This window comes from Pelodictyon luteolum DSM 273 (assembly GCF_000012485.1).
Lineage (GTDB): Bacteria > Bacteroidota > Chlorobiia > Chlorobiales > Chlorobiaceae > Chlorobium > Chlorobium luteolum.
Genome location: NC_007512.1, coordinates 2,072,501 through 2,130,171 on the forward strand (window position 1 = coordinate 2,072,501; position 57,671 = coordinate 2,130,171).

General features: G+C 55.1%; 58 protein-coding genes and 1 pseudogene (2 of these 59 running past the window's edge). 18 read left to right on the forward strand and 41 right to left on the reverse strand.

The genetic code is table 11. The features are described 5' to 3' along the window. The 24 genes from PLUT_RS09600 to PLUT_RS09710 form a co-directional block, all read right to left on the reverse strand. Positions 1–623 carry the 5' portion of an acyltransferase family protein gene (locus PLUT_RS09600; protein WP_041463916.1) on the reverse strand. It extends 319 nt beyond the left edge of the window, so 623 of the gene's 942 nt are visible here — the first part of the coding sequence; it begins with the start codon at positions 621–623; the stop codon falls past the left edge of the window. Positions 624–648: 25 nt separating this feature from the next. After that, positions 649–1,329, reverse strand: a complete 681-nt coding sequence (locus PLUT_RS09605) for a hypothetical protein (RefSeq protein ID WP_011358579.1) — start codon at positions 1,327–1,329, stop codon at positions 649–651. A gap of 57 nt (positions 1,330–1,386) precedes the next feature. After that, positions 1,387–2,613 (reverse strand): glycosyltransferase family 4 protein, encoded by a 1,227-nt coding sequence (locus tag PLUT_RS09610; protein ID WP_041463917.1) that lies wholly within the window; start codon positions 2,611–2,613, stop codon positions 1,387–1,389. A gap of 42 nt (positions 2,614–2,655) precedes the next feature. Continuing rightward, the gene (gene gmd, locus PLUT_RS09615) at positions 2,656–3,771 is read right to left on the reverse strand and encodes a GDP-mannose 4,6-dehydratase (RefSeq protein WP_011358581.1); all 1,116 of its coding nucleotides are present in this window, start codon (positions 3,769–3,771) and stop codon (positions 2,656–2,658) included. Between the two features lie 12 nt (positions 3,772–3,783). Beyond that, positions 3,784–4,743: a GDP-L-fucose synthase gene (gene fcl, locus PLUT_RS09620; protein WP_011358582.1), complete on the reverse strand. Its 960-nt coding sequence runs from the start codon at positions 4,741–4,743 to the stop codon at positions 3,784–3,786. Between the two features lie 108 nt (positions 4,744–4,851). After that, entirely contained in the window at positions 4,852–5,589 is a 738-nt protein-coding gene (locus PLUT_RS09625; RefSeq protein ID WP_157858185.1) for a hypothetical protein, read from the reverse strand. Positions 5,590–5,622: 33 nt separating this feature from the next. After that, positions 5,623–7,410, reverse strand: coding sequence for an ATP-dependent nuclease (locus tag PLUT_RS09630; RefSeq protein ID WP_011358584.1), 1,788 nt, complete (start codon positions 7,408–7,410; stop codon positions 5,623–5,625). A gap of 18 nt (positions 7,411–7,428) precedes the next feature. Then, positions 7,429–8,070 (reverse strand): class I SAM-dependent methyltransferase, encoded by a 642-nt coding sequence (locus PLUT_RS09635; protein WP_011358585.1) that lies wholly within the window; start codon positions 8,068–8,070, stop codon positions 7,429–7,431. Beyond that, entirely contained in the window at positions 8,067–9,377 is a 1,311-nt protein-coding gene (locus PLUT_RS09640) for an oligosaccharide flippase family protein (RefSeq protein ID WP_011358586.1), read from the reverse strand. The genes PLUT_RS09635 and PLUT_RS09640 overlap by 4 nt, the downstream gene beginning before the upstream one ends. Positions 9,378–9,758: 381 nt before the next feature. After that, positions 9,759–10,052: a hypothetical protein gene (locus PLUT_RS09645; protein WP_011358587.1), complete on the reverse strand. Its 294-nt coding sequence runs from the start codon at positions 10,050–10,052 to the stop codon at positions 9,759–9,761. A gap of 9 nt (positions 10,053–10,061) precedes the next feature. Beyond that, entirely contained in the window at positions 10,062–11,108 is a 1,047-nt protein-coding gene (locus tag PLUT_RS09650; RefSeq protein WP_011358588.1) for a hypothetical protein, read from the reverse strand. A 52-nt stretch (positions 11,109–11,160) separates the two neighbouring features. After that, positions 11,161–11,886 carry an RNA ligase family protein gene (locus tag PLUT_RS09655; protein WP_011358589.1) on the reverse strand — a complete coding sequence of 242 codons (726 nt, stop codon included), beginning with the start codon at positions 11,884–11,886 and terminating at the stop codon, positions 11,161–11,163. Beyond that, positions 11,883–12,428 carry a hypothetical protein gene (locus PLUT_RS09660; RefSeq protein WP_011358590.1) on the reverse strand — a complete coding sequence of 182 codons (546 nt, stop codon included), beginning with the start codon at positions 12,426–12,428 and terminating at the stop codon, positions 11,883–11,885. The genes PLUT_RS09655 and PLUT_RS09660 overlap by 4 nt, the downstream gene beginning before the upstream one ends. Before the next feature lie 89 nt (positions 12,429–12,517). Continuing rightward, positions 12,518–13,744, reverse strand: coding sequence for an AAA family ATPase (locus tag PLUT_RS09665; protein ID WP_011358591.1), 1,227 nt, complete (start codon positions 13,742–13,744; stop codon positions 12,518–12,520). Between the two features lie 208 nt (positions 13,745–13,952). Further along, the gene (locus PLUT_RS12210; protein ID WP_420825875.1) at positions 13,953–14,246 is read right to left on the reverse strand and encodes a type II toxin-antitoxin system VapC family toxin; all 294 of its coding nucleotides are present in this window, start codon (positions 14,244–14,246) and stop codon (positions 13,953–13,955) included. After that, the gene (locus tag PLUT_RS11795; protein ID WP_011358592.1) at positions 14,209–14,355 is read right to left on the reverse strand and encodes a hypothetical protein; all 147 of its coding nucleotides are present in this window, start codon (positions 14,353–14,355) and stop codon (positions 14,209–14,211) included. Before PLUT_RS11795 ends, PLUT_RS12210 begins: the two co-directional genes overlap by 38 nt. Next, complete coding sequence (locus PLUT_RS09675) at positions 14,352–14,702, reverse strand: hypothetical protein (protein WP_049752395.1); 351 nt, start codon at positions 14,700–14,702, stop codon at positions 14,352–14,354. The genes PLUT_RS11795 and PLUT_RS09675 overlap by 4 nt, the downstream gene beginning before the upstream one ends. Before the next feature lie 409 nt (positions 14,703–15,111). Further along, positions 15,112–15,339, reverse strand: a complete 228-nt coding sequence (locus PLUT_RS09680) for an ATP-binding protein (protein WP_041463921.1) — start codon at positions 15,337–15,339, stop codon at positions 15,112–15,114. A gap of 10 nt (positions 15,340–15,349) precedes the next feature. After that, positions 15,350–15,769, reverse strand: coding sequence for a type II toxin-antitoxin system VapC family toxin (locus PLUT_RS09685; RefSeq protein WP_011358594.1), 420 nt, complete (start codon positions 15,767–15,769; stop codon positions 15,350–15,352). Next, a complete protein-coding gene (locus PLUT_RS09690) occupies positions 15,766–16,005 on the reverse strand; it encodes a FitA-like ribbon-helix-helix domain-containing protein (protein WP_011358595.1) in 240 nt (79 codons plus the stop codon). The genes PLUT_RS09685 and PLUT_RS09690 overlap by 4 nt, the downstream gene beginning before the upstream one ends. 150 nt (positions 16,006–16,155) lie before the next feature. Further along, on the reverse strand, positions 16,156–16,566 hold the full coding sequence (locus tag PLUT_RS09695) for a helix-turn-helix domain-containing protein (RefSeq protein WP_011358596.1): 411 nt from the start codon (positions 16,564–16,566) through the stop codon (positions 16,156–16,158). A gap of 225 nt (positions 16,567–16,791) precedes the next feature. Next, on the reverse strand, positions 16,792–17,532 hold the full coding sequence (locus tag PLUT_RS09700) for a nucleotidyl transferase AbiEii/AbiGii toxin family protein (RefSeq protein ID WP_011358597.1): 741 nt from the start codon (positions 17,530–17,532) through the stop codon (positions 16,792–16,794). Beyond that, positions 17,529–18,347, reverse strand: coding sequence for a type IV toxin-antitoxin system AbiEi family antitoxin domain-containing protein (locus PLUT_RS09705; RefSeq protein WP_011358598.1), 819 nt, complete (start codon positions 18,345–18,347; stop codon positions 17,529–17,531). The genes PLUT_RS09700 and PLUT_RS09705 overlap by 4 nt, the downstream gene beginning before the upstream one ends. A gap of 305 nt (positions 18,348–18,652) precedes the next feature. Further along, positions 18,653–19,468 carry a type IV toxin-antitoxin system AbiEi family antitoxin domain-containing protein gene (locus PLUT_RS09710; protein WP_011358600.1) on the reverse strand — a complete coding sequence of 272 codons (816 nt, stop codon included), beginning with the start codon at positions 19,466–19,468 and terminating at the stop codon, positions 18,653–18,655. 464 nt (positions 19,469–19,932) lie between these two features. On the opposite strand from PLUT_RS09710, the gene PLUT_RS09715 reads away from it, so the two are divergent. Next, the gene (locus PLUT_RS09715) at positions 19,933–21,882 is read left to right on the forward strand and encodes a tyrosine-type recombinase/integrase (protein WP_011358601.1); all 1,950 of its coding nucleotides are present in this window, start codon (positions 19,933–19,935) and stop codon (positions 21,880–21,882) included. Between the two features lie 30 nt (positions 21,883–21,912). Here PLUT_RS09715 and PLUT_RS09720 read toward each other — a convergent pair whose 3' ends face one another. From PLUT_RS09720 to PLUT_RS12025, 7 genes are all read right to left on the reverse strand, one after another. Continuing rightward, entirely contained in the window at positions 21,913–23,010 is a 1,098-nt protein-coding gene (locus tag PLUT_RS09720; RefSeq protein ID WP_011358602.1) for an MraY family glycosyltransferase, read from the reverse strand. Positions 23,011–23,064: 54 nt separating this feature from the next. Continuing rightward, positions 23,065–24,177, reverse strand: a complete 1,113-nt coding sequence (locus PLUT_RS09725; RefSeq protein ID WP_011358603.1) for a Wzz/FepE/Etk N-terminal domain-containing protein — start codon at positions 24,175–24,177, stop codon at positions 23,065–23,067. Between the two features lie 399 nt (positions 24,178–24,576). Next, on the reverse strand, positions 24,577–25,665 hold the full coding sequence (locus PLUT_RS09735; RefSeq protein WP_011358604.1) for an MraY family glycosyltransferase: 1,089 nt from the start codon (positions 25,663–25,665) through the stop codon (positions 24,577–24,579). Positions 25,666–25,681: 16 nt separating this feature from the next. Then, positions 25,682–27,058, reverse strand: a complete 1,377-nt coding sequence (locus tag PLUT_RS09740; protein ID WP_238974591.1) for a capsule assembly Wzi family protein — start codon at positions 27,056–27,058, stop codon at positions 25,682–25,684. Between the two features lie 3 nt (positions 27,059–27,061). Beyond that, complete coding sequence (locus tag PLUT_RS09745; RefSeq protein WP_011358606.1) at positions 27,062–28,093, reverse strand: Wzz/FepE/Etk N-terminal domain-containing protein; 1,032 nt, start codon at positions 28,091–28,093, stop codon at positions 27,062–27,064. Positions 28,094–28,131: 38 nt separating this feature from the next. Further along, positions 28,132–30,033: an SLBB domain-containing protein gene (locus PLUT_RS09750; RefSeq protein ID WP_041463923.1), complete on the reverse strand. Its 1,902-nt coding sequence runs from the start codon at positions 30,031–30,033 to the stop codon at positions 28,132–28,134. Positions 30,034–30,092: 59 nt separating this feature from the next. Continuing rightward, on the reverse strand, positions 30,093–30,428 hold the full coding sequence (locus PLUT_RS12025; protein ID WP_081423712.1) for a helix-turn-helix domain-containing protein: 336 nt from the start codon (positions 30,426–30,428) through the stop codon (positions 30,093–30,095). A 424-nt stretch (positions 30,429–30,852) separates the two neighbouring features. On the opposite strand from PLUT_RS12025, the gene PLUT_RS09760 reads away from it, so the two are divergent. Both PLUT_RS09760 and PLUT_RS09765 read left to right on the forward strand, forming a co-directional pair. Continuing rightward, positions 30,853–31,401, forward strand: a complete 549-nt coding sequence (locus tag PLUT_RS09760) for a phosphatase PAP2 family protein (protein ID WP_011358609.1) — start codon at positions 30,853–30,855, stop codon at positions 31,399–31,401. A 177-nt stretch (positions 31,402–31,578) separates the two neighbouring features. Continuing rightward, the gene (locus PLUT_RS09765; RefSeq protein WP_011358610.1) at positions 31,579–32,751 is read left to right on the forward strand and encodes a GAF domain-containing protein; all 1,173 of its coding nucleotides are present in this window, start codon (positions 31,579–31,581) and stop codon (positions 32,749–32,751) included. Between the two features lie 7 nt (positions 32,752–32,758). Here the strand turns inward: PLUT_RS09765 and PLUT_RS11920 are convergent, their stop codons facing one another. The 3 genes from PLUT_RS11920 to PLUT_RS11925 form a co-directional block, all read right to left on the reverse strand. Then, on the reverse strand, positions 32,759–34,288 hold the full coding sequence (locus PLUT_RS11920; protein ID WP_041463924.1) for a hypothetical protein: 1,530 nt from the start codon (positions 34,286–34,288) through the stop codon (positions 32,759–32,761). 51 nt (positions 34,289–34,339) lie between these two features. Next, entirely contained in the window at positions 34,340–35,638 is a 1,299-nt protein-coding gene (locus PLUT_RS09775; protein ID WP_011358612.1) for a UPF0149 family protein, read from the reverse strand. Positions 35,639–35,931: 293 nt separating this feature from the next. Further along, positions 35,932–36,978, reverse strand: a complete 1,047-nt coding sequence (locus PLUT_RS11925) for a plasmid pRiA4b ORF-3 family protein (protein ID WP_203415232.1) — start codon at positions 36,976–36,978, stop codon at positions 35,932–35,934. 354 nt (positions 36,979–37,332) lie between these two features. Between PLUT_RS11925 and PLUT_RS11930 the strand changes: the two genes are divergently transcribed. Further along, positions 37,333–37,998 carry a helix-turn-helix domain-containing protein gene (locus PLUT_RS11930; protein WP_203415233.1) on the forward strand — a complete coding sequence of 222 codons (666 nt, stop codon included), beginning with the start codon at positions 37,333–37,335 and terminating at the stop codon, positions 37,996–37,998. Continuing rightward, a complete protein-coding gene (locus tag PLUT_RS11935) occupies positions 37,904–38,410 on the forward strand; it encodes an ImmA/IrrE family metallo-endopeptidase (protein ID WP_420825883.1) in 507 nt (168 codons plus the stop codon). Before PLUT_RS11930 ends, PLUT_RS11935 begins: the two co-directional genes overlap by 95 nt. Positions 38,411–38,444: 34 nt before the next feature. Here PLUT_RS11935 and PLUT_RS09790 read toward each other — a convergent pair whose 3' ends face one another. Further along, positions 38,445–38,831: a hypothetical protein gene (locus PLUT_RS09790; RefSeq protein WP_041463925.1), complete on the reverse strand. Its 387-nt coding sequence runs from the start codon at positions 38,829–38,831 to the stop codon at positions 38,445–38,447. A gap of 129 nt (positions 38,832–38,960) precedes the next feature. Then, complete coding sequence (locus PLUT_RS09795; protein ID WP_011358615.1) at positions 38,961–40,145, reverse strand: AAA family ATPase; 1,185 nt, start codon at positions 40,143–40,145, stop codon at positions 38,961–38,963. 367 nt (positions 40,146–40,512) lie between these two features. Here PLUT_RS09795 and PLUT_RS09800 point away from each other — a divergent pair, with 367 nt between their 5' ends. The 5 genes from PLUT_RS09800 to PLUT_RS09815 all read left to right on the forward strand — a co-directional run bounded on the left by PLUT_RS09800 (position 40,513) and on the right by PLUT_RS09815 (position 46,650). Next, complete coding sequence (locus PLUT_RS09800) at positions 40,513–40,884, forward strand: DUF6088 family protein (RefSeq protein ID WP_203415234.1); 372 nt, start codon at positions 40,513–40,515, stop codon at positions 40,882–40,884. After that, on the forward strand, positions 40,868–41,095 hold the full coding sequence (locus tag PLUT_RS09805; protein WP_041463926.1) for a hypothetical protein: 228 nt from the start codon (positions 40,868–40,870) through the stop codon (positions 41,093–41,095). The genes PLUT_RS09800 and PLUT_RS09805 overlap by 17 nt, the downstream gene beginning before the upstream one ends. A 33-nt stretch (positions 41,096–41,128) precedes the next feature. Continuing rightward, positions 41,129–41,278, forward strand: a complete 150-nt coding sequence (locus tag PLUT_RS11805) for a hypothetical protein (protein WP_157858188.1) — start codon at positions 41,129–41,131, stop codon at positions 41,276–41,278. Between the two features lie 238 nt (positions 41,279–41,516). Continuing rightward, positions 41,517–42,056 carry a D-glycero-beta-D-manno-heptose 1-phosphate adenylyltransferase gene (gene rfaE2 / locus PLUT_RS09810; RefSeq protein ID WP_011358617.1) on the forward strand — a complete coding sequence of 180 codons (540 nt, stop codon included), beginning with the start codon at positions 41,517–41,519 and terminating at the stop codon, positions 42,054–42,056. Beyond that, positions 42,043–46,650, forward strand: coding sequence for a translocation/assembly module TamB domain-containing protein (locus PLUT_RS09815; protein ID WP_011358618.1), 4,608 nt, complete (start codon positions 42,043–42,045; stop codon positions 46,648–46,650). Before rfaE2 ends, PLUT_RS09815 begins: the two co-directional genes overlap by 14 nt. 589 nt (positions 46,651–47,239) lie before the next feature. Here the strand turns inward: PLUT_RS09815 and PLUT_RS09825 are convergent. The 3 genes and pseudogenes from PLUT_RS09825 to PLUT_RS12100 form a co-directional block, all read right to left on the reverse strand. Further along, a complete protein-coding gene (locus PLUT_RS09825; protein WP_041463928.1) occupies positions 47,240–47,836 on the reverse strand; it encodes a mobile mystery protein B in 597 nt (198 codons plus the stop codon). Further along, positions 47,827–48,285 (reverse strand): mobile mystery protein A, encoded by a 459-nt coding sequence (locus PLUT_RS09830; protein WP_011358619.1) that lies wholly within the window; start codon positions 48,283–48,285, stop codon positions 47,827–47,829. The genes PLUT_RS09825 and PLUT_RS09830 overlap by 10 nt, the downstream gene beginning before the upstream one ends. A gap of 668 nt (positions 48,286–48,953) precedes the next feature. Next, positions 48,954–49,016, reverse strand: a pseudogene (locus tag PLUT_RS12100) (hypothetical protein); the annotation flags it as partial. Positions 49,017–49,397: 381 nt separating this feature from the next. Between PLUT_RS12100 and PLUT_RS09840 the strand changes: the two are divergent. After that, complete coding sequence (locus PLUT_RS09840; RefSeq protein WP_011358620.1) at positions 49,398–50,585, forward strand: Fic family protein; 1,188 nt, start codon at positions 49,398–49,400, stop codon at positions 50,583–50,585. A gap of 78 nt (positions 50,586–50,663) precedes the next feature. Here PLUT_RS09840 and PLUT_RS09845 read toward each other — a convergent pair whose 3' ends face one another. After that, positions 50,664–50,939 carry a helix-turn-helix domain-containing protein gene (locus tag PLUT_RS09845; RefSeq protein WP_041463929.1) on the reverse strand — a complete coding sequence of 92 codons (276 nt, stop codon included), beginning with the start codon at positions 50,937–50,939 and terminating at the stop codon, positions 50,664–50,666. Next, on the reverse strand, positions 50,932–51,237 hold the full coding sequence (locus tag PLUT_RS09850) for a type II toxin-antitoxin system RelE/ParE family toxin (protein WP_011358622.1): 306 nt from the start codon (positions 51,235–51,237) through the stop codon (positions 50,932–50,934). Before PLUT_RS09850 ends, PLUT_RS09845 begins: the two co-directional genes overlap by 8 nt. A gap of 100 nt (positions 51,238–51,337) precedes the next feature. Between PLUT_RS09850 and PLUT_RS11850 the strand changes: the two genes are divergently transcribed. The 7 genes from PLUT_RS11850 to PLUT_RS09880 form a co-directional block, all read left to right on the forward strand. Beyond that, positions 51,338–51,481 carry a hypothetical protein gene (locus PLUT_RS11850; RefSeq protein WP_162010071.1) on the forward strand — a complete coding sequence of 48 codons (144 nt, stop codon included), beginning with the start codon at positions 51,338–51,340 and terminating at the stop codon, positions 51,479–51,481. Positions 51,482–51,750: 269 nt separating this feature from the next. Next, entirely contained in the window at positions 51,751–53,007 is a 1,257-nt protein-coding gene (coaBC, locus tag PLUT_RS09855; RefSeq protein ID WP_011358623.1) for a bifunctional phosphopantothenoylcysteine decarboxylase/phosphopantothenate--cysteine ligase CoaBC, read from the forward strand. Beyond that, positions 53,004–53,603, forward strand: coding sequence for a uracil-DNA glycosylase (locus PLUT_RS09860; protein WP_011358624.1), 600 nt, complete (start codon positions 53,004–53,006; stop codon positions 53,601–53,603). Before coaBC ends, PLUT_RS09860 begins: the two co-directional genes overlap by 4 nt. Next, positions 53,600–55,135: a replicative DNA helicase gene (gene dnaB / locus PLUT_RS09865; RefSeq protein ID WP_011358625.1), complete on the forward strand. Its 1,536-nt coding sequence runs from the start codon at positions 53,600–53,602 to the stop codon at positions 55,133–55,135. Before PLUT_RS09860 ends, dnaB begins: the two co-directional genes overlap by 4 nt. 12 nt (positions 55,136–55,147) lie before the next feature. Further along, positions 55,148–56,953 carry a phosphoenolpyruvate--protein phosphotransferase gene (gene ptsP, locus PLUT_RS09870; RefSeq protein ID WP_011358626.1) on the forward strand — a complete coding sequence of 602 codons (1,806 nt, stop codon included), beginning with the start codon at positions 55,148–55,150 and terminating at the stop codon, positions 56,951–56,953. A gap of 416 nt (positions 56,954–57,369) precedes the next feature. Then, positions 57,370–57,612 carry a helix-turn-helix domain-containing protein gene (locus PLUT_RS09875; protein ID WP_011358627.1) on the forward strand — a complete coding sequence of 81 codons (243 nt, stop codon included), beginning with the start codon at positions 57,370–57,372 and terminating at the stop codon, positions 57,610–57,612. After that, on the forward strand, positions 57,612–57,671 hold the start of the coding sequence (locus PLUT_RS09880; RefSeq protein WP_011358628.1) for a type II toxin-antitoxin system HipA family toxin. The gene runs 1,266 nt beyond the window's last position; only the first 60 of its 1,326 coding nucleotides appear in the window; the start codon lies at positions 57,612–57,614; its stop codon lies off the right edge, out of view. Before PLUT_RS09875 ends, PLUT_RS09880 begins: the two co-directional genes overlap by 1 nt.

The following is a 57,671-nucleotide window of genomic DNA, read 5'->3' on the forward strand; positions in this document are numbered from 1 at the left end:
GCAAGTATCGAGCCTAACAAGAGTTCCCATGCACGGGTATGCACAAGATAGAATGTTGGAGAAGGATAGTGATACACCCCATATATGCTTGCCACGAGCGACAGCGTGCTGGCAACGATAATCCAGCGAAGATATCGGCCATTCAAGAACCGATTGATAAAGACCAGAGCAAGTGGAAAGAAGATATAGAACTGCTCTTCGACGGCAAGAGACCATGTATGAAGCAACGGTTTCTGCAGTGATGCCGTGTCAAAGTACCCGGCCTTAAGCCAAAAGAGGATATTGGATGAGAAGATGGTGGTTGCGGTGATACTCTGCCCCAACTCTTTGAACGCTGTTGCGTCAAAAATAAATGCTCCGACAACGAGCGTAAAGGCAATGACAGGGAACAGTGCCGGAAAAATCCTTCTGATGCGCCGTTCATAGAAGCGTGCGATGGAGAACTTCTCTTCTTTGATATCCTTCAGGATAATCGAGGTGATGAGAAATCCGGAAATGACGAAAAAGATGTCGACTCCAACGAACCCGCCGGAAAACCCGGGAACGCCAGTATGGAAAAAGAGGACGGCAAGCACGGCTATGGCACGCAGGCCGTCAATGTCGGGGCGGTATTTTAAGGGCATCGGAATTGGGGGCGGGGGTAAGGTGCTATGCGGCACCCTGTTTGAATATTGAGCCCGGTGGATTCTGCAGGGATTCAAAATTGATATACTTCTCGTTTGGGTATATCTCGAGAAGCGTTTTTAGTAGCCGATCCTTTGCTACGACGAGTGATTCGACTGTTCTGTCGACATGTAGCACCACCGCATCAGTATGCCGTTTCACAAGTTTATAATCCAGTTCTCCAAGTGCATCCCGAAAATTCCGGTCAGAGTATGAGACACCGTCCTTGATGCCGTAGCGGAATAGCTTCTGTTGAACAACCTCAAAATGATGACGGGAGCGTTCATTGATCGCCTTAAGGGCCTCCCGGTACCGCTCCTCTTCGATGATAAGATCAAACACAACTTCAGCATATTTGGGAGTAAGGAGAAAATTGAGTGATTTGACATCAAAAGTCAATGCTTCTTCCCGATACTGAAGCGTTGGCCGGATGTCAATGTGACGTCCCGGATCGTCACGAAAGGGCTCAATCATGTCAACTTGGTAAAGCTTCAGGGTATTGGCCTGCTGGAGAAGGGTCGCAAGCGCCCGGTTGCCGGCAGCAATGTGCTCCTGACGCTCTGCGCTCGCTTTCTGGCGATTTTGGTAGATGAAGGCAAACCATGCACCGGCAAACGCCGCAATGAGCGTTGCAACAACTTGCACGATATCGCCGAAGCTGATCATCTCAGGGGACACTGCTTGATAGAAATAATGCGCTGGGCAAGCTGACTCAAACCCACTTCAAAGACTTTGATACAAATTCTGATACTGTCGCGCACTCACAATTGAGTCAAACTGCTCAATAGCCCTGCTTCGAGATGCATCACATAGCTCCCGATACCCATCTGATGAACGATCTAGCACCCATCTGATGCCAGTGGCAAGATCAACGGGATCAAAAGCCGCAGCTTTGTACCCGGTAATGTTATGTTGCACGATATCCTTGGGGCCAGTAGCATCGAAACAGACAACCGGGGTACCGCATGACATGGACTCTACCAAGGTCTTGCCAAAGGCATCCATTCGGGAGGGCGCCACAAAGACATCCGCCGCTGAATATGCCAGACGAAGAGCAACCGTATCGGTCAACCGACCTAGTTCCGTGAACTCAATACAGAGTTCGTCCAATACCTTCTTTTCAGAGCGACCAAATACCAGCAGGTGAAGATCACCCGTATTTACATAACGCAGTGCTTCACAAAACAGGCCAAAGCCTTTGTAAAAACCACTGATATTATTTGCACCTACCAGCACAATCTTCTTCCCGGTATCCAACCCCAGTAAACGCCTAGCCGCCCCCTTCTCGACAGGAGCAAACTGACTGGTATCGATGTTGTTGCTGATTGTCCTGACATCATGGCCTCGAAACACGCTGGACTGTGCCGCACATGAACTCAGCCATTCGCTGATTCCTACGAACTTGATGTTTGCAGGAAGACATTTTCTCTTGTACTGCACTACCAATGCAGAAAGATCCCACTCATGAGTGCTACCAAGTTGAGGACATTTTCCGCATCCTGTCTTGTATCGGTCACACTCCATGGCATAATGGCAGCCCCCCGTCATCGGCCACATGTCGCGCATCGTCCAGATCAAGGGCTTCTTGACCTTCCTCAGCGAATGCATGCTCACCAACCCATTGATCCAGTGCAGGTGGATGATATCAGCACTTTCGTATAGCGGATGCCTGGTGATATCGATACCATTGACACCAGTATTGTAAATCAGTCCCTGGCGTTTACGATAGAGGTGAATAGGAAGATTCGCCATGCGATTTGACAGCGCAATGCGGACTTTATCAGCTCCTGACTTGCACAAGGAGGTAACGGAGGGGTCGCCATAGGTCTCCCGACCATTAGTAAGCACATGGGAATCGACTCCGATTTCTCTCAAGCCCCGATGCAGCCAGTATGCACCACGGGCAGCTCCACCGGTCAGTTCCCCAGCGACAAGATGCAATACCTTCACCCAGTGACTCCCATTCCACGCGCGCTCTGCTGCCCCATTCCCCTATGCCTCCCTGCTGACAGAAACCGCATACCCGCTACGCCGCAATAACGCATGCCGCCTCGCCTGATCAAGGTCATGCGCCACCATCTCGGCGATCATCTCGTCAAGCGCGATCTGCGGTATCCACCCGAGATCAGCTTTTGCTTTACCCGGATCACCGAGCAAGGTCTCAACTTCAGCAGGACGGAAGTACCGGGGATCAATACGCACAATCGTTGATCCGGTGCGGAGTGTGGATTCTGTCATGCTCACCGCCTCAACGATACCAACCTCTTCTTTCCCCTCCCCTTCCCAGCGGATGGAGACACCGAGCTTTGCTGAGGCCTTCTCGATAAACTCCCGCACGCTGTACTGCACCCCTGTTGCTATCACATAGTCTTTCGGCTCCTCCTGCTGGAGCATCATCCACTGCATCCGCACATAGTCCTTTGCATGCCCCCAGTCTCTTTTGGCATCGAGATTACCCATGTAGAGGCACTCTTCCAGCCCCTGGCTGATGTTGGCGAGGGCTCGGGTAATTTTTCTTGTGACGAAGGTCTCACCCCTTCTTGGGGATTCATGGTTGAAGAGGATCCCGTTGCAGGCGTACATGCCGTATGCTTCACGGTAGTTGACGGTAATCCAGTAGGCGTATAGTTTTGCTACAGCGTAGGGGCTACGGGGGTAGAACGGAGTGGTTTCCCGCTGGGGGATCTCCTGCACGAGGCCGTAGAGTTCACTGGTGCTTGCCTGATAGAACCGGCAGGTTTTCTCCATACCGAGGAACCGTATGGCTTCAAGCAGACGGAGCGTTCCAAGCGCATCGACATCAGCGGTGTACTCCGGGGATTCGAAACTGACCGCTACATGGCTCTGTGCGGCGAGGTTGTAGACCTCATCGGGTTTGATTTCTGCTATGAGTCGGGTAAGGTTGCTGCTGTCGGAGAGGTCACCGTAATGGAGGAACAGGTTCCGGTGGTTGCTGTGCGGGTCCTGGTAGAGGTGGTCTATCCGCTCGGTGTTGAGCGATGAGGAGCGGCGTTTGATGCCGTGGACCTCGTAACCTTTTTCAAGGAGGAGTTCCGCAAGGTAGGAGCCGTCCTGGCCGGTAATGCCGGTGATGAGTGCTTTCTTCATATACCTTCGTAATTATTCTGCGTGATGCTGGAGAAAGTCCTGATACGCTAGGTTCAGGCCTTCATGAAGGGTTGTCTTTGCCCTCCAACCAAGCTTATTGAGTCTGGTGCTGTCCATAAGTTTTCGTGGGGTACCATCCGGCTTGGTGGCGTCGAATGCTATCTCGCCTTTGAACCCGGTCGTAACGACCACAGCCTCTGCCAGTTCCCTGATGGTAAGATCCTCACCATAGCCGACATTGATGTGGCTGAGCATGGGTGAAGTGTGCTCTTCGTACACCGCTTTATCGAGGTTCATGACATGCACTGATGCTGCTGCCATGTCATCGACATAGAGGAACTCCCTCCTCGGTGTGCCGCTCCCCCATATGGTGACAGTGGGAGCATTACCAACCGTTGCCTCATGGAACCGCCGGATGAGTGCGGGGATGACGTGGCTGTTCTCGGGGTGGTAATTGTCACCGGGGCCGTAAAGGTTCGTCGGCATCACGCTACGGTAATCAGTGCCGTACTGCCGGTTATAGCTCTCACAGAGCTTGATGCCGGCGATTTTAGCTATGGCGTAGGGTTCGTTCGTCGGCTCAAGCACTCCGGTGAGGAGTGCATTCTCCCGCATGGGCTGCGGTGCCTGTTTCGGGTAGATGCAGCTGGAGCCGAGGAAGAGGAGCTTCTCCACCCCGTTCCGGTATGCGGCATCAATCACATTGCACTCGACCATCAGGTTCTGGTAGATGAACTCGGCCGGGTAGGTGTTGTTGGCATGGATGCCGCCGACTTTCGCGGCGGCAAGGTAGACTTGATCAGGTTTTTCGGTAGAGAAAAAATCTTGAACGGCCGCCTGGTTGGTCAAGTCGAGCTCAGCATGCGTTCGCGTAATGATGGAAGACGAAGGAACGCCTAAGGCAAGCAGATGGCGGACAATGGCGCCCCCTACCATGCCGCGATGGCCAGCTACATATAGTTTCACACTCAATATTACCCCGATTGTTAAATGCTCAGAGAATTCAATTCTATAGTGCCATAGCCCGTCAGCTCGAACCGGGCCTTTACACTTCCACCGGGCGGCATCAACAACAAACAATCAACTCCTCGGATACAGCTTCCCTCCGGCAGAATGCCATTGCGCCTTATGCTTGAGAAATTCATACAGACCAGGATAAAGAACCAGAAGGCTCCCTTGCTCCTCCTCGGAAAAATCTCTCAAAGGATCCGTATACTTCTCGGGCCACTGTGCTGCTTCCCAAATCTCCCGTATTGAAGATTCCGCAAGGTCACGATCAAAGGAAGAATAAGACATCCCTCCAATAACCTCAGGTACAGTTGATTGTGCCGCAGCTTCATCCACTGATAAAGCCTCGTCATGAACACCATAGTAAAACGATGCGGGACGATCCGCTATAGCCGTGTGAAATACCCCTCTATATTTCAACCTGTAGAGCTCCAGCACCCGGCAATGGGTTTTATCAGTCACCTGACAAGCAAGCTCTTTAGCATGAACCAAAGCACGAGCAGCCGCTATCCAGACTCGCCTGCTATTATTTCCATCCTGCAACAAGTCCTTTGCCTCTTCATACCCAAGCACACAGGACTCCAGATAAAACCGAGACCGACGCTCGTCTCTATCCCGAAGTTCTTTCGCCAGAAAAAACAACTGCCCGGCCAATGCGACAAGAATACCGGCAGGCAATGCCATCTCCTCAACCCTAACCGCATTGGGAAATTCCAGCAGTGAATAAACCCATCCGATACCCGCAAAAAGAATCAGCGACGAGGCCAGGAAAGAAAAGATGTTTACCCTGCGTATCAGCCAGATCTTCATACTCATACACTCTCGCAACAGATCATGCGATTATCACGCACAAACCGCCTCCAACCACGAAGCAAGTTCTTCAACGGCCTCTATATCCGAAACCACTGCACGCCAACCGCGATCTTCAATATCGTTCACGAATTTCGCCTGCGCCGGTCCCTTCTTGCCAGGCAGTCCAAGATGGTGTTCAATATCTCCAGATGGCCACAGCCATACTTCTTGTGAACGCAGCGCGCCCCGCATTGCGTCCGCCGTATCTCGTCCAACCGTTGTTGCCCAGAGCGTTACCGCTGCTGAAGGTTTCAGACTATCCTTCCGCTCCTTATCCCGACATGGTCTGCCGTTATCAAGACGCACCCGTTCATCCTGCTCAGCCAGTTGCCTGAACTCTTCAAGCATACGCAACAGCAAAGGATCATCCTTTGCAATCATTCCGGAGGAAGGCGCCTTGTCGAGCACATAGTCAAGGTCAGCAATCGCAAAACAGGTCATGCCCATAGCACCCAGCACATTCATGCAATCTGAAACAGCTGCACCGCCATCCACCTGCACCAAAGCAACACTTCTGGAACCGAGGCTTTTACCGGTCACGGCCTGAACCAAGACTGGCAACACACGGGTTTCCGTAATCCCCTCTACAAGCAGCGCACGATCCGCAAACAACCACTCCTTGGCGTTCTTCAAATCGAGCAATGTCTGCAGACGACTGCCATCATCATTGACATAACGCTGCAACACAGTCTCAAGGGTTGAGGCAACAGTAGTAGAGGATCCCTTGCGAACCAACCTGGTATTGGGTACCGACTCACGATCAATCATGAGCGGTGAATGCGTGGTAAACAGCACCTGACACCCATTGCGTGACAACCTTTTCAACGCCTCGCGAACCTGTTCGATTGCCTGCGGATGGAGGAACAGTTCCGGTTCGTCGATAATCAACAACCGTTGACCAGGCTCAGACCCTGAACCCACTGCCCTCTCACGGACTTCAGCCAGATACTGGATCATGGACATCTGAATGCTTCGCTGCGCACCATGACCGAGACATGAAAAATCACGAGCCTCACCACCAGCCTCACTGACCTTAACGGTGGCACCCTTAAGCAACGCACCCATTTCAGGCACTGGGATTTCAAGGTGCAACGCCACACCGGGGAAATAATCACGAAGGACTGAGGTAGCCTCTTCATCAAATCGCTGCAGCGTAACAGAACGACTACCCCCATTAGCATTGAAACTCGAACGCAAATCAGCAAGAACCGTTGCCAGCTGACCGGAGTGAGCATCTTCAAGCGCAACCGAAAACTCTGCAAGCAGTTTACCGATCGTATTGCTCGACTTCACCTTGCTCGAATCCTCAGCAGCATCCTCCATCGCACCAATAACGACTGGCTCAGGAAACAGCGCCTTCAGCGCTGCAGCAATACCGGTAGGATTGATAACCCATTCCCCGCTGTCCCCAGCTGAAACATTCCATATAGAAAGCACTGCCGTACTTGCAGCACCAGGAGACGACAGTTCACGACGGAAGCGCAGTAAGCCACCATCCATCAAGAGTGGTTCAATCCGGCTACGATGCTTTACATCCAGCCTATCAAGAAGACTTGCAGTAATCCCGTTTATCTCTCCTTCAACAACAACAGGCAGACTGAGCTGATTGAAATCAGCTGCTTCAAGAGCAAAAGGAGCGATGAACCACCGAATAGCCGCCAGCAAATTGCTCTTCCCAGCATTGTTATACCCCACAAAAGGAGTAAACGCAGCTAATGCAAAGTCAACCTGCTGGCAGGACCGGAAGTTGGAAATGGAAATGCGGGAGAGGGTGTACATGAGGGCTGAATCAGGGCATTAAACCCTAGGCTGACGAGAAAAGACAAAAAACCTATGATATGGGTTTTCTTGGACTCGATATGTTTTCTCGATAGAAAATTTTGAGCCCACTATTACTGAGAAGTCTTCAAGAATGCGACTCAACGCGTAATCTTTCTTATTAATCTCCCAGTAATGCTCACCATCAAAAACATGCGGCTGAGGGGAGCGCCAGAAATACGGGATGTGATAAGTAAACTCGCCCCACCTAGGGACATGAAACCATAATCTATATACAGGTGATGCGTCCGGCAAGCTTATAACAACATTGTTCCTTGCAACTCGAACCATCTCCGAAAAGGCTATAAGGCTCGATTCGTAAGGCAAGTGCTCAAGCATTTGAAATGCGCAGACAACTGAATACGATTCATCCTCAAACGGCATAGCAAGAACAGAACCGATGTAGTCAGGATTGAGCTCCGGATCAATATCAAGTGTTTTGATATTAACCCCAAATGTTTCGGCCAACGCCTTAAACACCCCCGGCCCTGGGCCCAACTCCAATACTGTTTCGGGGTTATGTGCTAGTACTTCATCAAGTTGATGCCATATTGAAAGCCACCTTTTTTTATGCACATACTTAGACCAATCATAATGTGCAGCATCAACTTGCTTATTCATCGCTCTGTAAATAACTTTAAAGACTTCAAATAAACCATAGCAATTAACATGATATATATCATAACCCCTGCAACCGAAAAGCCCACAACAGCATACAAATCGCTAGAATAAAAGTAATACCCCCACGCAAGGCCTAAGACTCTTAATAGAATACTGAGAACTTCAAACGCCAATAACATGCCCTGCATATGAAGAATAGGTATTGCAATCACAGCTGGCCGTGCAATAAAAAAAAAATAACTCATCAACGATAACCACTGCGCATACGCCCCTGCAACAACCCATTTATCGCCAAAAACAACTCCAAATATCCAAGGGCCAGCCAACACAACAGTCCCAAAAGGGATTAAGCCGACACTTATCATTCCCTTTGTTGCCCGTATCAATAATTCCGATAAATCCTCAGCATTATTTTTTGCTTCTACAAGCCTTGGATACAATACATCTGTTACAGAGCTGCCTATCAATTGCGAAGGCAAGCCTAGCACTGATTTCCCAAGCGCATAGAACCCAGCTGCAGCGGGGCTGAAAAACGATGCAAGCATGAGAACCGGAAGCGACTGCGAAAAGGCATTAATAAAAACCTGTGGGGCGCGGTAGAGGGGGAAATCATAATACTGCCGAGCAAGCGCTTTTAGATGAGCTATATCAAACTGAAATACAGCAAATCTCTTCTCTCCTCCTGCTCCACGGATTCCTAGTCCCAGCAATGTACTGTACACAAGGCTACTCAAAATGGCTCTTGCAATCAGAACCCCTGCTATGGGTTTATAGAGCCCAACTCCAACTGTCGCCGAATTCAAGAACAGCGTCTGAAGAATATTTGCCCTCGCGGTCAGCTTGAACTGTTTTTTTCTTATCACCCACTGACTATACACCTGCAACACTGCTCCAAAAAACACAGCTACTGGAACAAGGAGCAGATAATCACGGATTGCCTCACCACCGCCAACAAGGGGCAGAAGCAGATCATCAGCGAGAATCAGAACAATTCCGATGATAAAGGAAATCACCAGCGCAATCAGAACTGACAGTTGACCAATTCCACGCGCATCAGCGTCATCTTTAGGAAGTACAATGGCAATCGGATACATCAGTGCACCGACTGGTACTAAAATACCCGTAAAAGCCATAAACACCCCAAGTACTCCATACGCTTCCGGCCCGTACAAACGCGTAATGAAAGGAGCGAACAGCATCCCCAATGCCTGGGCCCCAGCTGTTCCACCTGCCACAACGGCAACATTTTTTACAAAACTGCTTTTCCTCAGACGATCTGTCACGCCAAGTACATCGGCGAATGTCATTCTTATGGTCTCGTGATTACAATCGTTCGAAAAAGAAATATATTATACGCATAAGACCATCCTTAAGTCCGCTAATGCACAGACTGACGTATGAACAGCCGGGGTCCGAACAGCCGGGGTCCGAACAGCCGGGGTCCGAACAGCCGGGGTCCGAACAGCCGGGGTCCGAACAGCCGGGGTCCGAACAGCCGGGGTCCGGTGAAGCTTTCGTGATGCTGCATACGGGGACGGACGGACTTAGGCTGTTCCCCTTACGTAAGTAACAGCCGGGGTCCGCTGGAACTATGGTGATGCTGCCTACGGGGTCCGATGGGGCTTAGGCGATGCTGCATACAGGGACGGACGGACCCCGGCTGCTCTTTACGTCAACTACGGACTAATTCACTCAAGACTTAAGCCACGATCAAACAAAACACGTTCATATATTTTCTGATCCATAGTGCAGTCCACCAGTTCAAGAAATTCGGGAGTCGTCAATTTGCACTGCCTGGCCATAAAACTGAGCAGATCTCCGCCAATCGTTTTAGGTTTGCCCCCCAAACTCACCTTGGTTTTTACCAGGGTTTTCTTTCCGGCCAGCGAATAATAGTAGTAATACTTATGATCGGTAACGCGGCATGTAAACCCTTTCCGTTCCAGCGCCCCTTCAATCTGCCTTTTTTCACGAACCGCCATGCTTACCAGTCACTCCTTTATGCGATCCCGCATCAAGCGTTTTACGTTTCGTGCGCCTTCGGTCAGCATCGCATCATCTTCCTTTCCGTACTCAATCCAATTTGCAACCACTTGCTCCTGCAATTCCGAAAGAAGCTGCTCTCGGGTGGCGGCAATGACCTCTATATTCCACTGTTCGTCAAGCAGCATAAGATACTGCGAGCTTTCCGTCAGCTCCGGGGAAAGCACTAAGGGAGGGTCGATCGAGAGTTTTCCTCCCGGGTACTCAACTTCCGATACTTCAAAATCAGACATATCCAAAGGCTCGATTGACTCCACATCATGGATTCGAACAGGCAAATCGCCAGCATCAACAGAAACAGTGCCCGTAACTTGTACCAACCCTCTTCTTGCAGCTAACAACTCAGGCTCCCAATCAACATCGTAAACGCATTCAAGTTCTCGATTATTCTCTGGATACAGTATGGTAATCCGTCGGCCTGCAAATTCCATTGCCTGAAGATAACCGGTAATCGTTTGGCTTACCCTTTCCTGATGACGAAGCCTCTCACGAATTGTATTGATCTTTCCCACATCAACGCCTGACAACGATACAACCGGCTGACCCGGGCCACTGATTGCAAGCTTCCATGGCTGTCCTGCCTTCGGAACAAGTGTCTGGAATGCATTAAGTAACCGTAGACGATAATGAGGGTTTCGTACCTTCAAAAAAGGCTGGTCTTCAGAATCATGCAGACCACGCAGACAATCATGCAATGTCTCAATAACTGGCGTTACCTCCTCGATAGAACCAGCCTCAGTATAGCTGCCAACGGTCATTGGCAGTTGATAGCTACCGGCCGTTGGAATCCAGCACCGCACCGGGAACATCTTCTGTATGGCTTTGGGAATGTAGCCTGAAGAAACCGACTGCTCATTCCGGGCATCCATCGCCAAAACAAAGACAGCCCTTTGAAATCCCTGAAGAGCTGCCGATAGAACTTCAGCATCAACCATCGGCTCATCGTGTGGGCCGGATATTCTTAACTCAAGTGAAGGAAGATTTCTCGGCATCATTCAGTATACCACGCGATTGTGTACCCGTTTCCCATTAGAACTGTTCACTACGTCAAGAGCAATGCTCTCGTTGCGTCGTACGCTCAAAGTCACCCCTGTTCGGCTGAACCCCGAGACGGTTCCACCGGATTTCCCGCCGACGCCAGTGCTCTCCGATCGACTGCAGGAACCCGGGCTGCACCAGTTTGGCACGAAGCTCAAGCCACCCGTTCCGTTCCTTCCTGATGACGAGCCCTTCGGGGCCCCCCGGACGGCAGGCGCTTTCGGCTTTGGCAAGCATGCCCTTCAGCTCCGCTATGGTAAAGTTTCCCTCAACAAGCTGAGGAACCGTTTCGATACCCATCCGATGGCAGAGTTCGTCGCGGCGGGCCGTGCTCATAAACGCCTGATGTTCGAGATCGTAGATATCAAACGCATTGAACCAGTCGGACAGGCGGCTGTACTCGAGACTGTGGCACGCGGCACACCACTCGCCGAAGAGCATGCAGTGCGGGGGAAGTACCCTGAACCCTTCCTGATGCAGGGCCATCCATGCATCGAGGCGTGTAAACTGTCCCCGGAAGGGGCGATGCAGATAGCTGCCCCGGTTCTGGACCCGTATCCCTTCCGGGCCATGGGAAAAACCGATGTTAGCACCATCAAGCTTCTCTTCGACAACAACCGGGCCATCAAGCATCGCTTGCGATTCGTCCTCAGAGAGCACCTTGTCGTCGCGCGGCTTTCCCTCCCCCAGCCATATCAGATGCGGCGTATGGGGAAAACGGAAAAAGGTGTTCATCGTTGCTTCCGCTCTTTCTTTGCTTTCTTATCTTCGTATTTGGCCCGACTCCACACTTCAATCACTGCCTCCAACTCTACACCCCTCGCCTCAAGCGTATCCTGCCAGCCGTGCCAGTCGCTGTCAGCGGCAAATGCGATGGCACAAGAACTTGTGAGGGCATAAGCTTCAAGTGCGACAGCAACCATTTTCCTGTCCGCACGGTCATGCACGACCCGCTGCAGCTCTTCGTCAAGTATGGCGTATCCATCACTATCACAGGAGATATCAACCATATCACAGCATGCGGTATCAAGTTTCTCCAGATAGACCAGCATGCCGAAATCCCCATGGCAAAGATGGCGGCGATACTCCTCCTCAATCATCCAGGTACTGTCGATGACCATCCTTGATGAAGAACGCCTGAAGTCTTCGAGCCACTGCCATACCCGCTGACGTAAGGCTGGATCGTCGGGCATCGCGCACACAGCCGTCAATGAGGAAAGATTCAAAGAACTTGCTGCAATAAAGACGTTGGTGTCGATTACATAGCGGGCTTTCATTGCACAGAACGCTCTTGCTTTTGCCGTTCAAAAAGCAGACGCGCCTGCTCACGGGCATCACCGAGAGCATCCCCAAAAAAGTGTTCGGGTCAGTGGCCGATACGCCCATAACCATCTAGCTCAAGGTGCACCAGTTCGGCATCAGCTCCTTTTCTTTCCACGAAATAGAGCCGGCAATCATTCTCTCTGGCAACTTGCCGAGCCACCATGGTCTGCAGGCGCCTGAACAGATGCTCGGAATGGGTTTCAACAAGAAACTGGATCTGCCGTTGCTGGCTGACTTCGACAAAGAGCTCTGATAGCACTGCCTGCGCAAGCGGGTGCAGATGGATCTCCGGCTCTTCAAGGATGATGGTCGATCCCTTAGGAACAAAGAATGCCAGAGTCACCACTGGCAGGACCTGCGATACACCGATGCCAACATCGCGGAGATTTGCATCGACGCCGTCCCTATGGACAACAATCTCGTAGCGGGTTGAGCGGCCAAGCTGGCGGACTTCGATACTATCGGCGACTCCCATCCTGTTCAGCCAGTGGGACACGCTTTCGATAATAGCTCCCTTCCCCTCATCCTTTGCGGGAGCCAGAGCACTGGATAGCAGCACATCGACAACCCGGCTGCCATCGATACCGATATCGCCCGGCATGGTACCGTTCCAGACATAGTCGCGCTCGGGCTTTCGACGTAAAGGTCCCAGATAGGTAATCGATTCAATCTGGCGACGAATGGCAAGGCTGATGTCCTCGGCTTTCTTCCCATCAACACCCAGAAGTGAAACAGCTTCGGGAGAAAGCGCTATGGAACGTTGGGGCGCATAGAGTCGGCTTTTCCCCCTCGGCTGCGGCTCCTGTCCAACAAACGCCGAATAGGCACCACGATCTCGACGCACCAGACGGAATAAAACATCCTCTCCCGAAATGCTCATCTCCTGCACCACCGCAGCTTTCAGGGAGGTTTTCCCGTAGCTTGCGCTGAATGCACCATTCTGCACCCATGCGGCAGGACTCTCTTGCCTGTCAACATTGCCGTTTTTATGAAACTCGAAACCAATATCGAATCGGTTCGACGAAGCATTACGGCTCATCACATCATCGAAATGGCCGAAATTGAAATAATCGCTCACCTCATTGCCGCCGAGGTTAAGATGGACTGTCCTGTCCGGCGAAACCACAGTCTGCTTGAGCAGGAGCAGAGCCTGGAAAATCGACGATTTGCCAGAGGAGTTGGTACCAAGAAAAACGGTAAGCGGCTTCAGCTCTATACTGATGCTCTGGCGCCATGCCTTGAAATGCTTCAATCTCAAGAGATCAAACACAACACTCCTCCGGTTTTTCTTTCAACAGGGGCAATTATCACCCAATCCTTGTCATGTCGAGCTCCTGCTCCGACAGATTCAGTTCAAGTGATGCTAGATACTGGGGCTGACTTAGGCTGTTCACTACCTCAAGAACGGACTACGGCTGTTCGTACATCAACTACAGTGGTTCCTTACGCCTTATGAGGTAAAACTGCCCGAAACAGGTCTAACGACATTGAGTTCCCCGAGACTCTTGAACCCGCCATCCTCCGCAAAGAAAGACATGAGGACCCTCGAGCGAAAGGCAACAGGCTGCTTGAAGTGCATCGGGGGTCTTCAATCTGGAATGTGCCCGAATCTTGGCGGCACGTTCCAGAACTGGACGGGTAAGCTCTACCTGCAGCAAGCCTGCCGCTTGAAAAAAATCATCATAGCGTCGAAGCAAAAGGTTATCGTTTCGACGTAGAGGGAGCACACGACATTCAAGAATCGTCAAAGCGCTGAAGGGCAAGAACGGCATCAGAACAGGCCTCAAACTCAGAGATGATTGCCTGTTTCACTTTTGCAGCAAGGTGGCCGTCCCCTTCAATGAGATAGATGAGCACATTGCTGTCGAGAAAAACGATCATGCCTCTTCCCAGGAGTTCCGCTCCTCCTGAATCTGCCGGTCGATATCCTCTTTGGACCGATGCCCTTCAGGGGTATAGTTCAGAACCCACTGTGCAGCACTGGGTTGCTCGGCTTGCTCTTTTCTTCCTGTAAGGCACAGATATTCTGCTTCCGAGAGAACAACAACAGCCGGTCGATTGCGTTGTAAAATATGCACGGGTCCTGCTGCAAGCTTTTCTTCTATAGCTATCATGCCACGCCGCTTGAGCTCAACTGCCCTGAGCGTATTCATGCTTGCTTTAATTGATTGATGATCTTCTGTTATGCGTTCCGCAAAAAGTACCACATTGACCTCGAGACCCTTCATCCTGTATCCAGGAAAGCAGGCCAAGTAATTGGAAGAATCAACCCTTCCGAACCATATCGAGTTCCTCAAGCGACACATTCGGCTTGAATGATGCGGCATACGGGGACGGACTCCGGCTATTCGTACATCAACTACGGCTGTTCCTGACATTGCATCACGGCTTCGCCGCATTCAGTCACAGTGGATGGTGGGTTGCCCTTATGAACGCTCTCTTCACGGCAGGGAGTGGGAGTATGGCATCCGGCTGAGCAGAGCGGGTCACTTCCCCTCCCTGGCCGGGTGAAGTGTAATATAGGAAATCCAATGGTAGTAAGTATGCTGAAAGAGTACAGATAGGTGTTTTGTTTTAGGCGAGGAACAGCCAGAAGACCCCTCCATTGCTACCTTCAAAGCCGAAAGCACACTGGTGTCAAGAATGATCGTTCAACATCATCCTCACGCTACCTGCATCAACCCTGGTCACCGTCTGCGGCAGGCTCGCTTCCCGGAGCAGCTGAGCGATTTTCAGGATCCCCCTCCCCCAGGCCTCAATGAGGCCCCGACGGTAAAAGGCGGTGGCAATGAGCGGGTTCCAGGACTTCGACTCATGCGGCTGCAGGAGCTTTTCGAGGCAGTCTGACCGAAATGAAAGATCCAATTGAAGGAGATCAACACTCCCACGGGTTGACTACTGCGACACTCAAGTCGCTGAAGTGGCGGATATTTCGTGTAGCAATCGTAGCACTATTGGCCAAAGCAATGCCTGCAATAAAGGTATCACGCATATCTATAGGCCGACCGGCTTCTTTTCGTTCAGCCGCCAACAGGGCTGCCGCTTTAGCAGCATCGGCATCAAAGAGAAGGATGCGGTGCTGCATTTCATCACTCAATAGCTCTTCAAATCGATTTTCCAGCAAGCTTTTTCGCTGGCCCGATGGTAAGAGAGCCAAACCATATCGGGCTTCAAACAGGGTAATGCTAGAGAGCCAGATTGATTCAGAGGGCTGACTGTCCACCCATTTCACAACCTTCGGGTCGGGCTGCTGCTGCATCAAAGCCGAAAGCACATTGGTGTCAAGAATGATCATTCAACAAAGCCCATTGGCTCAATTGTCTGACCGTGCAGTTCCGGAAGTGGTCCCTGCAAACCAACACCTGCAAAACGGGCAGCAATCCTAGAGCCAAGCATTTGGCGTTTTGGTGAAGTTTCAGTGACCGCACTGCGCAATATCTGGTATACTTCCTCCTCAAGGCTACGGCCATGCTGGCTGGCGCGGACTGCAAGACGGATTTTCAAATCCTCTTCAATATTGCGGATAATCATAGCTACAATAGTCTTTTCTTTAGGTTACGATATGTACTGAAACAAACCGTATTGAAGGAAATATTCGTTCACATATGCCGGCATTATGCAAAAGGGTTCATGATTGCCCCCTCAACTCATCAATTTATACCGCTCTTCGGACAGCGTGTACTATAAGACACCAGAGAGCAGGATGCTCTCCCAAACAGCCGAGAGAGATGTATTTTCAGGGAAAGAACAGCCGCGTTCAACGGACAGAGAAGCTCTCGAGAGGACATGGAACCCGCCGGTTTTCGGTGCACCGCGAAACTCGATCAATCCCACAGCCCTGAGTTTACCGAGCCTTCTGGTCGCGGTCCTGATGCTGATCCCGAGAACCGCTGCCAGCGTTTTGGCAATGATGCCGGGGTGCTGACTGATAGCGGTCAGCAGCTCATTTACTCCACCATTTACTCCCTCATGCCGGTCTGGAAAGGCAAAAGTCACCATCACGCTACCTGCATCAACCCTGGTCACCGTCTGCGGCAGGCTCGCCTCGCGAAGCAGCCAGGCGATTTTCAGCCGATCGTCGTAGAGCGTCAAACCATATCGTGGTCACCTTTCCGGTAACGAAAGCGGTTTCGTTACCAACGACGTCCTGAAACACCAACTCCTTTTTTTGTGTCAGTTGTGACTCATACCACCATAAACCCCAACAGCAGTGCATCTCAAAGCTCTATCTGAAAACGGGGTGCGAACAATAGCCCGCTCACACGCGCCGACACCATGCCTTCAACCCGCAAGACGCGGTGCGCATCCTTCTCTATGTCATGGACATGCAGGAGCACCTTGCCCGCCCTGCTGCGCCGCAGCGAATAGGGTTCGACCAGCCGCCGGCTGAGGGTCCCGTTCAGGGCCCGGTAGTCGATTTCGACGCACATGCGGGGCATGCTGTCGATAGAGATGGATGACGTCATAGAGGTCGCGCGGCCGGGTCCGATCCCCCAGCGCCCGGACTTTTTCACCGAAAACCTCGGCATAGGAGTATGCCAGCACACGGATACCCTCTCGAGGCATATCGCTGTATGGATGCAGAACCGGCATCCGCTGAGGCTCCTCGACCACGCACTCGTCTGCACTCAAGTCAATCTTGATGCGTGGAAGGTTTTTCCCGGTCGGAGAAATCGGGCCCCGATAGGAGAGTTTTCCCTGGCAGACAAGTTTGCCTCGTGGATTCCTGTACAGCTCGATAGACTGCATGGCCTCAGGAAATTCGATACCGGTCTCATCATAGATCCAGCGCCCGAGTGAGGCCAGGATTTTCCGAAGAAAGCCTTCATCAAGATGCGCCGGATCAAGCAGCGTGAAATCGAGATCCTCTGAAAACCGATAGGTCTCGAACAGGCATTTCTTCAGGCAGGTCCCCCCTTTGAACACCCAGGAATCCGCAACCTCTTCCTGACTGGCAAGTCCGGCAAGCACCCAGCCAAGAACATAGTCCTTCTCGACAACATGAGGCGAGAGCGATACGCGTGAGGCCATATCAAGGAGTTCCGCACGTCCGATCATCGCTCGCCCCTCTTCAGCCAGTGCTCCGGAACACGGAGGCGCCAGCGGCTGACGACCTTGGGACAGGGCGCTCCCGGGTCGAGCCTAGCGAGACCCTGCGTCATGCGCAGATGGGCTTCACGCGGCAACTGGCCGGCAAGAGGGTTGCCCTCAAGCAGGAATCCGAGCCGTTTGAAAACAGCTCCGTTGCCCAGGCGCAGGGCGTACTCCAGCAAGGCTCCGTCATCACGGTCCGGATGAGCGAGATAGGACTGCAGACAATCTGCGACATGCTGCACCCCGCCGCCAATCTCCGGCAGGGCGAGCATATCGACAATGGTACGCGGCACATCAGAGACCATGACGCGGGTACGGTGCCGCCAGACCGGTCGCAGTCCGAACAGGTGGCCTTCAGGAACATGCGTCAGCAAAAACCGGGCTCCATGAGCACTCAGCTCTTTCCTGCCGACCCGCCTTGCGCTCAGCACGACAATGTCGGTGAAAATCTGCTCGGTCAGGTCCCAATGCTCGGCGGCAGTCCGACCACCGATATAGGCCGGAGCGAACAGTTCGGGAACAAGAACCCATGGATCGTCAAGAACCTGCGCCTTGCCGAGCGACTCCAGCGGCACCGGAACATACCGGCCGGGACCCACCCGGCTAAGCCAGCCCTGCTCCCTCCATCGCGACAACTGCTGCACCGCGGCCTTTCGCGACATCCCCAGAACAGCGACGGCGTCATCGATGGCAATAACATCACCGCCTGCCGCAACCAATCTGGCCAGCAAAGCCTTCTTTCCCTTCGGAACGGCTGATAGAGAAGCCTGTACCATCATCGGACAAAAACCTGGTGTACGTATTCATCGACCACTTACATACACCAAGATACAATAAAAACGCAAATAATGCGATTTTTTAGTCCCAGAGTATACTGGGCAGAGAATCACATCGGATAGATCGGAAGCCGGGTCTGGCCATGCACGGAACCACTCGGGCAGGGTGGGTTTTACCCCCTCATTTACTCCGCCATTGAGGAGCCAGGCAAGGACATAGTCCCGCTCGATGACACTCTCAAGAATGCGCCGCCCTCCAGTGCGCATAAGTCCGTTTGCTACGAGGGAGATGTTGCGTTGCGGGATCATCAGCTGCTCCTCACCATGTCAAGCTCTTCCTCACTCACATTCAACTGCAGCCTCCATCGCGCCAACGAAGATCCCTCTTGAGGAAGCAGCGGATCAAGGCGCTGATAGGTATCGGTGAGGCTCTCACGCAAAGGCTGCAACACATCCTCTTCAGCCATTCCGTAGTATTCAAGCAGGTAACCGAGCCGGCGGACAACCGCCCCGACATCCAGCTGAAGAGCGTACTGTACAAGCTGGCTGCTGTTGATTGCCTCCCTGCGCATCCACATGGCCTTGGCCACTTCGGTGATACCGCCCGAGAAATCGGGGCGGCGGAGGCAGTCAACAATGGTGCGTTCCCTATCGCTCACGATGACGAATCGTTCCTTGTCGACCCAATACTTCATGACACCGAAGAACTGTTCTGGACGCAACTGCACAAATCGGAAATCATAGCCACCGACCGCTTTGACACGAAGGCGCCGCGTACAGGAAACGGTGATGGTAAGGCTCGGCTGTGTCACCATGCGATGCAACTCCATCGCACTGCCATGCGAGATGAAGTAGGGAGCCTCACCGGCCAGCTCGCGCGCAATGATGTATGGACTGTCGACATGTTCGGTTGCCCGGCCGAGCTCAAAGGGCACCAGGCAGAAGAGCCCGGGCTTGAGTCGCGTCACAACGCCCCGCTGCTGTGCTTTGTGCACCAGACTTCGTGAAGCTGAAGCGCTAAGGCCGGTGATAGCGGCTACATCACCCAATGTGAATGTAGGCCGCTGCCGTTCATGCAATCCGGTGAGAAGTTGAGCAACCCGGGGCCCGAGAGTTTTGGCCATTACATGATATTTTTTGGTCTATTCGTTACCCATAAAGGAACGAAACCACCAAAAAATATCAATATCCGCAATACATGTTGTTTATGTGCGCAGCCGTTCTTGCCGACGGTGGCGGAAGTATCAAGAGGCTTTCCTGACGCTATGGATGGTCCGTGGCAGGATTCCTTATGCGCTTTCTGCAGCTCGTCAGAAAAAACCGCACTCATAAGCGGCAATGATATCGAGCACCTCCGCATAAAACATATCCCGCACGGAATCAGTGCGTCCCAACTTCAGTACCTTCCGGTATTCCCTGGTTTTTTTACGGAGTATGCCAGCCAGTCGTCATAGAGCGCTATAGCGACCACGCCGGCAGCGAGCATGGTCGACAATGCGAGACCCGACTGCAACAAGGCACCGATATCCAACAAATACCTATATTGCCCCTACGAACACCGTACTTCCAGAGAAAAAAACGCGCCTGCATGCAGAAAAGCGACGAGACACGCCAACGGTTCCTGGAGCTGATCGAACGGCTCGACGGGGCCTATGCACCCAATACCATCCGGGCATACCGTGCCGATATGGAGGAGTTCATCGGGTACTGTGACCTGCACGGCCTCCCTGCCCTTCCGGCCGAGCCCTCAACCATCGCCCGGTTTCTGGAGAGTGTCACCGACATCGGCATCAAGAGCAGCTCCATCAGAAGAAAATCCTGCTCGATCAGCATCATCCACCAGCTCAGCGACCTTGAAGACCCGACGAAGAGTGAGGCGGTGAAGATCGCCCTGCGGAAAGTCTACCGAAAACTCGGGCGGCGGTTCACAGAAGCCCGGCCCATCACCCGCCCCATGCTTGAAGCGATGCTTCCGGAGCCGGAGGGCGACCTTCGCTCGAAACGCGACCGCGCCCTGCTCCTCATCGCCTATGACAGCCTGCGACGCCGTCAGGAGCTCACCAGCCTCCGCACGGAAGACATCGCCTATCATGAGGACTTCGCCATCGTGCAGCTCCGTAAAAACAAAGACGACCGCCTCTCTACCGGCCACTGGATCCGACTCGGAAACGAGGCCACCCTTGCCCTGAAAGCATGGCTGGATGCTGCCGGAATCGAGGAGGGCTACATCATCCGCGGCGTTACGAACAAGGGAGAGATAAGCGCGGAGCTCGGCGCTCGCCAGATAGGCCGCATCGTCAACCGCCTTGCCCGTGCCGCCGGGTTCGACGCGGAGATGGTGCAATCAATCAGCAGCAACTCCCTCCGCATCGGCGGCGCCCAGGACCTGCTCCGCAGCGGAGCGACATTCGCCCAGATCATGCAGAAAGGCGGCTGGGATAAAACCGACACCCTCCTGCGCTATCTGGAACGGACCCGCCAGCCTGGCATGATCTGCGAAGAGGGCTCGCCATACAGGACGGCAGCGGGCGGAGAGGAAGACATTGGGGACGAAGCAGACAACGGGGAGAAGTGTTCATGCCCCGGATACCGGGACACTCTTGCACGCCGGCGGTTCCAGTCGACGCTTGAGCAGATGGAAGGGGCGTACGCTCCCGGCACCCTCGTCGGCTACCACTCCGGCATGGAGTCGTTCATCCGCTACTGTGAAGAACACCGCCTGGCGGCCCTTCCCGCCTCGCCGATGACGGTCGCGGACTTTATCGGGAGCCTTTCGGAAAGCGGCATGAAAAGCCGCACCATCCAGAAGAAAGTCGAAGCCATCAGCGTCTTCCACCGGCTCGGCGACCACGACGATCCCACCAGAGCCTCATATACGCGCATCGCCATGCGGAAAGTCTACCGCAAGCTCGGCCGTCAGGCCCGGCAGGCATACGGCATCACCCGTCCCATGCTGGAAGGGATGATGCAGGCTGCCGGAGACAGAGGCATACACACCCTCTGCGACCGGGCCCTGCTTCTTCTGGCGTACGACAGCCTGCGCCGCCGTCAGGAACTTGTAGGACTCAGGATAGAGGATCTTGAGTACACGGAGGACGGCGCAGTCCTGCTGCTCCGCAAAAGCAAGACGGACCAGTACGGCGTCGGCCACTGGATCCACCTCAACCCCGAAACCGCTTGTACCCTGAAGGCGTGGATTGAGGCCGCAGGCCTTACGGAGGGGTTCATTCTCCGCACCATCGACCGGAAAGGCGAAATCAAAACACCACTCCGCACCGAAGAGATCTCGGCGATCTATAAACGGCTGGCCGAAGCGGCCGGTCTGGATGCCGCCATCGTCGGCCGCATCAGCAGCCACTCCATGCGGGTAGGGGCCGCCCAGGACATGCTCAATAGCGGCGCAACCCTTACCGAGATCATGCAGAAAGGGGGATGGATGAAATCCGATACCGTCATGCGCTATATCGACCGTACCCGCCCTCCGGGGCTTGTCTGCGAGGACGAAGAAACAAAGCCCCGATGTGGAGAGGATGACTGACCGAGGGCAAACCCTAACAGCCTGCAACCCTCAGCGGGACGCCCCGCCCCCGTCCTCCACAACAGGCATCCTTGAGAGCGCAGCGTGCATGACCCCGTAAACCAGAAATATACCGAGCACAGAAACCATCAGCACTCCTGTATCGCCGTAGAAAAAGGTTGCCGGAACAGCAAAACAAAACGCAAGCACCCAGCAGAACGGAGAGACCGCACCGTTGCGCAGACTGGGTTTCGGGCGGCTGAGGTAGCGCCGCACGATTTTGAGCTTCACGAGGCTGTGCAGATGGTTGGTGTCCGGCTGGCCGGGATGGCTGCGGGTCCATATGCGCCGGAACATGCTGAAGAGGGTCTCTATGAGAGGGTACGAGCATACCACGATGGGCGCCCATGGGGAGACTGACGGGTTGCGGGCAGGCAGCATGACGGCCGTCCAGGCGAGCAGGAACCCCATGAGGTATGCCCCGCCGTCCCCCATGAAGATCTTGCCGAAGGGGAAGTTGAGAAACATGAACCCTGCAACGCAGAGGATAAAGAGAATACAGAGCTTGGCCAGATGCGTGTCGCCCACCTGCCAGGCGATGGCGGCGAGCATGCCGAAGCAGATCATGAGTACACCTCCGGCAAGGCCGTTGAACCCGTCGATGATGTTGATGGAGTTAGCCACCCCGCCGACGGCAAAAGCGGTGAAGGCAACGGTGAAGGGCATCCATTGAAGCAGAACATCGAACCCCGGCACATCGACCCGCGTCAGGCTGTAGCCGGTCAGGTACCACGCGGCCACACCGCTCAGCATGGTCGCCAGAAGCCTGTCCCTCACGCCGACCCGTTTGGTGAGGTCTTCAATGAAGCCCGCCACGAATGCCGGCAATGCGGCTATGAGCATGAGCCCGAGAAGCAGCCCGCTGCCTGCTGGAAGCAGGAGCCAGGCAACAAACAGTGCGGCAAAAATGGCAAGCCCGCCAATACGGGGGGTTGGGGCTGTATGGAACTTCTGCACCCCGTCCGATGAATCATGCGTATGCTTGCCGTGCCAGCGCCCCGTGAGGACGATGAGCACCGACATGGCGGTACTCGTCAGTCCGACGAGCGCCGCCGTCGAGGGTTCGACAAGCTGAAGTTGCTGAGGCATTAAATGCTGGCGGTTGGGATGGTGGCGTGTTGGAAAAGAAATGAAAAGGAACAATCACTGCCAGCCGAGGGACTCCCTGAGCTGCCTCAGCTTCGACTGCTGCTCGCTGTCAGCAGCGGCGTTCTTCAATGCTTCAACAACAAAGGCCCAGAGCACGGCGAGAAACCCTGCTGCGAGGGCCGCGATGAGAACAATCTTCGAGCGCTGGGGCTTTGAGGGGTCCAGCGGCACATCAGCCCTGTTGAGCACCTGCACCCTCGGTGCCTCACGCTGTTCAGCGACTTTTGCGAGCTCGATCTGGCGACGCAGGGCGTCAAGCCGGGTCTCAGCGTATTTGAGGGCGCCGACGGCGCGGATATATGCCTGTTCTTTACTTGAAACCCGACTGATGAACGCCGGGTTGTTCTCGACGGCGGCAAGCTCTTCCCAGAGGGCGTTCAGCTGCTGGCGGGGAAGGCCGTCCTGAAAGGTGCCTGCATCGATATTGCCGATGACCACCAGTTCAACCTCTTTCATCGCAATGCGGGCCTTGAGCTCGGACGCAGCTTTGACGAGAGAGGCAACGTTCCCGCCCATCGAGCCTGATTTCGCACCCGCCTGCACCTCCTGCATGGCCGAACCAGCTTCTTCCAGCGTCCTTTCGGCATCGGGCAGCTGCTTTTCAAGAAGCATGCGCCGCTCTGCAGCAGGAGTCAGGATGAACTGGCTGGTCAGCTTCTGAAGCATCCCGGGATAGGCGTTGGCAAGAGCCGCAGCCCTTTCGGGGTTGCTGTCATCAACATCCAGCGTGATCGACCCGTCTTTTTCAAGCTTGACACTGGTGGCCTCCGTAATCACCGCTCTTGCATCACGCAGGCTCGTAACGCCGTAAGCCTTCTGAAGATCAAACCGTGCAACGAGACTGTCGCCCATCGGCTGGCTCTCGATGAGAGAAACAAATATGTTCTTGTCCTCGCCCCGTGGCAGCAATGTAGTTGTAGCGGTATACGTGACCGGCATAAACAGGGTCACCGCAGCGACAATGACGGCCACGGCAATCGGCAGGCCGAGAATGAGCTTTTTGTGCTTTGCGAGGGTTATGGCGAGGTCAAGGAGACTGATTTCATCGTCGTAGGGATCGGGGCGCTGAAATTGGGGATTACCAGTGGACAATGGAGCATCATGCATGTGCAATGCGGTTTTGCAGTATATAAAGAGGGGAAATTGCCCCGAAACAACCGCAAAACACCACTATAAAGCATAAGGCTTCGCTTCCTTCAGCTACAGAAGAAGGGGCATTGCCATGGTATTTTCAGCTGGCAACGGTAGACCCGCACTGGTGATGCGGCCTGCGGTCGTGCCGGGTAGCTGAAAATATAGGCATTCTTCCCTAATACTCATCAAAAAACCGAACAGACTGAAGTGACTTTTGTGCAAGTGCCTCTCATCGTAGAGTATGACGATACACAACATACATATAAAAAATATATACCATAAAGCGAACTGCACTTGAAACCATACGGATGAGGGCTACAGGGAATAAACTGCATGCATCCGAAACAATGCCCAGAAATCCCCCCGGTCCCGCTACTCCTGTTCGACGGCAGCCATCCGATACAGGAGGGCGTGCAAGAGGGCAAAGGCGGCAACACTGAGAGCCAAAATGAACTGGAGTGCAGCCGCTTTGGTGCTGAACCACAGGGCTGGAGCGGCAAACATGGCCGTGAGGACCCAAGAGACGGGTGATACCATCGCATTGCGCAGCCGTCTTGGAAAGCGGGAAAAGTAACGCCGGATGATCTTAAGCTTGATAAGACTGTGCAGGTGCTGCGAGTCGGCAGCACCGGGTCCGGTTCGGTTGATAAGACGGCGCAGTATGCTGAACAGGGTTTCAATGAGAGGGTAGGAGCACACCACAACAGAGGCCCACGGGGAAACAGCAGGGTTGCGCATGGGAAGCATGAGGGCGACCCAGGCCAGCATGAATCCCATGAAGTAGGCTCCCCCGTCCCCCATGAAGATCTTGCCGAACGGGAAGTTCAGCATCATGAATCCGCCAACCGATAAGGTCAACAGAAAACAGAGCTGCACCAGCACAAGATCTCCTGTCGACAGCGCTATGAGGCCGAGCGCCGTAAAACAGATCATCAGCACACCGCCAGCGAGCCCGTTGAAGCCGTCGATGATGTTTACGGCATTTGCTACCCCACCCACCGCAAATGCCGTAACAGCAAGGGAGACTGGCATGAGGGCAACAATGCGGTCAAGAGCGGCAATATCGCTGCGGGTAATGGCATACCCGGTCAGCATTGCAGCGAGAAGTCCGCTGAGCATGGTTGCAAGAAGCCGCTCACCGACACCCACGCGTTTGGTAAAATCCTCCGTCAGCCCTGCGGCGAACGCCGGAACAGAGGCAAGAAGCATCTGGCCGAGCAGACGGCCTGCTGCATCGGGGAGCAGCATCCATGCGACGAAAAGTGCCAGATAGAGAGCTACTCCTCCAATCCTCGGGGTGGGTTCGTCATGGAACTTCTGGATCCCGTCATGAGAGTCGAATGAGTGCTTTCCATGCCAGGACTTGCTCAGCACCAGTGCGCCCGATACTCCGGCACTGATGATGGGTGGATAGATCATCGAGGCATGAAAGACATCTGCGACTTCTGCGACATTATGCATAGAGCTGCGCCATAGTTCAGAGCAGCGATTTCGTTACCCTCAGCAGCATACCCGGATTCAGCTCACTCCCGCTCCCTGTATCGAGGCTCAGCTGCTGACTGAACGACCAGCCGTCTTTAAGGTACATCGTGTTGGTAACGTCAAGCGAGACAAGGTAGGTCTGCTCCTCACCTTCAAGGGGCGCACTGAAACTGCCGGAGTTGCGCACCCAGGCCACACGCAGCAGCGGGTTGAGCATCTCTCCATACTGCAGCATCAGGGATGCGTTGGCACCCGTAATGCGGTTGAGCGGGCTGTAGCCGTTATTTGCAAGGGAGATAAACCGGATGAACGGGTGGCCGATTCCCCACCCCTCATGCACCCAGCCCCCATAAGTGCCGTTGGTAAAGTAGTTGTCGGGTTCAGTAGGGGTTTTGCCGCCGCTCCGGGTATCGATGTATTCGACATTCAATCGCCGGAAGTGGTCCGAGGGTTCCTTGTTGATGAGGGAAAGACCAGCGAGGTAATCAGCAGGGTACCAGAAGCGCAGGCCGCTGCCGTCTTCGAACAGGGTCTGTATGTAGAGGTACCAGTCGCGGGAATACCCCTTGAACTGCAGGGCGTATTCGATTGAGCCGAGATGGTTGCCGAGCGCATTGATCTGATCGCTCTCCGTTGCGCTCTCATCCCCGCTCTTTCCGACAAGGATGCGGAGAAAATCCTTGAACCCGGACGGCTGACCCTCTCCGCCCCATTCGGCAAGGTGATGGATGCCGGCAAGAAAGTTTATGCCCTCGTCAGGCACCGTACTTCCGAGTTTGAGATAGAGAAACTTCTCATGCAGGTACGCATCGGGCAGATACTGCTCACTGCCCAACCATCCGTGCGCGAAGTAGGCATTGACTCCGAGCCAGTCGGCGACATCGACAAACCCGTTGGTGGATAGAGCTATTTTCGGTATGGGCGGTGCGTTGCGGCTGTAGGCTTCCGGACCGACGGTGAGGAGGCTGTCGGCAAGGCCGAAGAACTCGCTTTTGCGGCCGAGTGTCAGATGGAGATCGCTGAACTTGAAGCCGACATACGCATCGGTAAACAGCACATCGGAATCACCCGCTGTTCTTGCCGTCACATCAAGACCGTATGTCCAGTCGAACCGCTTGTAGTCATCGGCTTCTTTTCCAAGCTGCAGGCGGGTGAACGATGTAGTGCCGCTGTCGTCGGGAATAATGCCGTCACGGTTTGCCCACATCCAGAACGGAGGGTGGTCGTCCGAGGAGACCGCCGTGCCGGCTGTTATGTCGAAACGGTCGATCAAGTCCGGCTGCTGCGCACTGCCCCCGAGAGGAGCAATAAACAGCAGAAAGAACAGAATAAGGGTGGTACGGATACCCGGCATAGCAATGATGGGATTCAAGGGTTACCAGCGGAGATTTGCTTTCAATGCATCGAGCTGGGCTTCCTGCTCCTTATCCTCTTTGGCCTTCTGGAGGGCTTCAGCAACAAATGCATACAGGACCGCAAGGAACCCTGCAGCCAGTGCCGCAATCAGCACAATCTTGCTCCGCTGCGGTTTTGACTTATCCTCTGGCACAACGGCTTTCTCGAGCACCTGGATGACAGTGCTCTCTTTCGATTCATCGAGCTTGGCCATTTCATACTGCTTGGCAAGGATTTCGTAGAGAGTCTCGGCATATTTGAGATCGCGGACCTTGCGGATATAACGGAGGGCGATGTCGGGAGCCTGCCCGGTTCCCATCAGCTGGCCGGCCTGCGCGTCCAGCTGAAGGACCCCGGTTCTCTGCTGCAGCTGCTTCAGGCTGACTTCAGCATCGGCCAGCCCCTCTTTTGCCAGATTGAGCTGCTTCTCGAAAAAGATGCGGCGCTGTGAAGCGTCAGTGACCGCAAACACCTGCGTCAACTTCTGGAGCTCTTCCGTGTACCCGTTGGCAAGTACTGCAGCCCGCTTCGGGTCCTGGTCATCGACCGCAATGGTGATGAGCCCATCCTTGCCCGTTGTCACCGTTGTCGCATCACCGAGCGCCTCTCGTGCATCGGCAAGGGTTTCTGCCTTGTATACATCCTGCAGCTTGAAGCGCTTGATCATGTTGTTCTGCAGGGGCCTGCTCTCAAGCATTGCCACATAGGTGTCATTGGGGTTCTTGATGCCGAGGGAACTGCCGCCAAGCCCGCCGAGAGCACCGAGCTGGCTGAGCATGGCCGATGCGCTCGACTGCTGCTGCGGGGGAAGAATGCGGGTATCGGCAGTGTAGATGTTCGGCTGGAAGAGGGTGTAGATGGATACGATTACCGCGACCGCAAAGGGAGCCCCGATGATGAGCTTCTTGTACTTGGCAAGGGTGATGGCGAGATCAAGCAGACTGATCTCGTCTTCGTAGCCGTCCTGCATTGCTGGCTGCCTGCTCTGAGCTGGAAGTATTGATTCTGCCATGAGTATGAGATGCGTTGATTACCGTGAAGTGAGCTGGATTATTTCAGTGCGTTGAGGCCGGCGGCACCAAGACCGAACTGGTAGAGGATGGTGGTCCAGTCTTTCAGCGACTGTGTCAGGCTCTTGCCGCGCGAAAGCTTTTCGGGAACAACGATTGCGTCACCCGGGCTTACATCCGAGCCTCCGCTGTGGCGACGGCTTTTTACCGTACCATCCGCACAGATGCGGTACACTGCTCCCCGGTCACCGGTAGGACTGACCCCACCAGCAAGAGCCAGATAGTTGCTCACGCTCCGCTCATCTTTGAAGATGAAGGTGTTCTGCTGGTACACGGCGCCGATGACATCGACCGTTGAGGGTCTTTCGGGAATATAAATCCTGTCGCCATCCTGCAGGGGGAAGTCGGGCAATGCATCGATGCCTGCATCAGCACTCGAGATATCCAAAATTATCCTGCCCTGTGATTTCACAGCACGGAGTTTCCGGACCAGATTGCGCGAGGCTTCGTACTCGCCTTTGATATTGGCCGTTTCTGCCTGGTCGGTTGCGTTTTTCAGGCGTTGCTTAACGCTGATATCAATCTCTTTCTCATAGCGATCAACCGCTTCATCGATCTTGACCTGCTGCTCCCTGCGCACACTTTCACGATTCAGCTGGGCTCCATAGACATAACCATCTTTGGATATACCACCAATACGAACCATAAGGCTTTTCAGTGTCTCCGATGGCTGTAGCTCAAAAACACCGTTCTGCTTTACAGATCCGTCGACCCGCACAAAAGCGCGTTCAATTTTAGCCTGGATCGGCACGGCCGAAGGGGCCACAATGCGGATAATGTCGGTCGGGACAAGCGGAAGCTTCGCCAGCTCGTTCTGTACTGATATCCAGTCAGCCTTCAGCTCCTTGATGGTTTTGTACCGATGGTCTACATTTTTTTCAACGATGACTGTTGTGAGGTCAGCGGCCGACTCAAAACCACCGGACCACATGAGAAGATCAGCCACGGAGGCTTTTTCTTTCAGCTCAAAAATTGCCGGCTGCTTGACATCACCGAACACAGCAACCTGCGGGCCTATTGCTGGAATGTATATGACATCGCCATCTCGAAGCGAGAGGTCAGAGGACGTGTTGCCATGCAGAAGAATGGCATACAAGTCAAATGATACAAGCGGGGAGCCAGAACGCTTCAACTTGATATTGCGCATACTGCCAGTTACCGATGGACCGCCGGAAGCGAACAAGGCGTTGAGCAGGGAACTCATTGCGCTGAGGGTGTAGGTCCCTGGGCGAAGAGCATGACCGGTCACATAAATCTGCACGCTTCGGGTACGTGCAACCGTGGCACTGAGTTCAAAGTTGGTGAACACCCGACCGACAGCTTTTCTAAGATGCGCGTCAAGGTCACGATACCGGACACCTGCGATATGGATTTGACCGACTCTCGGAAGATAGATGGTTCCATCACGGTTGACTGCCAAGGAAATATTGACATCAATCATTCCCCAACCGAGAATCTGCAGGACATCACCGGGGCCAATGACATAATCGGCATTGACCTGAACCGCATTGAGGGGGGCATAAGTAGAAGGAACCTTTGTAAACAGATCTCGCCCGAAGACAGGAAGAGCGGATCCGGTTGTCGCAGAAACATACTCCTGAAAACTGCTGGTAATATTGAGTGACGGCCCAGCAATCTGAGCATCGGGTACTACCGGGTTATCATCAACTAACGCACTCTGTGCAGGCCTCATGCTCTGGGGTATGGGCATAGCCTGCTGAACTCCACCTGGAGCAACAAATGACGAAACTGATGGCATCATCATGGAGCCAGTTTGAGCGGCGCTTAACGCACTGCCTGAAGTGGCCGCATTTTCAGCAAACACACAAGCCGGCAGCACAACAAGCGCCGCAGCCGCAACAATGAATTGACGGTATCTCATAGGGGATTTTGGGGGTATGGAGGGGGAGAAAAAAACAGGAAAAGCTTCGCTACCTTCAGTTACACATGAAGAGTTCTCGGAGAGAAAACTCCCAAACCCGATCCCGGCCGCGCTTCAATAAATAAAAACCGGCAGCGACCCGCCAGAAGCCCTACAACCCTATTCTTTTTGGATGTTTGCTTCGGGGGGGGGGGGGGGTAAACAAGGTCCTTCATCAAGTCGTGCATCGCCAGATTCAATGCATCTGCGATCTTGGCATAATTCAGGAGCGTGATATTGCGTTCACCCCGCTCGACCATGCCGATGTAGGTTCTGTGCAATCCCGCCTTTTCAGCCAGATCCTCCTGCGAGAACCCCTGCCTCACACGCTCATGCCGGATGTTCTTTCCCAGCATACGGATGATGTCACCAGCAGAAGACATAGAGTACTCTCATTTGGAATGAAGGACCAGGCCGTTGAGGGAATTACACCGAATAGCCACACAAAAAGTCACACAACACACAGATAAACACAGAACAAAACACATCGGCACTATAATACCACTCGACATCGCGAGAGTCTACATGCTATACATAGACCGACTATTAATAGCAGATTATCCCGAAAAAAGAAATCAATATAGCGGTCCGGATAGTACAAAGGCTGTCCTATCCAAGTTATTATGGTACGACGTGGGGAAGAAAGTATTGCGGGTTTTCTGCGCATTATTCGTAACATTGCCATACAGCCCTATACTCGTAATCAAGATGGTCCGTGACTGACGGCCCGGGGAAGCCGTGCAGGAAGTGCGGCGAGACAACGATATCCCGCTTACCTCCATGAAGAAAATTCATTTCAGATGTCTTGCGGCCTTGTGGCTGCTGCTTGCCGGACTCAGCGGAAGATCAGGGCCGGCATATGCCGCCGACGGCATCGAAACGGCAGGGACCGCCCTGGCGGCTGCACTCCCTGCCGCTGCCGGGGGACTTTGCCTGCTGCATGAAGACAGAGAGGGCGCAGTGCAGCTGCTGGAATCGACCGCACTGACCCTTGGCGTTACCTACGCACTGAAATATGCCATTGATGAAGACCGCCCGGACGGAGGGACGCACTCATTCCCGTCGGGACACACCTCGGTATCTTTTTCAGCCGCCGAGTTCATGCGTTCCCGGTACGGATGGAACTACGGCCTTCCTGCATACGCCCTCGCCGGGTTCGTTGGGTGCAGCCGGATAGAGGCTGACCGTCACCATGTGCACGATGTGCTCGCAGGAGCCGCGGTCGGCGTCCTCAGCAGCATGCTCTTCACAACGCCCCGAAACGGGCTCCGGCTGTCAGCAACCGCCGACGATGGAGGTTGCGCCCTGCACCTCACCCTGATCCGGTAACCACGACAACAAAAAAGCGCCAGCCTGTTGTGGATCCCGCCTTTACAGAACTGCTTCCTGCCAGAAGATGCTATCAATAGTCTATTGCACGGAAGAGCCCAAGACGTTATTTATCTTAACATAAGGGCCCATCAGATCGCCCGACTCCTCCAGGTATGTTCCAGTCAGTAGATACAGATGTCCGTGGATTCCTCCGACAGCATCACCCGCCTTCTTGGTCTTCGCGTACGACGTTGGCGCATGGCCTTGGGCTATTCTCAAGAAAAACTGGCTGAATGCGCCGGCCTGCACCGAACCTACATCGGAACCGTTGAACGCGGAGAGCAGAACATTACGGTAGCCAATGCCGAGAAAATCGCAAACGCTTTACACGTAACGCTTTCAGACATTCTGGGAACCCAGCAGTTACGAGAGTTCTACGAGCTGTTTCCAGGCAGCTTCTCCATCATGAACCCAGAGGGCAAAGTGATTGCCTGGAACCCGTTCATGCGCGATGTCATTGCCGGAGTGCCGGAGGAAGCAATGTACGGCATCGATGGGATGGCAACCGTTCACCCCGATGACCGGGCCTTTGCCATTGAGCAGTTTTCAGCCATTCTCAGCTCAGGCAATGAAATAACCGGTGAAGCCCGGGTGCTGCTGAACGGTGGACCCGAGTATGTCTGGCGTTCGATTTCAGGGCGACGAATCGAGGTGGATGGGGAAGCATGCGTCCTTGCGTTAGGAATAGATATTACCGAACACAAGCGGCTTGATGCCGTGAGAACCTATACTGACCAGCTCTTCAGCATGGATGAGTCTGTCAGCGTGGATGTACTGCTGCAGACTGCGCTTAATGCCGCTGAAGAGATTACGGAAAGCTCTACGGGGTTTTGCCATTTCATAGGGGACGAACGCATTGGGGACCAGCCGGCTCAGATCTGGTCAAGCAACGCGGCCAGGATGCTCGAGCATGCGGGAATCGTGAGCGCGCGACGCGACCACCTGAACTCGTCGGACGTATGGAAAGATATCATAGAGTCGAAGCAGGCTGTAATCCATAATGATGGCGCATCCATCAGAAAAATACGGGGCATACCCTCTGATGCCCCAAGCCATATCTCCAGAGAACTGCTCATACCGCTCAAGAAATCCGGTCAGGTCGCAGCCATTTTCGGCGTTGCAAACAAGCCCTTCAACTACACGGATGATGACGTGGCCATCGTGACACGGATTGCCTCCCTGATGTGGAATGTCGTTTCCCGCCGGATAGCAGAAGAAACTGTCCGGAGGATCAAGAGCTCCGTGGAGCCCAAAGCAGCAATCCGTTCGGGACACAGCTCAAGACCGCATACACGGCACGGCAGCTGAGTGCCCCTCACGCCGGCCCCCCGCTTTTCTCAACACCTTTCTCAACACTTTTCTCCACCTCATTAAGCACCTCCATCAGCCGCCGCTTTGCCTTGTGCCGCAACCGAAGCTCCTTGAGCATTGCAGTCCACTCTTCCTGCCGGCCTGTATCCCTATAGACCCTCTGCATCTTCAGCATAGAGCCGGAAGCCTCCATATAGGCCTTCGGCTTCACCTCACCAATCAGGTTGTCGATGATAAGGCGCCATATCGAGAGCGAAAGATCCGGATGGGTTACGGCCACAGCATCGGCAACCTGTTCACCGATGCCCCTGTAACAGCCCCCGTGCCCGCAAAGATCCCGGTACAGTGCGACCGCATCATCATTGCGCATTTCATAGATGGCGATTTCAATCAGGAGGTTCCGGTTCGGAAACGACCGGGGGCCCCGGCTCTCAGGAACAACCGCCCGGCCGGTCTCCGGCTCAGGCAGCACCCATGCGCCTTGCTCCGTACCGGAAAAAGCGGGACAGCGTCCGTTCAACAGATATCCCATCACAGAGTCCCGGACAGCCGGCCAGACACCCGCACCCTCCGCCGCATTATGCAATTCCCTGAACGCCTCCACCCCCGGGCGCTCGAAAAAGTCCTTTTCCCGGTAGGCAGCCGCCATGAGCCAGTTTTCCTCCATTTCCGCCAGTTCCCGAAGCCGCCGCTGGAGCTTTGCGGCGATGCCGGGCGCATCCTTGAAGGTCCGCATATATCCCTCTCTGCACCAGTGCCGCGCCCGATTTGTGTCACCGGCCTCAAGCAGAAGCTTGACAAGGGCATCATACTCCCAGGTGGCATCGGCCTCCGCTTCAAGCAGAGGAATGATCCTGCCGCCTTCACCGGCCCGCCGGTACGCGTCCATCAACTGCCTGACCACCACGGTGCGCAGGTCTCTCTCCCGCCACCGGTCGAACTCCGGAACCGACATATCCCGCAGCCGCTCTTCAAGCACAGCACCAAGGTCGTGCCAGACGGGTGCGGTGTAGCGCGCATCATCAAGCAGGACGTCCACACCCGAAAGCAGTTCGCATTCATCTTCATAAAGGGCCTCAAAGAGCCATGACAGCTGATCAAGCTTCGAGCGCCTGGTGTCGGGCAGTGCCTTCAGCACCAAGCGCATGCAGTCCGATATCCCCATGGCCGTCTCGCCCTCATCATGGGCGTTCGAGACCTGTACCGTGCCTCTCTGCAGCAGTTCACGGCCAAGATCGAGAACCGCATCAGCATGCCCCCGCTCAAGAAGAGCCCGGAAGCGCAATTCAACATGGGAATAATCGGGAAGCGATTCGCCGCAGTCCTGGTAATCCGACCACGCGTCAAGGGAAGTCAACCCGCGGATCTCCTTCTGCAAGGCGCAAACAAGCGGTCCAACGCTGCCGCTTTCCAGCTGAACACGGTCCCGGACCCACCTGGCTACCCCCGGAACTTCGCGGGCAAGCCCCGCCACCATGGCCACCAGCTCATCCCTGCCTGCTCCCTGGAGCATCGACTCAATATCCATCATCATCCCGTAGTGTTTTTGTTCAGAAGAGATGCGCGCCACCGTGCCGGACACCCCTCAGCCACCGTCTCCCCCGCCACAGCACTTCTTGTACTTCTTCCCGCTCCCGCAGGGGCAGGGGTCGTTCCGACCCGGCTGCCGGCTGCCCCGTACCGTCCGATTCAAGCCCTGCTCAGCAAGATATGCCTCACGCCACGGCTGCCAGTACTCCTGCAGGTCCAGCACACACCCGCCCAACTCGTCAATCAGATCCTCTTTCATGGCAAGCATCTCATTTTCATCAACCCCGGACTCCTCGTCAAACACCCCCGACAGCAGGGCAAAAGGCGTCATCACCCGCCGTCCCTCCTCATCGCCATAGGTCCGCGTCCACACATCCTCATCAATCATTGTGCCCAGCAGAAACCCGGCCGACCAGTCCACTGCCGCCTGCAGCCGCTCTTCACCCGGTTCAAACTGCAGATTCTCACATAACGGCAGGTAATTGTCAGGATCATTGGTGAGCTGACGCACCACTGCGTTGAAGTATGCGTAGATCAGCCCCATCCCCTTTTCCATCTCCGCCTTCGAAGCAAAATCCGGCTGCCGGCCCGGAGCCTCCATATCCCACACCAGCGGCAGCCACCTGCTCGGCATGATGGTTACCGGATGAACGGCAAGCGCCGAAAACAGCCCGTCAAGCGCAAGCATCGACATCGCCCCTTCAGGAAGCGCATCCGAAGAAAGAAACTCCTGAAGTTCCATCAAAAACTCCTCTCCCGGCTCAACCTCAGCAACGGCTCTCATACGGGAGCCCGAAAACCTGTTCTTCACCTGATCATTGAATACACTGCAGTCAAACGCCTCAGGCTGAAACCCCTCGCCAAGCAGCTGCACTGCCGCTTTATGCTCCTCTTCATCCAAAACATCCTTAAAGCTTTCAAGCAGCATAAGATACCCTGGCACCCCTCCGCAATCCTCCGGCGGGCACGCTCCGCTGCCACCAAGGCACCAGAGCGGATCATCATCCTCCCCGATTTCCGATACCTTTTCAAGCACAACCTCATGCTGCCAGTCATCACCTAAATCATAACAGTACAGACACCGGTCACCCGGTTCGCGGAGCAGATCCGACAGGAGATACTCCCGCTCATCAAGCACATCCGGACTGTCCTCATCACCGTCAATCGGACCATACCGCACCCTCTCGCTCTCTTCGCCGCCCTCAAACTCATGCAGATGCATGTTCTCCCACCCCATCACCATCTGAATCACCATATGGACAAGACCCAGATGAGCGTCATCGGGAATCCTGATCCGCCGCCACACCGCGGGCTCTGCACCGAGCAGCGATACACGAACCTCATAAACCACCATACGCACCTCACCTCAAGCATTATGTTGAAAAAAATCAATCTGGCACAACATCCCGCAATGGACATTCCGCAATGACCATCCCGCATATACAGGACAAAAAAACCAACAGCAGGCGCGCCAACAGATACAGTACAGAACCAAAGGGCAGATTAATGTTCCATAAAGGAACCGGAAAGGGCCCCGAAAGGGACCGGAAAGGGACCGGAAAGGAACCGGAAAGCAACCAATAATGACTGCTCCTGAACCGCTCACCCTCTCCCCGCGATTCTATCAAGTGGCCATCCGCCCCCTCTTCATATCTCCCACTCCCCCCGGGGCAGCTGCCTGTCACGGGTCCACCGCTGGTAATCCACCAGCCGGTCGTTGATTTGAAGGATATCTACCTTCGCCCTGTCAAAACCCCCACCCGGCTGCTGGCGCTCGCCGTACCACACCCTGAACTGCTCATGGTCCGGGTGTCGGGGATCGGCCATCACCCGGCAGAATTCGCTGAAGCCGTCAGGTCCTCCGACATCCTCGGGCGGGGGCGCACCCTCGCCCTCCAGGCACCAGACGGGGTAATGGATGCCCCGGGGCTCGAAACGGCTGTGCTCAAGGGTGAGCTCATGTTCCCAATAGTCCCCGAAATCATAGATGTAGCTGAACCGGCGTCCTTTGCGGCGCACGAGGTCCTGCAGCCGATAGCCCGCTTCGTCAAGAGGGCGGCCCGGATCATCCGGGTCGAGGTGCTCCATAAAGCACGTCCTGCCGATTGTGAACTGATGCACATGATAGTCATCCCATCCCATGACGACCTGCAGCACATCGTGCAGCCGGTCGAGCGTGATGCTCCCGGGCACCATGAAACGACGCCATATCTCCGGCTGGACGTCCTGCAGGGTGATGCGCATAAGGTAATAACGATCAGTGGGCTCTCTGAACGTGGTGCCAAAGGGAATTTCCGGATCACTGAAGGGACCCTCAAGCAGGCGTGCGACCTCATGGCCACACACCCCGCAGCGCCCCTTCAGGAGGAGGTCTCCGGCGAGCATTGAGCCGGAATACCCGACAATGGGAACGCCTTTCCGGCAGTTCGTGCAGAAGACATGGGCAAGAATCTGCTCCTGAAATTCCGGGGGAACGGAGTCCCAGCATGCCGCGGCCTCCGGAGAAAATCCGGGAAACGGGATGATGGCCATCTGTAATAGCAGGTTGGTGCCGGCAATGAGCACGGGGCCGGCGGGGTTGATGCTTCGGCTTGAAAACGCCCTGAAAGATACGACGATCTGTATGGAAATCCAGAACAACCGGGACCTGCTGCTCTGGAGGCCGAAGAGACTGCTCTCTCTCTCTCTCTGCACGAACCATGAAATCCATCTCTCTGCATAACCACCAGACCACACGCCCTCATCCGGGTATGGCTGTGCAGCCGTAGAACAGGCTTTCAATGGTGTTTGCCCTGGCCTCGCGATGCGTATACACTGAATTTTACGACATGTCGGGCATGATAGAACAATAAAAGCGACAGATCCCGGCATTGCATGGCCGTACTGCAACAAATCACGACAAAGGACGCTTCACCGATCCAGGGGGCGCCAACCGAATCGCGGAAAGACCTTTCCATAGTACCCTTTGGCATTACCCTCGTTGTTGCTGGGTTGGTTTAAATATTTTCTAAACTCAACGAGAGCTCAAACCTTTCTACGGGAGGAAAGATGATCGGAGAACGCATCAGGCAGGCAAGGCAGATAGCCGGACTGACCTTGCTGCAGCTGGGTGCAGAGGTGGGCGTTTCAGATACCGCCATCCAGAAATACGAGCGAGGGGTCATAACCCCATCCTCATCGCAGCTGCTCGCACTGGCCGAGGCGTGCAATGTCCGTACCGAATACTTTTTCCGCACATCGTCCGTGACCCTCCGTCACGAAGAGTTCCCAAAACGCTCCACCTTCGGTAAAACAGCCAGGGAAACCATCCGGCTCAAAGTCATCGAACGCGCCGAACGATGGGTCCGGCTACTCGACGCCTTTCCTAAACCGCCCATCCCCACATTCACAGTACCTGAAGGGGTGAGGCCATACATCGACGACCCGCTACAAATCGTAGCGGCCGCCGAAGCCGTCCGAGAAGAGTGGAAGCTCGGCATTGATCCGATTGCGGACCTGTGCGGCAGCCTTGAGGCCCTCGGATTCATCGTCATAATGCTCAATGAGAACGACCCCCTGGTTTTCCGGGTTCACCGCCGAAGCGCACACCGCTTCCGGGCGGACATATCCCCTCATCGCTATTTCCCGACGGTGGCCGGGCGACCGCCAGCGCTTTACCCTTGCGCACGAGCTCGGTCACAGGCTGCTCTCAGGGCGCCTTCGCGGCGGAATTGATGAAGAGAATGCATGCGACCGCTTCGCAGGTGCGTTTCTTGCCCCCCGTTCCTCGGTACAGTTCCTTCTTGGCAAAGAGCACTTGAAAATAGAATGGCAGGAGTTACTGAAACTCAAGCATGAATTCGGCCTGTCGATGCTGGGCTGGCTGATGCGGGCCCGTCAGTGCGAAATCATTACTGATGCGGTCTATACGAAGCAGATCAAACAGTTTTCGGCCAGGGGCTGGCGAAAGAAGGAGCCGGGCCCGCCCTTGGCCGAAGAATCCTCGCAGTTCTTCGAACTGTTTGTGTGGCGTGCGCCGGGCGAAGGATGCATAACCCCGTCCAAGGCTGCCGAACTGCTCGGCATCCCGCTCATCATCCTCCAGAAAAAAAGGCTGATCGAACAGCACGATGATGCTCCTCAATAGAGACGATAACATGAACCGGAACGCTTTGATCTATTCAACATCCCTCAAAACACCTCAGCAGTCGATCCAGCTCGGCAATCCCCTTCCTCGACAGATCAAGCACGGGCCTTGAAAAACTACCCGCATAACTCTGACGCTCCATCAGGTCAAGGTCGAGCAATTTCTCAATCTGTTTCTTGCATTGCAGACACCGTTCTGGCGGACGGTGGCCGAGAATCGCAAGCAACAGCCCCTCAAGGCATGGCATAGAACCGACCATTTCGATGCCGGATTTTCGTGCGCTCTTTGTTACCCGGTCGGCCCATTCAATGTCGGTGTCAAGCAACACGACACATGCATCGTAACAAAAGCGCTGACTCAGCTTCACGGCATACCCGATGACATGCTCGGGCCCTTTTCCATGGGCATTGCGTACGCTCACACTGACCCCTTCCCTCCGGGAACAATACAAATCACGAAGATGCGTGAGAAAAAACAACCTCAGAGTCCCCTTCACCAACCGCAAGCAGGGTTTTTCTGACCTGCCGCTGTTGTCGTCGGACCCCCATCCTCATAGCTGTGGAATGGCGCCATAGGCGCCTGCCATGTACTTGGCGTACAGGTTGTCATCAGCACGAACGCCCTTGAGGCTGTCCAAGCGCCAAGCATCGCTCACGCCCTCATCATCCTTTTCCACCAGCACGACCTGAGCTTTGTGAAGCAGGCTCAACACCTCAATCGAGTGGCTTGTGAACAGGATCTGTGCATGGTGCGGGTTCGTTGCCGGCGAGAAAAAAAGGTCAAGGAGAGGGGCAAGCATATGGGGGTGGAGATCAGCCTCAAGCTCGTCGATGACAGCCAGCCCCCCATACTGCAGGGCAGGGAGAATGCGGGAGAGAAGAACGAACGCCCCTTGGGTACCGCTGGACTCATGCAGGAACATCAGGCGATGCTCCCTCCCTCCGACCCGGTGCACGCCGAACGGAACATTGATCTCCTTGACTGTGCCACCCTCATCCCTCACCGCCTGTTTCTCAATCTGCACATCGATGAGGCCGAAATCCCACTCGTGCAGAAGGGCTGCCATCCGAGTTTTGAAGTTGGCATTGCCGGCATAGAAATCCGATGCCAGAAGTAGCTGATTATGATCCGCCCCCAGCCGACCAAATGCATGGACATTACTCCAGACGTTTGCTGACAGCAGCCGCAGTGCAAGAGGCACTTCGTACTGGGCGGCTGTCGAAATCAGCGATGCATTCTCGCGCACTTTCCCGGCCTCCTTTCCGAGGAGGCCGAACTGACGTTGCTTGACTACATACCCCTTCTTCCCGGGACTCCAGTCGCGGACAAAGACATAGGAGAAGGAACGGGTCTGACGGGAGTAGAGTGACTCGTGATACACCCGCTCCCTTGAAGCTCGCAACCGGTAACGCCACTCCCGTCCGTCCAGCTGGAACGAAACCTCGAACGTGCTGGGCTCGGACTCTCTGGAAAAATGCGCAAAAAGGGGAATCGGTTCGTCCGGCTTTGCCTGGAAGGAGTGCCTGACGAACCAGTCCACAAAAACCAGGGACTTGAGCAGAGCGGTCTTCCCGCTCGCATTTGGTCCGATGATGGTGACAGCCTTTGACAGACGGGTACCGTCTGCAAGACCAACGGACCTGCCGTCCTCGGGGGGATGGCCGTTCAGCTCCAGCGAGATCCGGACAGAATCTCTAAACGACTGGAAGTTCTCAAGAGTAAAAGAGCGCAGCATAGTTCATCATATTAGGCCGTTTTCAACAAATATTTGTATAATAATGACTTTTATCATGAATACAAACTCATATAGAAACAAGAACGAACGGAATATTCAAGAACCCTTACCCACCTTAATTCCCGGCTGATTTATAACTATGTCCCCGATAATTCTTTGAGAAACTGACTGTTATGCGCAAATAGGCCTTTGTTATAAAGTCTCGGGAATTTAAGGATGTATAGGAAGGATTCTTGCTTTCTTTCCTTTGCCGCTAGGTTGGAAGTGTCGTATATTTGTGTTGAGGATGTGTCGTATTTTTGATTGATTAAGACCTTTATTTAAAATGAGTAGGAAGGGAACGGTAGGCGCTAGAATTACTGCGAGAGTGGCGCGGACGAAAGCATCGGTTTTTATCCGTGATGACTTCCGTGACATCAGCGACTATGACCAGGTTGGAAGGGTGCTCAGGACGTTGACGAAACAGGGGCAGCTGATTCGCCTGGGGTATGGTGTTTATGTCAAGGCGAAAAAGTCGCCGATCAATGGTGAGCCGGTTCCCGTTGCTCCATTGCCTGTTATCGCCAAAGAAGCTCTGCAGCGTCTGGGAATTGAAACGCTTCCATCCCGTCTTGAAAACGCCTACAATGCCGGAGAGACAACACAGGTTCCTACCGGGCGTCTGATCGGTGTGAAGGGGCGCATTAGCCGGAAGCTTGGTTATCGGGGGGCCTTTGTCAGCTATGAACGTGCGTCCTGAGCAGGAAGAGTTTGACGAACTGGCGCTGCTTACAGGAATCGATCCGTCTTTTATTGAAAAGGATTGGTTCGTAACTCAAGTAGTCGCAGCTATTGCATCCTTTGCGTATGAAGGGTTCCTGTTCGTATTTGGTGGCGGAACGGCTCTGGTTTTTGTTGCACCATTGATATACGGAATTGACTGGGAACACAGGACAGGACATGCTCTATGAGGATCATTCTGCGATAACGGGTGCTGAAGAGGTATGTTGACAAAAGGGCACCATTCATTCTACCTTGATATTTATCTGGACGGAAAGCGGGATTACGGCCACATCCTGACCGAACCGACCAAGCCTCAACGCCAGATACTCAAGGCTCTCGACATTCCCTTCCTTGAAGAAAGCGCGGCATAGTTATACAGTCTCGGGAATTCAGGTTACCCAACCGGCAACACGAGATGAAAAGAACCATCGAAGCAAACGATGCAGAAGAATCTGCTCTTAGCGCTCTCTGCGGGAACGACATCCCACGAGGCTACAGTCTTTTGGGAGAATCCGGGGAACATTTTTTGGGCTGAAGCATTTCCAGAAAAATATGCATTATACTATAGATTAGAATTTGAGAGCCAAACGATGCAGAGGGCTGAATGTAATGGGTGACTACAAGGCAAAGCTTCTCACGCGCCTCGATGCGCGTGACCAGGTCAAGGAGTGGCAGCGGGAAGGGCTGCGGGTGGTGTTCACGAACGGATGTTTTGATATCCTGCATGCCGGCCATGTCGGTTACCTCACCGAGTCGAGGAGGCTTGGAGACCGGCTCATCATAGGACTGAACAGCGATGCCTCGGTACGGAGGATTAAAGGCCCCCTGCGGCCGGTATGCAGTGAAGAGGACCGCGCTGCGGTGCTCTCAGCGCTCCGGGCGGTCGACGCCGTCACTCTTTTCGATGAAGACACCCCTGAAGAGCTGATAGGGCTGCTCCTGCCGGACATCCTTGTAAAAGGAGCCGACTGGGCGGTGGAAAACATTGCGGGCGCCAAAGCGGTGCTTGCCCAAGGGGGCAGCGTACTGAACGTGCCGCTGCTTGAGGGCCGCTCCACCACCGGCATCATCGAACGGATAGTTGCCGCATACGCCGGAGAGCGGCAGTTGACCGCCAGGGGCGGAGGGGACCGGGGTGGAACACCTTAAACAGCTTGCAATACGGATTCTGGCGGCACTCTCCGCACTCCTCCTCCTGCTCTCGCTCCTTCTGGCGATAGTGCTCAACAGCGGCGTACTCAACCACTGGGCGAAAGAAGCCGGTACGGCCCTTTTCAACAAGGAACTGACCGGGCGGCTTGAGCTTGAGGGGGTAGAACTCAAGTTCCCGAACCGCGTGACCCTCATCCGTCCCCGGATCTATGAGCCCGGAGAACGCATTCCCGCACTCTCTGCATCGCGGGTTTCGGCGCGCATCAACTTCCTTCCCCTTCTGCAAAAGGACATCACCGTCCTCCGGTTCCGCAGAATCAGCGCCGATTCCCTCACTGCAAGAGTGACTGAGCGCGAGAACGGAAAACTCAACCTTGCCGTCATCTTCACTCCCCGCCAGCCCGATTCCACAAAGCCGGGACTGCAGGAGTTTTCCTGCCGCCGCCTCCGGCTCCAGAATGCCGCAGTATCCTACACGCCCTTTGCCGCGTCCGGCACTGCAAGGGCAGCCGTTGCCGCCCGGAACCTCGACCTCCGCCTCTCAAACTTCACCCTGCAGGAAAAGCTCCTGAAGGGATCCCTTGAGCAGCTCCGCTTCACACTTCCCCGTGAACGCTTTACCCTCCGGGAAGGGTCGGGACAGTTCTTCATTACCGATAAGCGGGCCGAGGTGATAGGCCTGAAAGCCGCCGGCGGAAAGAGCCGGGCAACCCTCTCCCTCTCACTCGACGCCATTGACCTGCACCACTTCGACCCCGAGCATGCCCTCCAGACGGGGAGTTCGTTCGTGAACGTGGAGGAGATCCTGCTGGACACCGACGACATCGCAATGCTGGCGCCCGGGGTTCAGCTCCCCAAAGGCACCTATACCCTTAAAGGCAATATGAAAGGCAACGCCCGCGAAGCCGAGCTGCTCGACCTTCTTGCCACCCACAACGGAAGCCGCCTGAAGCTGAAAGGCCGCTTCATGAACCTGCAGGACAGGGAAGCGCTGGCCTACACCATCACGATCGACAGCTCGAAGGTGAGCGCACCGTTCCTCTCAGCACTCTCACCGGAAGGAACCGTGCGCCAGATTGCGGAGCAATCGGGCGGCGTGTCGTTCACCGGCAAGGCCGAGGGAAACCTGACAGCCGTCAAGACCGATGTAGCCTTTACGACCGGAGCCGGAAAAGGATCACTCGAGGCGACGGCCACAACAACCCCGAACAGCGGGGTGCACTACGCCGGCATACTTGAACTCCGGGAGTTCGAGCCGCACCGGCTCGTCCAGATGGACGGCATAAAAAGCCGCATCGCCCTGAAGGGAACCATTGAGGGGACGCAGTCGAGGGAAGGCATTGAGGACATGAAAGCCGAGGTGGTGCTCGGCGAGTCCCTGTGGCACCGCCAGCAGGTTCAGTCGGGCCTCATCCGGGCGGACTACCGCAACAGGAACCTGCAGTACAGCGTGGAGATGAAGGGTGCAGAGTCCACCGGCCTCTCGCTCGAAGGGAACATGAACTTCAGCACCGCAAACCCGGCCTACAGCCTTGGCGGCACCCTGGAGGGCATCAATATGGCCCGCCTCCTGCCCTCCAGCACCTACAGCACCGACCTCGGCGGCGCGGTTGCGCTGAAAGGCGAGGGGTTCGACCCCTCCAGCCTCAACCTCGCCCTCACCGTCCGCTTCACGCCCTCATCCCTGAACGGCCTCCGCATCCAGGACGGCTCCCGCCTCAGCGCCGAAGTTGCCCAGTCGGACGGGGCCTCCGAGATTACCCTTTCGAGCGACTTCATGGACCTGCAGCTGCAGGGCAACTACTCGGTGCAGCAGCTCGCAGCACTCAGCCAGTACGCAGCTGCGGGCATTACACGCGAAGCAGCAAAGGAGAACATCTGGTCAGGCGCCGCGCCCCCGCCGCTCAAGGCCGACCCGGTGCTGAAAAAACCCTTCATCCTCAACTACAGCATCAATGTGAAGGAAAGCGCTCCGCTCGAGCTGTTCCTGCCTCTTGGAGACCTGTCGTTCAGGGGAAGTGCGGTGGGGCGTGCACTGTCCGCCGCAGGCCTCTGCTCGGTCACATCATCGATCGACGTACCAACCATCCTTTCCGGTTCAGGGGGAAAACTGCCGACGGGCAGGAACAGCAGCGACCTCTCCATCAGCGGACTGAATGTGCAGGCACAGCTGGAGTGCGATGGAAGCGGGGCTGAGAGCCTCTCGCTTACCGGCAGGACCCGGGAAGCCGAAACCCTCGGCCGTAAGATCGGCTCCGCTTCGTTCTCCCTCCGCTACGCCGCATCCACCTTAGACCTGAAGCTCGATATGGATGTGCCCGAACCGGGAGGGCGGATCACGCTCGATGTGGCGGCGGTACGCAGCGGCAGAACCTACCGGCTGTCAGTCAACCGCCTCTCTCTGGCCGACAGCTCCGGCATATGGTCGACCGCCGGCACCCCGCAGGTGCTGGTTGAGCGCTCCGCACTGCGCTTCAACCGGTTCAATGTCGCTAAAGGCACACAGAAGCTGGTGCTTGAGGGTGACCTCTCAAGCCGTGAACCGGGTTCGTTCACAGCCAGCCTTACGGGGTTCCGGCTCGACGAACTGCAGCGATTCACCCTCGACCCTTCGCTTGCGCCCCTCTCCGGAACAATCGATGCCTCGCTCTTGATCAGCGGAAGTCCCGCATCAAAAACCAGCACACTCGACGTAGAGGGACGCAACGTCCGTTATGACCGGTTCCAGATCGGCCGTCTCCAGGCATCCCTCCGCCACCGCCCGGGCACCCTCAGCTTCCAGATGGAGAGCAACGCCGCAGGGGGTGCCGGTGGCGGCACCCTCGCCCTGAACACCATCACAGGCTCGGGAACGGTGCCGCTCGAACTCAACTACTTCCCGCTCCGTATAGCGGTGCCGGACCGCCAGCGCATCGAGGCATCGTTCCAGTCCCGGAACCTGTCGGCAGAGGTGCTGGAGTTCGCCCTCCCCTTCTTTGCCTCCGCTGAAGGCATGGTACCCTCAACGCTGCGCATCGAAGGCCGCACCCCCTCACCCGAAGTCTACCTCCAGAGCGAACTGCGCAATACGAAAATCAGGGTGGCGCCGACTGAAGTCGCCTACACCCTCAACGGCGACATCGTCGTGACCCCGAGGCAGCTCGAGCTGCGCCAGCTCCAGCTGAGCGATTCACTCAAAGGAACCGGTACCCTCTCAGGCACCCTGCAGCTCCGAAACCTCGAACCCGGCGCGATCTCGGTAGACGCAAGGCTGCGCAACCTCCTGCTCTACAACAAGAAAGACAAGAAGGACGAAACCTCGTTCGGCACCATTGTGGGCACAAGCCCCGGCATGCGCCTCCGGGGCGACATATCCGCACCGGTACTTGAGGGCGAGCTGCGGGTCAACCAGGCATCATTCTCGCTCTACCGCTCGGGGGCAAACGAAAGCACGAAGTATATAGGGGCGGAGAAGTTCATCGAGTTCGTTCCCCGCTACCCCAAACCGGTGCTGCCCGGAGACAGGCCGGCATTAAAACGCCCGAAGGACGCGGAGTTCTACTACTCGCTCATCGACATTCTGGAGATCAGGGACTTCAAGCTCTCGGGGCAGGAACCGATGCGCTACAGCATGATCTTTGACCGGCTGCGTGGTGAAGGGCTTGAAACGACGGTCAACAACCTCTCGCTCACCGTCAACAAGCACAACCAGCAGTACCGGCTGTTCGGCTCCGTGCAGGTGGTCGGCGGCAAGTACCGGTTCTCAAACTCCAACTTCGACCTCGAGGACGGAGGGCGCATCAGCTGGAACAACGACGAGATACGAAACGGAGCCATTACGGACCTCTACGGCTCGAAGTTCGTCAGCGCCCTCTACCAGCCCACTGCCGAGCGTGACAACGTGAAGCTGCTGCTGGCCATCACCGGCACCATCAACGAGCCGCGGGTAGCGATGGGATACTACCTCAACGAAACCGCCCAGCCATACGCCGCAACCACCACCCTCGGCAGCCACTCGGCACAGATCGACCCGAACGCCGAACTGAACGTGATCTCCATGCTGCTCTCACGGCAGTGGTATATCCGGCCCGGAAGCAACGGAGCGGGGGGCGGAGGCATTGCCGCCTCCAGCGTCGGCCTTTCAGCCGGCACCGGGCTGCTTTCCGCGCAGGTATCGAGCGCCGTTCGCAACCTTGCCGGATTGGAAAGTTTCAACCTGAACGTCGGCACCGGAGAGGATGGCGCACTCACCGGCCTCGACCTCTACTTCGCCATGCATGTACCCGGCACTGGAGGCAAGCTGCGCTTCATCGGCACCGGCAGCTCCTCGGACATCAAGCAGTCGTCCCTCTTCGGCCAGTACGGCACGTCCCAGAAACTTGAATACCGCATCACCCCCAAAATATCCGCCGAAGCCTACCGCTCCTACGGCCAGAGCTCCAGCGAACTCATCAGCACCAACCTCCAGAAACCCACCGAAACCTGGGGCGTGAGCCTCTCCTACAAAGAGCGCTTCCATACCTGGGACCAGTTCTGGCGCCGCATCACCGGCAAAAAGCAACAGAAAGAAAAGCCCGCCCGGGAAAAAGAGCAGGAAATGGTGCCGCGCTGAGGAATTCGAAAGAGGCTTAAGGCAGAAGAGAGATGCCGTATCGAATTCGGTGTACGATAGTTGTTCAAGACTACCCTTCAGGCCCTGACAGCCATCTCATCCAGCGCCCGGTAACCACAGAGCGCTGGAACGGACTGTTTGGCTTTTCCGGCTCTGTCATTGCAAGCCATCCATGCTGAAAGCCCTGGAAGAATATGGCGACTGTACTTCGTAGTGTGAGCAGAGCAAGTCCTCAGTGCGTCAGTATCTCTTTTCTGGTTCGAGGCAGATTGCAATACCAAAGCAGGGGTGCCATGGAAGAGGCAATATCGGAGACTTCGACACCTTCGACACTAACTTCGACACCTTCGACACTAGCTTCGACACTCGCAAGTTCATGAACTGAAGTGGACCCCAGCCATCAGACAACATCTGCTCGAGTTTAAGCAGGCTCGTACCACACGCCCCGCCCTCGGCCATGCTGTGTCAGATTGCCCTGTCCGGCCAGGTTCCGGAAGTGCAGTTGCAAGGTATTGCGACTCGCGCCGGTCAGCCTGACCGCCTCGCTGGTGGTAGTCAGATCGGCACCTGCGAGACAGCGGACCTGGTCTCAGGATCTTGCAAATACAGATAATGGATTGAAATCACCTTGATCGGCCGCTTTTACCGCATCGAGATATGTCTTCCTTATATTCCCATCAAGAGAGAGATCCCCGGTGCCCCAAGTGAACTGAGGTCGTTTGAACACCTGTTCGACGATGATGTCGGCCATTAATCGACTATGTCGACCGTTACCGTCAGGAAAACAGTGAATGCTGACAAGCCGGTGCTTGAAGCGGACCGCAATGTCATCAGGGCAAAATACTTCATTGGCGATCCAGCAGCCGACATCGCCCAGCAAGTTTCTTAACTCGACACCAATCTGCCATTTATCAACCCCGATATTTGTATTGCTTTTCCTGAATTCTCCAGCCCACAACCAAACGTCTCCAAACATTCGCTTATGGAGCTCCCTGACGAACCGCTCCGTAAGGATATCCCCCTGACGAAATCTGCGCGATAAAGACCAGTGCACTGCCTGTTCGATATTTTGCTGCTCGAACTCGTCAAGCTCCCCCCTTGTGGAAATGGTAGGAATAAGCAATCCATCTTGATCATCCTCACCGATCGGCGTCTGGCCAGGAAGATATTTAAAATCTAGTCCCATAACATTTTAGGCATTTCCCGCTTAATCTCTTCTGCCCGCTCCCTGATAGCGGCCTCAATACGCTCTGCGGAATTTTCCTGAGCTTCAAGCCTCATGCTCTGTGCGGCTCTTAGCACAATGTTGGAAGCAAGCTCCCGGGCTTTTCTGTCAACCAGCGCATTGATGCTGCCATCGTTCGGGACGAGCCCATACACCAGCTTCATATCCAAGGCTGATGCGATTTCCCTTAGAGATTTGATGGTTATGGATCCTTCTTTTTCCCGCTGCTCAATATTCTGGATGTTTTGCTTTGTGACCCCCAACTTGTTGCCGAGCTGCTGCATCGACATGCCGAGGGCTGTCCTGATGGCTTTTATCCAGCCTGTAGGTGGAGCCGTGAGTGCGGCAGCAGGATAAAATGCCTGCATTTTATCGTCCAGATGCTTCTGTTGTAATAATCTGCTCTTCATGACGTCAATCCTTATATTGTCAAATACATAACAAAAGTAATGCTATATATTGACATTTCATATCTTTATGACAATAGATATATTTACCATTTATCGATCGACAGTGAGCGGACAACATCGCGAGTGTGAGGGCTGCGCGATATTGAGGAACATAAGACACGACCGAGGGACATTGAATCCGCCCTGCACGACAACTTCTTACATCAGGAGGAAAAGCGGAACCTGCAACGGGAAGCGATTGCGCATAGTACCGTGCAGAAGAGAATAGACTCCATGCATGCGGAAGGAATGCTGCAGGACCCTGTGTCCGGCACCTTCATACAGTGGCTGCATGAGCAGTTCTATCTAAATCTGCCGGAGAGCATGTGCCAAATTGAAAAGCAGGGACGGTCGCTGACCATTGTTCCAGGTGAATACCGGAACAGAGCGGAGCAGGATGTCAGTGTAGGCCTGCATCAGCCTCCATCAAGCATACATGTCAATGATTTTATGGCCTATTCAATGGAGCGCGCTATACCCTTGCACCCATGGGAAAAGGCATGCGCATCGTCGCCATGGCCGCAGCTCATCATCGGTTTAACTACATTCATCCTTTCCCGGACGGCAATGGCAGGGTTAGCCGATTGTTGATCAATACGGGATACTGCGGATTTCCTGGTGTGCAGTTTCTCAGCCAGACCGTTCTGAGTCAGACCTGCCTGGATTCTGGCCTGACGCAGTAACTCCCCAATCCGGAACTGCTCATAGCCCCGATCAAAAGTTCAGGCAAAATCCGCCGGAAGATTCGCCCCTTTTCTCAAGTGTACAGCTCAAGATCATCCATGCTCCCCCCGCATGTATCCCTTGAGGTGGATAGTAATCCAACACAGAAATACCCAATCAAACCTGGGCACCAGAGAACATTGAGGAGACCGCCGGGACGCCTAAGGGGAGCGCACATGGAGGTAGTTTCAATGCGGTCGGCTCACTGCAGAAAACAGCGAAAAAAAACAAACCGGTCGTTCGATAAACAGCAGAGAAAAACATCGGCAAAAATATCGGCATAATTTTTACCATAAAACGCGTAAATTGTTTTGTTTATAACATAAAAGCAAAAAAATAATCGGCAGAAAATGACACTTATAGAAGTACCTGCCCGTATAGACCCATGTATGCCCAGCGCACTGGAACCCGAAGTAGTCGATTTGATCGCCTCGCTGTCATCTGCAGCAGGATTGCTCGACAGTTCCCTGCATCCGGTAACGGCTGGTAGCCTTGCAGATCTGGTAAGGGTCATGAACTGCTACTATTCCAACCTCATTGAGGGACATAAGACACGACCGAGGGACATTGAATCCGCCCTGCACGACAACTTCTTACATCAGGAGGAAAAGCGGAACCTGCAACGGGAAGCGATTGCGCATATTACCGTGCAGAAGAGAATAGACTCCATGCATGCGGAAGGAATGCTGCAGGACCCTGTGTCCGGCACCTTCATACAGTGGTTGCATAAGCAGTTCTATCTAAATCTGCCAGAGAGCATGTGCCAAATTAAAAAGCAGGGACGGTCGCTGACCATCGTTCCAGGTGAATACCGGAACAGAGCGGAGCAGGATGTCAGTGTAGGCCTGCATCAGCCTCCATCAAGCATACATGTCAATGATTTTATGGCCTATTTCATGGAGCGCTATACCCTTGCATCCATGGGAAAAGGCATGCGCATCGTCGCCATGGCCGCAGCTCATCATCGGTTTAACTACATTCATCCTTTCCCGGACGGCAATGGCAGGGTTAGCCGATTGTTGAGTCATGCTATGGGCCTATACGCTGGAATCGGGGCACATGGCCTCTGGTCAATATCCAGAGGGCTTGCAAGGGGGCTTGAGGGGCCTGGTGATTATATGAGGATGATGGAGCGTGCCGATATGGCACGCCAAGGCGACCTTGATCTGCGAGGAAACCTCTCCCTCAGGGCACTGAATGATTTCATCATCTGGTTCCTCAAGGTCTCTCTGGACCAGATCACGTTTATGCAGAGCTTGTTTGCATTTGATTCGCTCTCGTCAAGGCTGCGGATGTACTGTCTCAGAGAGGAGTGGGACCGCGAAGCATTCACGCTGCTTGAAGCCGTCCTTGTCCGAGGCGAGATTCCGCGGGGCGAAGTCGCCCGCATCACATCAAAAAAAGAGCGGAGCGCAAGGATAATGCTCAGCGGCCTCATACAGCATGGCATCCTCGGCTCAAGCACCCCGAAATCCCCTGTCTCACTCCGCTTCCCCGTTTCCGCCGCCGAAACCCTCTTTCCGAATCTCTTCCCTTAAAGACCAAAAGGGGCAGCGCCAACAATTCGCAGGCGTAATCCAGCATATGAAAGGTGAGGTTCGCCGACCATCAATCAACTACTGAATCACCACCTTCAGTTTTTTCCCGAGGGCCTCGGCATAATGGGCAAGCGTCGACAAACGAATATCTTCCGAATGGTTCTCAATACGGGATACTGCGGATTTCCTGGTGTGCAGTTTCTCAGCCAGATCGTTCTGAGTCAGACCTGCCTGGATTCTGACCTGACGCAGTAACTCCCCAATCCGGAACTGCTCATAGCCCCGTTCAAAAGTTCGGGCAAAATCTGGAGAAGATTCGCCCCTTTTCTCAGTGTACCGATCAAGATCATCCATTGTTATTCCTCTCGAGATAGTCATGTTTACGTTTTGTAGCAAGCGCAATTTCCGAGGCGGGGGTCTTCTGGCTTTTCTTTCGGAATCCGTTGGTCAATACAACCAGACGCCCACCATCTAGAAATCCCAACAGGCGAAAAGCATTACTTCCCTGCTGAGCCCGAATCTCCCAAATGCCATCGGAACCCTGGAATTTTATTGAAATACTCGGTCGATACCGAATGTAGCTCTCGTACCAATCGAAGCACCCAAAGAACCTTCTTGACTTCCTTGTCAGAAAGGGTATCCAGGTATTCATCGACAGGACTTTTCCCCGACGGGGTCTTAAAGAAGAAGATTTCTCACAGATCAAATGTTAACAAAAAGGTGAACCACCTGCAACAGTATAAAGTTTCGACTTGCGCAGGAGCAGTCTCGAGGAGCTGAGAGAGAACGACTTTGAGATTGATGGCCTGACCGGGTATCGCTGTTCCGATTCTCCCATGAGGGTTTCGATCCAGTTGCCGATTTTCTGGATTTCGCCGACGAAGTGGACCGCCTGATTGCCCTGGGGAAGCCCGAGGCTTCAGTCTCGCTGCATCCCACTACCGACTGATCCAGCTCGACTGGCTGTGGAGTTCACCCTGTGATGAGATTGTTTCGTTGAACCGCATGGAGGAGGGCGGGTTTAGAAGTCACCATGACGATCACCATGACGATAACTATGACGATAACTATGACGTCAGACCTCCTCTGTCCGGCCCTTCAGGCGGTTCAAAGGGGGCATCTGGCAACCTTTTTTGTGGAAGGGAATTTTGTACATTAAGGGTATATGGTTTTTGCATTAAACAGGGGTTGCAGCGTGAAGGGAAAGCGGATTGTACTGGGGGTGTGCGGCGGAATTGCCGCGTATAAAACACCACATCTGGTGCGTCTCCTGAAAAAGGCGGGCGCTGAGGTGAGGGTTGCGCTGACCGAAGCCGGCGGGCGGTTCGTCAGCGAGCTCTCTCTTGCGACCGTGTCCCAGGAACCCGTCCTCCGCAGCATGTTCCCCGCAACCGACACTCCCGGAGTCGACTATACAACCCACATCTCGCTTGGAGAGTGGGCCGACGCCCTCGTCATTGCGCCGGCAACAGCCAATACGATCGCCAAACTGGCCGCAGGGCTGTCGGACGACATGCTGACCGCCTGCTTCATCACCCTCCGTCCCGACCGGCCGGTGCTCATCTTCCCCGCCATGGACGGCTATATGTTCGCATCCCCTTCGGTGCAGCGCAATACAGGTACCCTCTCTCAACAGGGGTGCCGGGTGTTCAGCCCCGAACAGGGAGAACTCGCTTCAGGCCAGTGCGGCCTCGGCCGCATGGCTGATCCCGAAGAGATCGTACGCCAGCTTCAGGAAGCACTCACACCGGACCCTATCCTCAGCGGAAAACATGTGGTGGTGACTGCCGGCCCGACGCGCGAAAAGATCGACGGGGTGCGCTTCATTTCCAATTACTCTTCGGGCAGGATGGGCTTCGCCATCGCCCGGGCGGCTTACCGTCGCGGTGCCCGTGTGACCTTGATTGCCGGTCCTGTGCAGCTTCCAACCCCCGAAGGCATTGTGTGCATCAAGGTCGAGAGCGCCCGGGAGATGGACGAAGCCGCACGCGCTCTGTACGAGGGCACGGATATCTTCATCGGGGCGGCAGCGGTGGCCGACTACCGTCCGCTGGAAGCGGTTGAGGGCAAGCTGAAAAAAGGTGCAGAGACGATGGCGGTACAGCTCCAGCTGAACCCCGACATCCTTGCCGGGTTCGGAGCACAGAAAAAGGCGGGACAGCTCGCCGTAGGCTTTGCGCTCGAAACCGCCGGAGGCCTCCTAAACGCAAAAGGCAAGCTCGAATCGAAGAACCTCGACCTCATCGCATTCAATACCTTCGAACAGCCGGGTTCGGGCTTTGAGGGCGATACGAACCGCCTGACCCTTATTGAGCGGAACGGCAGAACGGATGCGCTCCCCCTTATGACGAAAGACGAAGCCGCAGGAAAGCTGCTTGAGGCCGTCTCCCGGATTATGGGGGCGGAGGGAGGGAACGCTTGAAGGACGTACCCACAGCAGAAGCACTCGGGGCACTCCGCCTGGAAACGCTCGAGTGCCGGAAATGCCGGCTTGCCGAAACCCGCAACACGGTTGTGTTCGGTGAAGGCGACCCTGAATCGAAGCTGGTGGTGATCGGTGAAGGACCCGGGGCCGAGGAGGATGCAACAGGCAAGCCATTCGTCGGCCGCTCGGGCCAGCTGCTCACCAAAATCCTTGCGGCAATCGGCTTCAGCCGCGAGGAAGTGTTCATCTGCAACATCGTCAAGTGCCGGCCGCCACAGAACCGCAACCCGGCGCATGATGAAATAGCGGCATGTACCCCGTGGCTGAAAAGCCAGATCGAAATCATCCGTCCGAAGGTGATCCTCCTGCTCGGAAAGGTTGCGGCAAACACCATCCTCCAGAACTCGCTTTCGATGGGTGCGATGCGGGGGAAGGTGCTTCAGTGGGAAGGAGTCGACTGCTTCGTGACCTACCATCCGGCCGCACTGCTCCGCAACCCCAACTGGAAGCGGGGGTGCTGGGAGGACGTGCAGCTGCTCAGGCACCATTATGACAACATTACCATGCCCGTCAAGGAGACGGGGGCTGAATGAAAAGGGACAGAAAAGAGGACAGGAACATCATAGATTTCGATCAGGACATCGATTTTTCCAGAGAGAGCCGCATACCGCCCTACTCCACGGAAATCGAGCAGGAGGTGCTTGCGTGCCTTCTGCTTGAGGAGGATCCGATAGAGCAGGTCGTGCAGATCTTCGCCGACAGCGGAGCACTGGTGTTCTATGAGCGGCGCCACCAGATCATCTTCCGGGCAATGATGCAGCTCTACAACAAGCGGCAGGCGATCGACCTCATCACTGTGAGCGAAGAGCTGGTGAAGATGGGCGAGCTCGACAACATCGGCGGAAGACACTATCTGGCGGAACTCTCCGGCAAGGTGATCAGCGCTGCCAATGTGGAGTACTATGCGCGCCTGGCAAAGGAGAAGTTCCTCTACCGGAGGATGATATCGATATCGACGAAGATCTCGGAGAGCTCCTACAGTTCGTCGATGGACATCTTCGATCTTGTGGAGCACGCCTCCCAGCAGTTCTTCAACATCTCGCAGGCGGGCATCAAGAAAAGGGCCACTCCCATCAAGGAGCTGGTGAAGAACGGCATCCATATGCTCGAAACCCTCCGCGCCTCCCAGTCATCGGTGACCGGTGTTGGATCGGGGTTCTCGGAGCTCGACCAGATGACGGCCGGGTTCCAGCGCTCTGACATGATCATCATCGCTGCGCGTCCTTCGGCCGGCAAAACCGCATTTTCGCTGGCGCTCGCCCGCAACGCGGCCGTCGATTTCCAGACACCGGTGCTCTTCTTCTCCCTTGAAATGGCCGAAGTGCAGCTGGCCGTCAGGCTCATGTGCGCCGAGGCCATGGTGGAGTCGCAGCTGGTGAGGACCGGCAGGATTTCAAACGAGATGATGGGACGCATCATCAACAATATGGACAAGCTGAACGAGGCAAAGCTCTTCATCGACGACACGCCGGGCATCTCCATCATGGAGCTGACCGCCAAGACCCGGCGCATGAAGCAGGAGCATGACATCGGCATGGTGGTCGTCGACTACCTCCAGCTGGTAAGTCCCGTGCGTGACGGCAAGAGCAACCGCGAGCAGGAGATCGCCCAGATATCGAGGTCACTGAAAGCGCTGGCAAAAGAGCTCAACATCCCGGTCATCGCCCTCGCCCAGCTCAACCGCTCCGTCGAGCAGCGCACCGGCGACCGCCGCCCGCAGCTTTCCGACCTTCGTGAATCGGGCTCCATCGAGCAGGATGCCGACGTGGTGATGTTCCTCTCACGCCCCGAGATGTACGGCAAACAGACCTTCGAAGACGGCTCCTCCACCAAAGACGTGGTGGAGATCGTCATCGGCAAACAGCGAAACGGTCCGATCGGCGACATCCGCCTGCTGTTCCTGAAGAACCACGGACGGTTCCAGTCGATGGCCAACGCCTACATCACCGCAGCAGCTGAATCCGAAGTCGATTACGGCAACACCGACCACTACCGGGCGCCCGAAGCGGACCAGCCGCCGGACAGAGAGGGGGCCTATATCAATCATGACGAAGCACCGTTTTAACCTGATTACCTCATGCCCGCACACACACCGAACGAGGAGCCTCCCGCCACCCGGAAAGGAGCGGAAGATGCAGTACCAGGCGCCCGAAAAAGCCGGCGGCGCAAGGAGGAGCGCTACACGGGCATCGCCGCATCCCGCGGCATCGCAATCGGGGAGTGCTATGCGTTCGTAAAAGAGACGGAGATTCCGCTTCCCCTGAAGCTGGAACCCGAAAAGACCGAAGCGGAGGTCGAGCGGTTCCTCACTGCGCTCGGCCGCTCGGAGAAGGAGCTCCGTAAAATAGAGCGCGTCACCATCAAGAAGCTCGGAAAAAGCTACTCGAACCTCTTTCAGGCGCAAATCATGGTGCTGCACGATCCCGTGCTCACCGAATCGGTCACCCGGCGCATCCGCTCTGAGATGCGGCCTGCGAACCTCGTCATCGAGGAGGAGTTCTCGAAGTACCTTGAGCTGTTCCGCAAGTCGGACGACGAACTGTTCCAGGAGCGCGCCGACGACATGCAGGACATCAAGGACCGCATCATCCGCAATCTCCATGTCCGTAAACTGCACTCATGGATCCCTGAAGGGGTGATTGTAGCCTCCGACCACCTCTCACCGGCCGACATCGTGCTGCTCAGCCGCAGCAACATCAAGGGGTTCGTCACTGACACGGGAGGAAAGACCTCGCATATCTCCCTCATCTGCAAGTCACTGAAGATTCCGATGGTCGTCGGGCTCGGCAAACTGTCGCAGAAGGTGGTTGCAGGACGGCAGATGATCATCGACGGAAGCACCGGCACGGTGCTTGTCGACCCTTCGGAAGAGAGCATTGCGGAATACACCGCCCGCCAGAAGGCCGAGCAGAAAAGCGAAGAGGATGAGTCGGAAGCGGCCGTCTATCCCGCAATGACGAAGTGCGGCGTACGGATCTGCTTCTACGCGAACATCGACTTCAAGGAGGAACTCGACGCCATCTGCGCTGCCGGCGCCGAAGGCGTGGGGCTGTTCCGGAGCGAGAACCTGTTCACCGACGCATCCAAAGTACCCTCAGAGTCCCTCCAGGAACGCTACTACTTCCAGATGGCCGACGCCATCGCCCCCCTGCCGCTCGATATCCGTCTTTTTGACATCGGAGGGGACAAGCTGATGTACTCGCCAGTCAAGGAACCCAACCCCAACCTCGGCTGGCGGGGCGTGCGCATCCTGCTCGACCTGCCTGAAATCATCGAAGCACAGATCACGGCCATACTGAAAGCCAACCTCCACGGCAACATCGACATCCTCGTACCGATGATCATGTCGCTTGACGAGATTGCGGCGGTACGCGCCATTCTGGACAGGCTCTACCTGGAGATTTCACAGAAAAGCGGACTGCAGATCGAAAAACCCGGCTTCGGCGCCATGATTGAAGTGCCGGCAGCCGTGGAGCTGATCGAGGAGATCACCCGGGTGGTCGACTTCATCAGCATCGGCACCAACGATCTCACCCAGTACACCCTTGCCGTCGACCGCAACAACGTCATCGTACAGGACCTGTTCGAGAAGTTCCACCCCGCACTCATCCGCCAGCTGTACCGCATTATTTCAACGGCACAGAAAAACCGCTGCAAGGCGATCATATGCGGCGACATGGGTTCCGACCCGCTCGCCCTTCCATTCCTCCTCGGATGCGGCCTCCGCCACTTCAGCGTGGTCAGCTCCGACATCGCAAAACTCAAGTCGCTCGTCGGCCGCTACACGCTCGAAGAAACCGAAGGGCTCGCCCGTGAGTGCCTGATGCTCACCACCGCAGAAGCCATCAAGGACCGCCTTGAACGGTGCCGCAGCATGCACTGAAAACCGCCCTGGATTCCACAGTAAAAACACAGGCCCCCAGCACACCCCTTGCAGGCAGCGTATGCTCCGCCGACAAGGGGAAGATGGAACGATGCCTGCTCACCCGTGCCCGTTCATTACGAATACAGCCCCCTGCACGTCCTCATACCAGAGCCGTATGCGACGTCCCCCCCCCCTTTACCGACGCTCCCGTCCGGCAGAGAGAGAGGAAGAGAGCAAGAGAGAGCCGTAGCACTCCTGGCACCGCCGTCAGACGGATTTCCCTTTTTTTCCATAATCCAACCAGCAGGATTCGTTGTTTTATCCCGAAAAACGGATAAATTGATTTTATCCCATATAAAGGATAATCGAGTGTTGGCCATTGACAGTGAGACCCTCATAACGAGGGTACCATCAAAATTCGTACAAGACGCCAGATGAACACCATCCGCACCACGAAACAACTTGCACTGCTGCTGCAGGGATATCGCAAGGAACAGCAGCTGTCACAGGAGCAAGCGGCAGAGAGAGTCGGGATGAGCCAAAAAATGGTATCGGCCTTTGAAAACCACCCGGAACGCTGCTCCATCGGAAACCTCTTCAAACTGCTTTCCGCCCTCGGCCTTGAACTCTCGCTCAAAAGAAAAGCAGATGGATCAACAGACAAAGGCGAGTGGTAATGGGCAGAGCATCAAGCACGAAAATGCTCCGGCTCCTGATGAATGGAGAGGATGTCGGA

Coding starts and splice junctions, on each gene's coding strand:
- PLUT_RS09805 (WP_041463926.1), top strand. CDS start 40,868: ATGAACGTGCGTCCTGAGCAGGAAGAGTTTGACGAACTGGCGCTGCTT.
- PLUT_RS12210 (WP_420825875.1), bottom strand. CDS start 14,246: ATGCCGTTCTTGCCCTTCAGCGCTTTGACGATTCTTGAATGTCGTGTG.
- PLUT_RS09720 (WP_011358602.1), bottom strand. CDS start 23,010: ATGCCTCAGCAACTTCAGCTTGTCGAACCCTCGACGGCGGCGCTCGTC.
- PLUT_RS09845 (WP_041463929.1), bottom strand. CDS start 50,939: ATGGATGATCTTGATCGGTACACTGAGAAAAGGGGCGAATCTTCTCCA.
- PLUT_RS09690 (WP_011358595.1), bottom strand. CDS start 16,005: ATGATTATCCGCAATATTGAAGAGGATTTGAAAATCCGTCTTGCAGTC.
- PLUT_RS09710 (WP_011358600.1), bottom strand. CDS start 19,468: ATGGCCAAAACTCTCGGGCCCCGGGTTGCTCAACTTCTCACCGGATTG.
- PLUT_RS09875 (WP_011358627.1), top strand. CDS start 57,370: ATGAACACCATCCGCACCACGAAACAACTTGCACTGCTGCTGCAGGGA.
- PLUT_RS09715 (WP_011358601.1), top strand. CDS start 19,933: ATGCAGAAAAGCGACGAGACACGCCAACGGTTCCTGGAGCTGATCGAA.
- PLUT_RS09655 (WP_011358589.1), bottom strand. CDS start 11,886: ATGAACACCTTTTTCCGTTTTCCCCATACGCCGCATCTGATATGGCTG.
- PLUT_RS09775 (WP_011358612.1), bottom strand. CDS start 35,638: ATGGTGGTTTATGAGGTTCGTGTATCGCTGCTCGGTGCAGAGCCCGCG.
- PLUT_RS11920 (WP_041463924.1), bottom strand. CDS start 34,288: ATGATGATGGATATTGAGTCGATGCTCCAGGGAGCAGGCAGGGATGAG.
- PLUT_RS09795 (WP_011358615.1), bottom strand. CDS start 40,145: ATGCTGCGCTCTTTTACTCTTGAGAACTTCCAGTCGTTTAGAGATTCT.
- PLUT_RS11805 (WP_157858188.1), top strand. CDS start 41,129: ATGTTGACAAAAGGGCACCATTCATTCTACCTTGATATTTATCTGGAC.
- gmd (WP_011358581.1), bottom strand. CDS start 3,771: ATGAAGAAAGCACTCATCACCGGCATTACCGGCCAGGACGGCTCCTAC.
- PLUT_RS09825 (WP_041463928.1), bottom strand. CDS start 47,836: ATGGGACTAGATTTTAAATATCTTCCTGGCCAGACGCCGATCGGTGAG.
- PLUT_RS09850 (WP_011358622.1), bottom strand. CDS start 51,237: ATGAATACCTGGATACCCTTTCTGACAAGGAAGTCAAGAAGGTTCTTT.
- PLUT_RS09840 (WP_011358620.1), top strand. CDS start 49,398: ATGACACTTATAGAAGTACCTGCCCGTATAGACCCATGTATGCCCAGC.
- PLUT_RS09725 (WP_011358603.1), bottom strand. CDS start 24,177: ATGCATGATGCTCCATTGTCCACTGGTAATCCCCAATTTCAGCGCCCC.
- PLUT_RS09605 (WP_011358579.1), bottom strand. CDS start 1,329: ATGATCAGCTTCGGCGATATCGTGCAAGTTGTTGCAACGCTCATTGCG.
- PLUT_RS09685 (WP_011358594.1), bottom strand. CDS start 15,769: ATGATCATTCTTGACACCAATGTGCTTTCGGCTTTGATGCAGCAGCAG.
- PLUT_RS09830 (WP_011358619.1), bottom strand. CDS start 48,285: ATGAAGAGCAGATTATTACAACAGAAGCATCTGGACGATAAAATGCAG.
- PLUT_RS09735 (WP_011358604.1), bottom strand. CDS start 25,665: ATGCATAATGTCGCAGAAGTCGCAGATGTCTTTCATGCCTCGATGATC.
- PLUT_RS09765 (WP_011358610.1), top strand. CDS start 31,579: ATGTCCGTGGATTCCTCCGACAGCATCACCCGCCTTCTTGGTCTTCGC.
- PLUT_RS09675 (WP_049752395.1), bottom strand. CDS start 14,702: ATGAAGGGTCTCGAGGTCAATGTGGTACTTTTTGCGGAACGCATAACA.
- PLUT_RS11795 (WP_011358592.1), bottom strand. CDS start 14,355: ATGATCGTTTTTCTCGACAGCAATGTGCTCATCTATCTCATTGAAGGG.
- PLUT_RS09650 (WP_011358588.1), bottom strand. CDS start 11,108: ATGATGCCGAGAAATCTTCCTTCACTTGAGTTAAGAATATCCGGCCCA.
- PLUT_RS09640 (WP_011358586.1), bottom strand. CDS start 9,377: ATGACATTCGCCGATGTACTTGGCGTGACAGATCGTCTGAGGAAAAGC.
- PLUT_RS11930 (WP_203415233.1), top strand. CDS start 37,333: ATGATCGGAGAACGCATCAGGCAGGCAAGGCAGATAGCCGGACTGACC.
- PLUT_RS09660 (WP_011358590.1), bottom strand. CDS start 12,428: ATGAAAGCCCGCTATGTAATCGACACCAACGTCTTTATTGCAGCAAGT.
- ptsP (WP_011358626.1), top strand. CDS start 55,148: ATGCCCGCACACACACCGAACGAGGAGCCTCCCGCCACCCGGAAAGGA.
- PLUT_RS09630 (WP_011358584.1), bottom strand. CDS start 7,410: ATGTACACCCTCTCCCGCATTTCCATTTCCAACTTCCGGTCCTGCCAG.
- PLUT_RS12025 (WP_081423712.1), bottom strand. CDS start 30,428: ATGCTGGGAAAGAACATCCGGCATGAGCGTGTGAGGCAGGGGTTCTCG.
- coaBC (WP_011358623.1), top strand. CDS start 51,751: ATGGTTTTTGCATTAAACAGGGGTTGCAGCGTGAAGGGAAAGCGGATT.
- PLUT_RS09645 (WP_011358587.1), bottom strand. CDS start 10,052: ATGGCGGTTCGTGAAAAAAGGCAGATTGAAGGGGCGCTGGAACGGAAA.
- PLUT_RS09745 (WP_011358606.1), bottom strand. CDS start 28,093: ATGGCAGAATCAATACTTCCAGCTCAGAGCAGGCAGCCAGCAATGCAG.
- rfaE2 (WP_011358617.1), top strand. CDS start 41,517: ATGGGTGACTACAAGGCAAAGCTTCTCACGCGCCTCGATGCGCGTGAC.
- PLUT_RS09760 (WP_011358609.1), top strand. CDS start 30,853: ATGAAGAAAATTCATTTCAGATGTCTTGCGGCCTTGTGGCTGCTGCTT.
- PLUT_RS09700 (WP_011358597.1), bottom strand. CDS start 17,532: ATGATCGGACGTGCGGAACTCCTTGATATGGCCTCACGCGTATCGCTC.
- PLUT_RS09705 (WP_011358598.1), bottom strand. CDS start 18,347: ATGATGGTACAGGCTTCTCTATCAGCCGTTCCGAAGGGAAAGAAGGCT.
- PLUT_RS09625 (WP_157858185.1), bottom strand. CDS start 5,589: ATGAAGATCTGGCTGATACGCAGGGTAAACATCTTTTCTTTCCTGGCC.
- dnaB (WP_011358625.1), top strand. CDS start 53,600: ATGAAAAGGGACAGAAAAGAGGACAGGAACATCATAGATTTCGATCAG.
- PLUT_RS09750 (WP_041463923.1), bottom strand. CDS start 30,033: ATGAGATACCGTCAATTCATTGTTGCGGCTGCGGCGCTTGTTGTGCTG.
- PLUT_RS09635 (WP_011358585.1), bottom strand. CDS start 8,070: ATGAATAAGCAAGTTGATGCTGCACATTATGATTGGTCTAAGTATGTG.